This window comes from Halogeometricum sp. CBA1124 (assembly GCF_009741955.1).
Classification (GTDB): Archaea; Halobacteriota; Halobacteria; order Halobacteriales; family Haloferacaceae; genus Halogeometricum; species Halogeometricum rufum.
This window is the reverse complement of sequence record NZ_WPCD01000012.1, coordinates 1-45,605: the sequence shown is the minus strand read 5'-3', so window position 1 is coordinate 45,605 and position 45,605 is coordinate 1. Positions and strand designations below refer to the sequence as shown.

General features: G+C 67.8%; 41 protein-coding genes, 1 tRNA gene and 9 pseudogenes. 32 read left to right on the top strand and 19 right to left on the bottom strand.

The genetic code is table 11. From position 1 onward, the window contains the following. Positions 1-1,522 (bottom strand): DNA primase DnaG (gene dnaG, locus GJ632_RS03380; RefSeq protein ID WP_191452077.1); only part of this gene is annotated, 1,522 nt, incomplete at its 3' end. Positions 1,523-1,861: 339 nt separating this feature from the next. Here dnaG and GJ632_RS03375 point away from each other — a divergent pair. The 3 genes and pseudogenes from GJ632_RS03375 to GJ632_RS25750 all read left to right on the top strand — a co-directional run bounded on the left by GJ632_RS03375 (position 1,862) and on the right by GJ632_RS25750 (position 5,110). Next, on the top strand, positions 1,862-2,080 hold the full coding sequence (locus tag GJ632_RS03375; protein WP_089808542.1) for a DUF3311 domain-containing protein: 219 nt from the start codon (positions 1,862-1,864) through the stop codon (positions 2,078-2,080). A gap of 3 nt (positions 2,081-2,083) precedes the next feature. Next, positions 2,084-3,585, top strand: a pseudogene (locus GJ632_RS03370) (sodium:solute symporter). 145 nt (positions 3,586-3,730) lie between these two features. Then, positions 3,731-5,110, top strand: a complete 1,380-nt coding sequence (locus tag GJ632_RS25750; RefSeq protein WP_394351778.1) for an isochorismatase family protein — start codon at positions 3,731-3,733, stop codon at positions 5,108-5,110. 13 nt (positions 5,111-5,123) lie between these two features. Here GJ632_RS25750 and GJ632_RS03355 read toward each other — a convergent pair whose 3' ends face one another. Then, positions 5,124-5,339 carry an ester cyclase gene (locus tag GJ632_RS03355; RefSeq protein ID WP_343160999.1) on the bottom strand — a complete coding sequence of 72 codons (216 nt, stop codon included), beginning with the start codon at positions 5,337-5,339 and terminating at the stop codon, positions 5,124-5,126. Positions 5,340-5,521: 182 nt separating this feature from the next. Here GJ632_RS03355 and GJ632_RS03350 point away from each other — a divergent pair, with 182 nt between their 5' ends. From GJ632_RS03350 to GJ632_RS03335, 4 genes and pseudogenes are all read left to right on the top strand, one after another. After that, entirely contained in the window at positions 5,522-5,905 is a 384-nt protein-coding gene (locus tag GJ632_RS03350; RefSeq protein ID WP_191452075.1) for a hypothetical protein, read from the top strand. Positions 5,906-5,954: 49 nt separating this feature from the next. Next, the gene (locus GJ632_RS03345; protein ID WP_191452074.1) at positions 5,955-6,275 is read left to right on the top strand and encodes a hypothetical protein; all 321 of its coding nucleotides are present in this window, start codon (positions 5,955-5,957) and stop codon (positions 6,273-6,275) included. A gap of 77 nt (positions 6,276-6,352) precedes the next feature. Then, a pseudogene (locus GJ632_RS03340) lies at positions 6,353-7,278 on the top strand (DUF6293 family protein). A 184-nt stretch (positions 7,279-7,462) separates the two neighbouring features. Further along, a complete protein-coding gene (locus GJ632_RS03335) occupies positions 7,463-8,131 on the top strand; it encodes a DUF1405 domain-containing protein (protein ID WP_191452073.1) in 669 nt (222 codons plus the stop codon). Positions 8,132-8,213: 82 nt separating this feature from the next. Here the strand turns inward: GJ632_RS03335 and GJ632_RS03330 are convergent, their stop codons facing one another. Then, positions 8,214-9,269 carry a hypothetical protein gene (locus GJ632_RS03330; protein WP_191452072.1) on the bottom strand — a complete coding sequence of 352 codons (1,056 nt, stop codon included), beginning with the start codon at positions 9,267-9,269 and terminating at the stop codon, positions 8,214-8,216. A gap of 98 nt (positions 9,270-9,367) precedes the next feature. Further along, positions 9,368-10,119: pseudogene (locus GJ632_RS03325) on the bottom strand (DUF1405 domain-containing protein). A 198-nt stretch (positions 10,120-10,317) separates the two neighbouring features. Here GJ632_RS03325 and GJ632_RS03320 point away from each other — a divergent pair. Both GJ632_RS03320 and pdxS read left to right on the top strand, forming a co-directional pair. Continuing rightward, complete coding sequence (locus GJ632_RS03320) at positions 10,318-10,704, top strand: ACT domain-containing protein (protein ID WP_191452071.1); 387 nt, start codon at positions 10,318-10,320, stop codon at positions 10,702-10,704. Positions 10,705-10,757: 53 nt separating this feature from the next. Further along, positions 10,758-11,665, top strand: a pseudogene (gene pdxS / locus GJ632_RS03315) (pyridoxal 5'-phosphate synthase lyase subunit PdxS). Between the two features lie 187 nt (positions 11,666-11,852). On the opposite strand, the pseudogene GJ632_RS03310 reads toward pdxS, so the two are convergent. The 4 genes and pseudogenes from GJ632_RS03310 to GJ632_RS03295 all read right to left on the bottom strand — a co-directional run bounded on the left by GJ632_RS03310 (position 11,853) and on the right by GJ632_RS03295 (position 15,272). Then, positions 11,853-12,337: pseudogene (locus GJ632_RS03310) on the bottom strand (universal stress protein). Positions 12,338-12,463: 126 nt separating this feature from the next. Further along, positions 12,464-13,338: pseudogene (locus GJ632_RS03305) on the bottom strand (homoserine kinase). Between the two features lie 66 nt (positions 13,339-13,404). After that, positions 13,405-14,196, bottom strand: a complete 792-nt coding sequence (locus GJ632_RS03300; RefSeq protein ID WP_343160998.1) for a HAMP domain-containing sensor histidine kinase — start codon at positions 14,194-14,196, stop codon at positions 13,405-13,407. Beyond that, positions 14,193-15,272 carry a histidine kinase N-terminal 7TM domain-containing protein gene (locus GJ632_RS03295; RefSeq protein WP_197427850.1) on the bottom strand — a complete coding sequence of 360 codons (1,080 nt, stop codon included), beginning with the start codon at positions 15,270-15,272 and terminating at the stop codon, positions 14,193-14,195. The genes GJ632_RS03300 and GJ632_RS03295 overlap by 4 nt, the downstream gene beginning before the upstream one ends. A gap of 94 nt (positions 15,273-15,366) precedes the next feature. Between GJ632_RS03295 and GJ632_RS03290 the strand changes: the two genes are divergently transcribed. From GJ632_RS03290 to GJ632_RS03275, 4 genes are all read left to right on the top strand, one after another. Continuing rightward, positions 15,367-16,719: an NAD(P)/FAD-dependent oxidoreductase gene (locus GJ632_RS03290; RefSeq protein WP_191452069.1), complete on the top strand. Its 1,353-nt coding sequence runs from the start codon at positions 15,367-15,369 to the stop codon at positions 16,717-16,719. 147 nt (positions 16,720-16,866) lie between these two features. After that, on the top strand, positions 16,867-17,496 hold the full coding sequence (locus GJ632_RS03285) for a TetR/AcrR family transcriptional regulator (RefSeq protein WP_089809243.1): 630 nt from the start codon (positions 16,867-16,869) through the stop codon (positions 17,494-17,496). Positions 17,497-17,528: 32 nt separating this feature from the next. After that, entirely contained in the window at positions 17,529-18,974 is a 1,446-nt protein-coding gene (locus GJ632_RS03280) for an MATE family efflux transporter (protein ID WP_191452082.1), read from the top strand. A gap of 83 nt (positions 18,975-19,057) precedes the next feature. Then, complete coding sequence (locus GJ632_RS03275; RefSeq protein ID WP_197427844.1) at positions 19,058-19,360, top strand: HalOD1 output domain-containing protein; 303 nt, start codon at positions 19,058-19,060, stop codon at positions 19,358-19,360. 137 nt (positions 19,361-19,497) lie between these two features. Here the strand turns inward: GJ632_RS03275 and GJ632_RS03270 are convergent, their stop codons facing one another. From GJ632_RS03270 to GJ632_RS24585, 3 genes are all read right to left on the bottom strand, one after another. Next, positions 19,498-20,097: a DUF6149 family protein gene (locus tag GJ632_RS03270; protein WP_191452068.1), complete on the bottom strand. Its 600-nt coding sequence runs from the start codon at positions 20,095-20,097 to the stop codon at positions 19,498-19,500. Between the two features lie 102 nt (positions 20,098-20,199). Then, positions 20,200-21,429: an RNA-guided endonuclease TnpB family protein gene (locus GJ632_RS03265; protein WP_191452067.1), complete on the bottom strand. Its 1,230-nt coding sequence runs from the start codon at positions 21,427-21,429 to the stop codon at positions 20,200-20,202. Beyond that, a complete protein-coding gene (locus tag GJ632_RS24585; protein ID WP_255473514.1) occupies positions 21,430-21,555 on the bottom strand; it encodes a hypothetical protein in 126 nt (41 codons plus the stop codon). A 221-nt stretch (positions 21,556-21,776) separates the two neighbouring features. Between GJ632_RS24585 and GJ632_RS03260 the strand changes: the two genes are divergently transcribed. From GJ632_RS03260 to GJ632_RS03240, 5 genes are all read left to right on the top strand, one after another. Beyond that, a complete protein-coding gene (locus GJ632_RS03260; protein WP_089808506.1) occupies positions 21,777-22,673 on the top strand; it encodes a winged helix-turn-helix domain-containing protein in 897 nt (298 codons plus the stop codon). A gap of 180 nt (positions 22,674-22,853) precedes the next feature. Further along, a complete protein-coding gene (locus tag GJ632_RS03255; RefSeq protein ID WP_191452066.1) occupies positions 22,854-23,108 on the top strand; it encodes a hypothetical protein in 255 nt (84 codons plus the stop codon). Positions 23,109-23,197: 89 nt separating this feature from the next. Beyond that, a complete protein-coding gene (locus GJ632_RS03250) occupies positions 23,198-23,464 on the top strand; it encodes a hypothetical protein (RefSeq protein WP_191452065.1) in 267 nt (88 codons plus the stop codon). A 114-nt stretch (positions 23,465-23,578) separates the two neighbouring features. Next, positions 23,579-24,826, top strand: coding sequence for an NAD(P)/FAD-dependent oxidoreductase (locus tag GJ632_RS03245; RefSeq protein ID WP_191452064.1), 1,248 nt, complete (start codon positions 23,579-23,581; stop codon positions 24,824-24,826). 151 nt (positions 24,827-24,977) lie between these two features. Beyond that, entirely contained in the window at positions 24,978-25,214 is a 237-nt protein-coding gene (locus tag GJ632_RS03240) for a hypothetical protein (RefSeq protein ID WP_191452063.1), read from the top strand. Positions 25,215-25,269: 55 nt separating this feature from the next. Here GJ632_RS03240 and GJ632_RS03235 read toward each other — a convergent pair whose 3' ends face one another. Further along, on the bottom strand, positions 25,270-26,550 hold the full coding sequence (locus GJ632_RS03235; protein ID WP_191452062.1) for an RNA-guided endonuclease TnpB family protein: 1,281 nt from the start codon (positions 26,548-26,550) through the stop codon (positions 25,270-25,272). Between the two features lie 243 nt (positions 26,551-26,793). Between GJ632_RS03235 and GJ632_RS03230 the strand changes: the two are divergent. Next, a pseudogene (locus tag GJ632_RS03230) lies at positions 26,794-27,209 on the top strand (hypothetical protein). 105 nt (positions 27,210-27,314) lie between these two features. Continuing rightward, positions 27,315-28,244: a GTP cyclohydrolase MptA gene (mptA, locus tag GJ632_RS03225; RefSeq protein WP_191452061.1), complete on the top strand. Its 930-nt coding sequence runs from the start codon at positions 27,315-27,317 to the stop codon at positions 28,242-28,244. A gap of 124 nt (positions 28,245-28,368) precedes the next feature. Here mptA and GJ632_RS03220 read toward each other — a convergent pair whose 3' ends face one another. Further along, positions 28,369-29,193 (bottom strand): TrmB family transcriptional regulator, encoded by an 825-nt coding sequence (locus GJ632_RS03220; protein ID WP_191452060.1) that lies wholly within the window; start codon positions 29,191-29,193, stop codon positions 28,369-28,371. An 87-nt stretch (positions 29,194-29,280) separates the two neighbouring features. Further along, positions 29,281-30,950 (bottom strand): annotated as a pseudogene (locus tag GJ632_RS03215) (DUF255 domain-containing protein). 167 nt (positions 30,951-31,117) lie between these two features. On the opposite strand from GJ632_RS03215, the gene GJ632_RS03210 reads away from it, so the two are divergent. From GJ632_RS03210 to GJ632_RS03200, 3 genes are all read left to right on the top strand, one after another. Next, entirely contained in the window at positions 31,118-31,522 is a 405-nt protein-coding gene (locus GJ632_RS03210; protein ID WP_191452059.1) for a hypothetical protein, read from the top strand. Between the two features lie 90 nt (positions 31,523-31,612). Continuing rightward, positions 31,613-32,095, top strand: a complete 483-nt coding sequence (locus GJ632_RS03205; RefSeq protein ID WP_089809239.1) for an FxsA family protein — start codon at positions 31,613-31,615, stop codon at positions 32,093-32,095. A gap of 275 nt (positions 32,096-32,370) precedes the next feature. After that, a tRNA-Ile gene (locus GJ632_RS03200) sits at positions 32,371-32,444 on the top strand. A gap of 343 nt (positions 32,445-32,787) precedes the next feature. Here GJ632_RS03200 and GJ632_RS03195 read toward each other — a convergent pair. After that, a pseudogene (locus GJ632_RS03195) lies at positions 32,788-33,782 on the bottom strand (phosphoribosyltransferase family protein). 316 nt (positions 33,783-34,098) lie between these two features. Here GJ632_RS03195 and GJ632_RS24580 point away from each other — a divergent pair. The 3 genes from GJ632_RS24580 (at position 34,099) to GJ632_RS03185 (ending at position 35,838) form a co-directional block, all read left to right on the top strand. Beyond that, positions 34,099-34,227 carry a hypothetical protein gene (locus GJ632_RS24580; RefSeq protein ID WP_255473511.1) on the top strand — a complete coding sequence of 43 codons (129 nt, stop codon included), beginning with the start codon at positions 34,099-34,101 and terminating at the stop codon, positions 34,225-34,227. Positions 34,228-34,465: 238 nt separating this feature from the next. Further along, positions 34,466-34,771: a stress response translation initiation inhibitor YciH gene (gene yciH / locus GJ632_RS03190; RefSeq protein WP_343160995.1), complete on the top strand. Its 306-nt coding sequence runs from the start codon at positions 34,466-34,468 to the stop codon at positions 34,769-34,771. 134 nt (positions 34,772-34,905) lie between these two features. Next, positions 34,906-35,838 (top strand): hypothetical protein, encoded by a 933-nt coding sequence (locus tag GJ632_RS03185; RefSeq protein WP_191452058.1) that lies wholly within the window; start codon positions 34,906-34,908, stop codon positions 35,836-35,838. A 9-nt stretch (positions 35,839-35,847) separates the two neighbouring features. Here GJ632_RS03185 and GJ632_RS03180 read toward each other — a convergent pair whose 3' ends face one another. After that, positions 35,848-36,879, bottom strand: a complete 1,032-nt coding sequence (locus GJ632_RS03180) for a sodium:calcium antiporter (RefSeq protein ID WP_089808474.1) — start codon at positions 36,877-36,879, stop codon at positions 35,848-35,850. A 3-nt stretch (positions 36,880-36,882) separates the two neighbouring features. After that, positions 36,883-38,094 (bottom strand): GNAT family N-acetyltransferase, encoded by a 1,212-nt coding sequence (eis, locus tag GJ632_RS03175; protein ID WP_343160994.1) that lies wholly within the window; start codon positions 38,092-38,094, stop codon positions 36,883-36,885. 100 nt (positions 38,095-38,194) lie between these two features. On the opposite strand from eis, the gene GJ632_RS03170 reads away from it, so the two are divergent. The 3 genes from GJ632_RS03170 (at position 38,195) to GJ632_RS03160 (ending at position 39,436) form a co-directional block, all read left to right on the top strand. Further along, complete coding sequence (locus GJ632_RS03170) at positions 38,195-38,449, top strand: hypothetical protein (protein ID WP_177232618.1); 255 nt, start codon at positions 38,195-38,197, stop codon at positions 38,447-38,449. Between the two features lie 75 nt (positions 38,450-38,524). Further along, the gene (locus GJ632_RS03165) at positions 38,525-38,776 is read left to right on the top strand and encodes a hypothetical protein (RefSeq protein WP_089808467.1); all 252 of its coding nucleotides are present in this window, start codon (positions 38,525-38,527) and stop codon (positions 38,774-38,776) included. Positions 38,777-38,902: 126 nt separating this feature from the next. Then, positions 38,903-39,436: a DUF5815 family protein gene (locus GJ632_RS03160; RefSeq protein ID WP_191452057.1), complete on the top strand. Its 534-nt coding sequence runs from the start codon at positions 38,903-38,905 to the stop codon at positions 39,434-39,436. A gap of 53 nt (positions 39,437-39,489) precedes the next feature. Here GJ632_RS03160 and GJ632_RS03155 read toward each other — a convergent pair whose 3' ends face one another. Next, positions 39,490-39,693, bottom strand: a complete 204-nt coding sequence (locus tag GJ632_RS03155; RefSeq protein ID WP_191452056.1) for a hypothetical protein — start codon at positions 39,691-39,693, stop codon at positions 39,490-39,492. Between the two features lie 77 nt (positions 39,694-39,770). Here GJ632_RS03155 and carB point away from each other — a divergent pair, with 77 nt between their 5' ends. Together carB and GJ632_RS03145 are read left to right on the top strand one after the other, a co-directional pair. After that, positions 39,771-43,007: a carbamoyl-phosphate synthase large subunit gene (gene carB, locus GJ632_RS03150; protein ID WP_191452055.1), complete on the top strand. Its 3,237-nt coding sequence runs from the start codon at positions 39,771-39,773 to the stop codon at positions 43,005-43,007. 200 nt (positions 43,008-43,207) lie between these two features. Next, positions 43,208-43,978, top strand: a complete 771-nt coding sequence (locus GJ632_RS03145) for an SDR family oxidoreductase (protein ID WP_191452054.1) — start codon at positions 43,208-43,210, stop codon at positions 43,976-43,978. Positions 43,979-44,018: 40 nt separating this feature from the next. Here GJ632_RS03145 and GJ632_RS03140 read toward each other — a convergent pair whose 3' ends face one another. Beyond that, a complete protein-coding gene (locus GJ632_RS03140; protein ID WP_191452053.1) occupies positions 44,019-44,843 on the bottom strand; it encodes an NAD(+)/NADH kinase in 825 nt (274 codons plus the stop codon). Positions 44,844-45,033: 190 nt separating this feature from the next. Between GJ632_RS03140 and GJ632_RS03135 the strand changes: the two genes are divergently transcribed. Continuing rightward, entirely contained in the window at positions 45,034-45,312 is a 279-nt protein-coding gene (locus GJ632_RS03135) for a hypothetical protein (protein ID WP_191452052.1), read from the top strand. The last annotated feature ends 293 nt before the right edge of the window (positions 45,313-45,605 follow it).

Below are 45,605 nucleotides of genomic sequence, written 5' to 3'. Positions count from 1 at the left end.
CGTCGGCGAGACGCTGGTCGAACGTCCCGTCGAGGACGACGGTGTCCGGCGGCGTCTCCGCGTCGCGGATGGCGTCGAACGCCTCGGCGGCGTCGCGTTCGTCCGTCGTCGCGAAGTCGGCGTCAAGGAACCGGACGGCGCCCGTCCCGCCGCGGACGACCTCTCGGACGTGCTCACGGAGCGACTTCGGGGCCGGTCGGTCGGCCTCGGCGGCCGCCGCCGCGTCGGTCTCCCCGTCCGCGGCAGACGCCGCCTCTTCGACCGACTCCGCCTCCGCGGTCGGTTCCGCGCCGACCGTCCCCTCGTCCGCGTCGGTCGCCGCGTCCGTCGTCTCGTCGCCGCCGTCGTCCGTCTCGGTCGACGCCGACGGGGAGTCGGCCGTCTCGCTGACGACGCTCGCCACGCCGGCCCCGACGCCCGACGCGTCGGCAGAGTCGGCGCTGGCGTCGGTCTCGGTGCCGGTCGCCCCTCCCTCGTCCGTCGTCTGACGCTCCGGCGGCGCCGCGTCCGCGTCGGCGGACGCGTTCGTCGTCGCCGCGGCGTCGTCCAGTCGTTCGACGGTGACGCTCGGGTTTCGGTCGATGCGGTCCTCGTTCGCCCCCGTCTCGGAGGGTGGAGTCGCCGACTCAGTCGTCGGCGACTCCCGAGGAGGGTCCGACGGGTCACCGCCGGCGTCGGCGACGGTCCCGTCGGTGGCGGCCTCGCGGACGCTCCCCTCGGCCGGGAGCATCTCCAGTGCGACCTTGCTCCGCAGGGCGGACATGACCTCGTGACGCTGCAGGTCCTCGACGGACCGCCCGTCGGGCGCGAACGCCACGTAGTCCACGTCGCCCACCTGCACGAGTTCGCGCAGGATGAGTTCGCCGCCCCGGTCGCCGTCGAGGAACGCCGTGACCGTGCGGTCCTGCGTCAGGTCGGCGACGGGGTCCGGAACGTTCGTCCCCTCGACGGCGATGGCGTTCTTGATGCCGTAGCGGAGGAGCGTCAACACGTCCGCGCGCCCCTCGACGACGATGATGGCGTCGGAGTCGAGGACGCGCGGGCCCGCGGGCAGGCCCTCGTACTCGGTGATATCCTCGACGCGGACGCTCTCTTTGACCTCCTCGAGAATCTCCGAGGAGGTCATGACGCTGTCGTCGAACGAGGTCGACAGCAGTTCTTTCGCCCTGTCGACCACCTCGCGGCGTTTCGCCTCGCGCACGTCCTCGATGTCCGTGACGCGAACGTCGGACTGACACGGTCCGACGCGCGTGATGGTCTCCAGCGAGGCGGCGAGGATGGCCGTCTTCACCTTGTCCAGACTGCTGGCGATGGTGACGTTCCCGAACGACTGCCCGTTCTCGCTCTCTATCTGTACGTCGATGCGGCCGACTTTCGACGATTGTTGGAGGTCCCGCAGGTCCAAGTCGTCGCCGAGCAGACCTTCCGTCTGCCCGAAGATTGCGCCGACGACGTCCGAACGTTCGACGACGCCGTCCGCAGTAATCGCGGCGTGAATGAGATATTTTGCTGTATCGTCCATTGATGAAGCACCCCTCTCGGGTGGTGAGATGATGTCGGTGATAGTGTCACGAATCGGTCGGTGACGGCCTTATATAAGGACTGCTGGAGGCAAATAACTATCGTACTCGTAGTTGTTTCGACGTTCGTCGTCGTCGCGCCGGCGGTTACCCGGAGTCGCTCGAATACGTCTCGTCGTCACCCCGCCCGCGTCGCCGGGGACGCCCCCTCGCCCGCCCGTTCGACGCGTTGGTTGACCGCCGCCACCCAACTTCGACTACTGAAGAACAATATTCTTCGGAACCTCTCTCCGAATTAGAAACAACAATGTTTACTTGTTTCGGGGGACTAGAGACGCCAGATGACTCGACCGAGGACCGATTACCTGTGGATTGCGGTGTTCGCCGTACTGGTGACGTTCGCCATCCCGTGGTTCCTGTGGCGCGACGCGACGACGTGGGCGGGACTGCCGGTGTGGCTGTGGTGGCACGTCGGCTGGATGCTGCTGGCGTCGGTGGCGTTCTACCTGTTCACGCGCGGCGCGTGGGACAGAGGGATGGACGTCGACCGGGGGGTGTGACCGATGGCCACCTCCGACCTCCTGGTCCAACTGGGCGTCGTCGGCGTCTACCTCGTCGTCTCGCTCGCCGTCGGCGTCGTGGCCTACCGCCTGACGAGTCGGGACGCCGAGGACTACTATCTCGCCAGTCGGTCGCTCGGCACCGTCGTACTGCTGTTCACGACGTTCGCGACGCTGCTCTCGGCGTTCACGTTCTTCGGCGGTCCCAACCTCGCCTACTCGGCCGGCCCCGAGTGGATTCTCGTGATGGGGCTGATGGACGGCGTCCTGTTCGCCATCCTCTGGTACGCCGTCGGCTACCGCCAGTGGCTCATCGGCCGCAACCGAGGCTACGTCACCCTCGGGGAGATGCTCGGCGACCGCTTCGGGTCCAAGCGCCTCCGCGCCCTCGTCGCCGGCGTCAGCATCTTCTGGCTGTTCCCCTACGTGATGCTCCAGCAGATGGGCGCGGGCGAGGCCATCGTCGGCCTGACCGAGGGCATCGTTCCCTACTGGGCCGGCGCCGCCCTCATCACGGTGTTCATGATAATCTACGTCGTCCTCGCGGGCCTCCGCGGCGTCGCGTGGACGGACACGATTCAGGGGCTGTTCATGCTCTCTATCGTCTGGGTGGCCGTCGCGTGGGTCGTCACCTCGGCGGGCGGCCTCTCGACCATCTCCGCCTCGATGGCCGACAACACGCCCGAGTTCCTCGCGCTCGGCGGCGGCCTCTACTCGCCGGAGTGGATGATATCTACCGCCGTCACCATCGCCTTCGGCGTCATCATGTTCCCGCAGATAAACCAGCGGTTCTTCGTCGCGAAGGACGACCGGGTGCTGAAGCGGTCGTTCGCGCTCTGGCCCGTCCTCGTACTCCTCCTGTTCGTCCCCGCGTTCCTGCTCGGGTCGTGGGCCGCCGGACTGGGGGTGCAGGTGGCGGAGGGGTCGAACGTCGTCCCCGCACTCCTGAACGAGTACACGCCCGTCTGGTTCGCCGCCCTCGTCGTCGCGGGGGCGATGGCGGCCATGATGTCCTCCTCGGACTCGATGCTGCTCTCGGGGTCGTCGTACCTCACGCGCGACCTCTACCGGCCGTTCCTGAACCCGACCGCTTCCGACGAACGCGAGGGCTGGGTCGCTCGCCTCGGCGTCGCCGCCTTCGCCACGCTGTCGTTCGTCGCCAGCCTGTTCCGACCGGGGACGCTCATCGAGGTGGGCGACACCGCGTTCGGCGGCTTCGCGCAACTGGCGCTGCCCGTCATGGTGGCGCTCTACTGGCCGAAGACGACCCGGTCCGGCATGTTCGCGGGCGCGGCGGGGGGCAGGCGTTCTACCTCCTGCACGTCTTCCTCCCGGAGGTCACCGTCGGCGGGACGACGCTGTTCGGCGCGATGTACTTCGGCTGGGACTTCGCGCTGTGGGGGATGGCGCTCTCGCTCGCCCTCACCGTCGGCGTCTCCTACCTGACCCCCGCGGCCGCGGGCGAGGACGCCGGGACGTTCGCCGTCGGCAGCCGCGCCGACTGAGCGACCGCTCGTTCGATATTCCGACAGCCGCTCGGGCGAACGGACGCCGTCCGAGCGGTTTCGAGGCCCGATAACTGTCGATTCGAGCACCTACCGATTCTCTCACTTCCGAAGCGCTCATGCCGGTCCGGTCGAACGTGTTCGTATGAACGAACCGGGCGTGCAGGCGGTCGTCGACCAGGAGACGATGGCCGAACGGGTCGAGTCCGGAGCGATGCCCGACTGGGCCGTCCGACACTTCGAGACGTTCACCGACGCGGTTCTGGGCGAACGGAACGGCACGCCGTTCCCTTGCCACTTCGGCGCACAGTCCGTCCGCGACGGCGAACCGCTCTACACCGCGGTGCCGTCGACGACAGACAAGGACGCCCTCTTGGCCTTCCGCGACGCGCTCTTGGAGTATCTGGACGTCTACCGCGACCGACCGGGCAGGGCGTCGTTCGTGACGTTCTTCCGGCCGCCGGACCGCGAGTTCACCGAAGGCGACTACCACGAGACGCTGTGGCACCTCCTGCAGTTCCTCCACGTCCACGACCCGGAACCGTGGCCGGCGGACATCCCGACGGACCCCGACGACCCCCACTGGGAGTTCTGCTTCGGCGGCGAACCGATGTTCCCGACGTGTCGCGCGCCGTTCTACGAGGAGCGCAAGAGCCGGTACTGCCCGGTCGGACTGGAGATAACGTTCCAACCCCGGTCGCTGTTCGACGGCATCACCGCCGACACCGAGGCCGGTCAGCAGGCGCGCGAGACCATCCAGGCCCGCATGGAGGAGTACGACGGCGTCTGCCCGCACGCCGACCTGGGCGACTGGGGGGTCGAATCGGACCGCGAGTGGCCGCAGTACCTGTTCCGCGAGGACCCCGACGACTCGCCCGACGAGTGCCCCATCGTCGTCACGCGCGACCACCCGAGGCCGCCCCGCCCCGGACCGAACCCGCGCCGAGGACCGCCGATGACTGACGCCGCGTTCGACGCCGACCGAACAGCCCTCGTCCTCGTCGACCTGCAGACGGGGCTCGACGACCCGGCGTACGGCGACCGGAGCACCCCCGACGCCGAGTCCAACGCGGCCCGCCTCCTCGACGCGTGGCGGGAGCGTGACCTCCCGTTGACTCACGTCAGACACGACTCCACGGAACCGGACTCCCCCCTGCGAGGGGACAGTCCGGGGTTCGCGTGGAAGCCCGAGACCGAACCGCGCGACGGCGAGACGGTGTTCACGAAGCGGGTCAACTCGGGGTTCGTCGGAACCGAGTTGGAGTCGTGGCTCCGCGAGAACGGCTGCGAACGCGTCGTCCTCGTCGGCCTCACCACCGACCACTGCGTCTCGACGACGACGCGGATGGCCGAGAACCTCGGCTTCGAACCCACCGTCGTCTCCGACGCCACGGCGACGTTCGAACGCGAGGGACCGGACGGCGAGACGTACTCGGCCGAGACGATGCACCGGACGGCCCTGACCCACCTCTACGGTGAGTTCGCCGACGTGGCGACGACCGACGAGGTCCTCGCCGGCCTCTGAGCGTCCGCTCCGTTCACTCGGTGGCCCCGTCCGACAGGCCGAGTTGCCGCAGCATCCCGAGGACGTCGTAACTCGCCCACCGCTCGGCGATCTTCCCGTCCTCGACGCGGGCGATGACGATTCCTTCCGCTTCGAACGACTCGCCCGTCGGGTCGAACCCCCGGAACTCCCCCTCCAACGCCCCCCGCATCCGCGCGCGGAACGCTACTCTGTCCTCGCCGGCCACCACGTCCCGAACCTCCTACTCCAAGTCGGGGAACGCCTCGGGGTACCGCCGATTGTACGTCTTGAACGCCGTCACACCGCGCCGGTCGCCCGACGGGTCGTGAAGCCTGCATGCTCGTTGGCACCACGAGACACGACAGTCCGCGCAGACGGTGGCTTTACCCCGTCGTCGGCCGAGCGTCCGGTGTGAACCGCCGCGCCCTCCTCCTCGTCCCCGCCGCCGTCTTCCTCCCCGGGTCCGTCGCGTTCGCCGTCCTCAGCCCGCCGCACACCATCCTCACGGCCGTCCTCCTCGGCTGTTTCTTCGTCGCCGGGTGCGGGTTCGCCGTCGCCGGCCTCCGGGCGTCGGTGCCCGTCGGCGGCCGGGACGTGCCGTGGTACGCCTTCGCCGGCGTCGCCGACGTCGCCCTCGGCGTCGGGATAATCCTGAACGCGACGCGCATGCTCGGCGGTGGGGCGGAAGACGCGTTCCTCGCGGTCGTCACCGCCGTCTCTGGCCTGCCGTTGCTGTTCGTCGGCGTCGACTACCTCCGCGGCGGGCGGCACTTCGACCTGACCGCCTTCGAGTGACGCGAGCGAACGATTATCTTTTTTATTCACAGACCACGCGACACGTGGTATGGCCACACACGTCTCTCGCGAGGGCTGCGACGGCGCGACGCTCCCCGGCGTGGTCCCGTTCGAGGTGGACTGTCCGAGTCGGTTGAGCTGGGAACTCGGGTCGCGCGTCGTCGGCGACGACGACGCCACCCTCCGCGGCGAGTGGGAGCACACCGGGTCGTCGTGGACGCTCGCCCTGTACCGCGTGACGACGCACACCGACGTCGTCCGCCTCCGCACGCCGGTGGGACGAGAGCGGTTCTACGGCGCGGCGCGGATGGACCTCGACGCGGCGGTGCCGACGCTCGCTGACGCGCCGACGTGGCGGCGGCGGGCGTAGGCGGGACGGACCGCTCGGCGTCACCGCCCGACGAGCCGTCTCTGTCCATTTTTAATCTCCGACGGCAACTACCACGTATGCAGACGCACGTCGTCCCCGTCGGGTTCGATTACGACCGACTCATCGCGCCGCTCATCCGCGACCAGTTGGACGTCGACCACGTCATCTTACTGGAGGGGGCGGTGGGGTCGGAGGCGAACGTCGAGTACTCCCGGAACCTCTCGACCAAACTGGAGAAGGACTTCCGCAACCTCCTCGGCGCGGAGACCGAACGCGTCGTCGTCGAGGACGTGTACGACTACGACGCCGCCTTCGAACAGGCGTACCACCTCATCAACACCGAGTTGGACAAGGCCGACGACAGCGAGGTGTGGGTGAACGTCTCGGCGATGCCGCGGCCCGTCTCGTTCGCGTTCGCCACCGCCGCCCACTCGGTGATGGTCGAACGGCAGGAGGACAGAGAGCGAATCCACACCTACTACACGGCCCCCGAGAAGTACCTGGAGACCGAACTCGCAGAGGAGGTTCGGGCGGCTCGGGACCTGTTGGGCGACATGCTCGACGGCGACGACGTCGCCGACGAAGGGTCCGCGAGCGGTTCGAATCGGCGTCCGACCTGCTGGAGGAGTTCGACGAACGCGGGACGACCATCGGCGCCAAGCGCATCGGCGGCGGACACGTCGTCGAACTCCCCGTCGCCTCCTTCTCCAGCGTGAAGCCGTTCGAGGAGATAATCCTGTTCGAGTTGGGCGAGTACGGCGAGTTCGAGTCCGTCTCCGAGTTGGCCGAGACGCTCGCCCGCGACATGAACGAGGAGTACACCGACTCCTTCCGCTCGAAGGTCATCTACAACGTCGACAGGCTGGGTCCCGGCGGCAAGGGCTACATCGAACAGGAGGAACACGGCAAGTCCTACCGGACCCGCCTGTCGCGCATCGGCGAACTGTGGGTCCGGTCGCACGCCGGCGCCGACGCCGACGAACTCTCGCGCACGGGGAACTGAGCGGCCCGGCCGCACGAGGCGGCCCGCCCGCACGGGATGGGTCGGCCGTACGGAACGCGCTTCCCCGGCGAACCGCGTCGCCGAAACGACCGCCGAGAGCGAACGTTCGGTCCATCGACTCGCGAACGTCCCGGCGGCCGGAGCGAAACGCCCGAGTGACCGCCCTCGAAAGAGGGTACCCGCGATGGCTCGGATTCCCCCCGCAGACGACCTCCCGGCGTACCTCTCGCCGCTTCCCGACCCGGTCGAATCGATAGCCCTCCGTCTCGCGTGGGTGCTCGTCGCGGTCAACCTCGCGGGCACCGCGTTCGGGTTCTGGCACTACCGTTTTCAACTCGCGAACAGCCGGCCCGTCATCTGGCCCGCGGTGCCGGACAGCCCGCTGGTGACGCTGTTCATGGTCGCGAGTCTGGTGTCGTGGAAGGTCGGCCGGGACCGGAACTGGATTCACGCGCTGGCGTTCGTGGGGAACCTGAAGTACGGGTTCTGGGTGGTCGTGGTCCAAGTCGCCGTCAACGACGTGTTCGCGACCGGCGACCCCTACCAGTGGTTCCTCCTCGTCAGCCACCTCGGGATGGGGCTGCAGGCGTTCGTCGTCCACCGGTACGCCGAGTTCACCGTCCCGTCCGTCGCCGTCCCCGCGGTCTGGTTCAGCTTCAACGACGTCGTCGATTATTTCCTCCCTCTCGTCGGCGACTACCACCACACGTACTTCGGCCCCAGACTCGCCGGCGCCGGCGACCACGCCGTCCGCGCGCACGACGTCGCCGCCGCCGCGGCCGTCTGTCTGACGGTTCTCGGCACGTTTCTCGCACTCGCGATTCGCGTTCGACGGCTGGAGAACGAGACGTGAGACGCCGCGTCGAGGGGGCAGGATACGGTCGGCCGACAGAGACTCGCCGCCGTCGGCACGCGTCCGTCCCGACCCGCTCACCTCACTCCCACGCGAGTCCGACGGTGTTCGACGGCGCGTCGAGCGGACTCGTCGGCAGGTCCGTCCCCACGTCGGGGTCGTTGTACGCGCCCGGCGCGACGTCGTTCGGGCCGTCGGGGTAGAAGACGGCGGCGAGCAGTTGGACGTGGTCGCGCCCGACGTCGAGTTCGAACTGGCCGCCGCCGTACAGCGACACGTCGCGTTCCTCGGCGTACTCGATGGTCTCGAACAGCGACTCGACGGTGCCGAACCGCGACGGCTTGACGTTCAGCCACGACGGTTCGAAGGGGAGGTCTCGGACCGACTCGACGCCCGTTATCGGCGCGTCCCACGAGACGCGGTCCTCCTCGCCGTCGAACAAGGGCCGGGTCTCGTCGGTCAGCGCCGGGTCTTCGACGACCGCGTCGGGAAAGCCGGACAGAATCCGCTCGTACAGGGCGGGGTCCGGCTCCTGGTCCACCTCGGTCCCCTCGTAGTGGCCCTTCAGGTCGACGATGCGGACCGACTCGGTAGCGGCCAGCGAGTCGACCAGTTCGTCGGTCCAGTCGGCCGTCGGGTCGAGTTTGAACTCCGTGCCGGGGTAGGCGTCGAGGAGGCCGTCCACCCGGTCGGTCGTCGGCGGGTCGCCGAGGCGCGTGGAGACGACGAACCGAAGCGGACTGGGCGTTCGCCCCACCGCCTCAGAGAGCGACAGGTCGTTCTGCTTCAGCGCGAGGTCCAACCCCGCGGATTCGAGCGCCCACCGGCGGTAGTGTTCTGCCGACTCGCGTGCGGGGGCGGCCGTCGGAAACAGGTCGAGTTCGTCGAGGCGGTCCGAGAAGGCGTCGAACGACCCGTACTCGCCGCCGAGGTCGAACGCCGGTGCGCTCTCGAGGGCGTCGTGGTCGTCGGTGTCGTAGGAGACGTCCTCGCCGTGGCCGGCGACGCCGTCCCCGCGGAGGTGGAACGTCGTCGTCGCGCGACGGAATCCGCTGGAGGTGTCTCTGTCGCGTCGCGTCCGCGCCGTGTCGCCGATTCGCAACGGGAGGTCGGCGACGGCGTCGTAGAGGTCACTCATCGATGGACGTTGAACGTGCGGGGGTATCAGTGTACCACCCCGCTTTCTAGGGCCGCGGGCGACTTCCGAGACCCGACTGCCGTCCCCGACGCCGGGCGCTACGGCCGGAGCGACCCCGACTCCAACTTCTTCACGCGCGTCGCGAGCGACGTGAACGTCGCCACCAGCGTCAGGACGACGGCGCCCGCGGCGGCTATCTGGAGGACGGTGCTGCCGGCGAACGGGGCGGCGTCCGCGAGGGGGAGCGACGTGTGGTGGGGATCGCCGACGATGGGATAGAAGTAGTCCACCACGTCGTTGAAGCCGTACCAGACCACGGCGACGGCGACGGCGCGCACCGGGAAGTCCGAGATGCGGTGAATGACGAACGCCTCGACGACCATCGCGAGGTGGCTGAAGAACAGGAACAGGTACATCGGGAGCGGATTTATCTCCAGGAACGCCTCCGAGAACGTCGCGAGGACGAACGGCGTCCACAGGCCGAGCTTCCAGCAGCCGAAGAACGCCAGCGCGTTCACGTACTCGTTCGTCCGACCGAGTTCCAGAGGCCGAAGGCGGCGGCGATGAACAGCGTCGCGATGGGACTGTCGGGGACGAACGGCCACATGACGACCGGTTCGGCGGCGAACTGCCACGTTATCAACGGGTCGGACAGCGGAATCGGGTGAAAGCCGTAGTACCAGAAGCCGAACGCCGTCCCGAGGAGGTTTATCGCGACGACGACCCAGACGAGGTTGAGACCGACGTTCTCCAGCCACTCGGGGAGCGGCGAGAGCCACCACGGCAGTCGGTCCGCGGGCGGGAGTCCGTCGCCGTCCGCGAGGCGTCGGAGACCGGTGGACGGTGCCATGTGTGGGGGAAGTCCGACCGATACAAATCGGTGGCGGTTCCGTCGGGGGTGGGCACATCCCCCGAGTTTCGCACCGATGCGTCACCGCGCTTGCACCGGTGCGTCCCCGCGTCCGCGCCGCAGTCGCGCGGAACCGCCGCTCGGGGCGTTCACGTCCGGATTCGGTAGCGCTATCGTCGTCGCTCGCCGACGGGACGCATGGACCCCTCGTCCGTCCTCGAAGGCTGCCCCGTCGTCGTCGCGTCCGACACGTACGCCGTGGTCACCGCCGACGGCGACGTGCCCGGTGCGTTCGCGACGATAGACGACGGACGGGAGCGGACCCACGTCGTCCCCGAGGCGCGAGTGGACGAGCGAGCGGTCACCCGGACGAACCCCGGGTGGACGCTCCTGACGTTCGACGTCGTCCTCCCCTTCGGGTTGGTCGGGTTTCTCGCCGTGGTGGCGTCGGCGCTCGCCGAACGCGACGTGGCGGTGTTCGTCCTGTCGGCGTACTCCACGGACCACGTCCTCGTCGCCGAGGACGACGCGGAGTCGGCGCTCGCGGCGCTTTCGGACCTCGGCTGCGACGTCCGGCGCGACTGACGTTCGACCGCGCACTGGTTGGGCTTAAGTGGGTCCGACCGTAACCTCAGGACATGCCCGAGGAGACTGATCTAGAGGAACTCCGTCGCGGGACGGAACTCGTCAAGCGCGGCTTCGCGCAGATGCAGAAGGGCGGCGTCATCATGGACGTCGTCGACGCCGAGCAGGCGCGAATCGCCGAGGAGGCCGGCGCAGTCGCGGTGATGGCGCTCGAAGCCGTCCCGGCGGACATCCGCAAGCGCGGCGGCGTGGCCCGGATGGCCGACCCCGCCGACGTGTCGGAGATTATCGACTCCGTCTCCATCCCGGTGATGGGCAAGTCCCGCATCGGACACACGAAGGAGGCGCAGATTCTGGAGGCCATCGGCGTGGACATGGTCGACGAGAGCGAGGTGCTGACGCCCGCCGACGACCGCTACCACATCGACAAGCGCGACTTCACCGCGCCGTTCGTCTGCGGCGCCCGCAACCTGCAGGAGGCGCTCCGCCGCATCGACGAGGGCGCGGCGATGATTCGCACGAAGGGCGAGGCCGGCACGGGCGACGTGAACCAGGCCGTCCACCACCAGCGCAACATCAAGGGCGCAATCCGCGAAATCGAAGGGAAGACGTTCGAGGAGCGCGAGAAGTGGGCCCGCGAACACGAAGCGCCGGCCGAACTCGTCCACGAGACGGCCGAGATGGGCCGCCTGCCCGTCGTCAACTTCGCCGCCGGCGGCATCGCCACGCCCGCCGACGCCGCCCTGATGATGCACCACGGCTGCGACGGCATCTTCGTCGGCTCCGGCATCTTCGGCGCGAGAACCCCGAGGAGATGGGCGAGGCCGTCGTCGAGGCGGTCAACAACTGGGACGACCCCGAGCGACTCGCCGAAATCTCCTCGAACCTCGGCGCGGGGATGAAGGGCGAGGCGAACGCCACGCTGCCCGACGAGGAGAAACTGCAGGGCCGCGGCGTCTGAGTCGCTTCCGGACGCTCGTTCTCTCGCCGTCGTTCGACTCGCTCCCGTTTAACTCGCTACTGTTAGACTCGTTCTCGTTCGATTCACTGCCGTTAGACTCGCTCTCGTTCGATTCACTGCCGTTCGAAGACGCTGCGCGTCGCGACGGTCGGTCGTCGAAAAACCACCGTCTGGCGGTCGTCGACGACTACGCGACGGCGTCGGTGCCGGGCGTCTCGTCCACGTCTTCCCCCATCAGGAGCGTCACGGGACCGTCGAACTCTAAGAGGACGGTCTGCGCCACGTCGCCGAACAGGGCCTTCCCGGCGGGCGACCGGCGACGACTGCCGAGGAAGACGTGCTCCGCGTCCTCGGAGTCGGCCACGTCGAGGATGGCGTCGGCCTCGCGGCCGATGGTGCCGACGGCGTGGTAGGAGACGTCGAGTCCCGCCAACGCGTCCTCGGCGACGGTTGTCGCTCGCGTTCGGCCGACTCCTCGGCCTGTTCGAGGGTGTAGACGGCGTCCGAGGAGCCGATTTCGGCGACCGCTCGGCGTTTCTCCTCGAACTCCTCCTCCGGAACGACGGTGAGGAGGACGAGTTCGGTGTCTGTGCCTTCGGCGTACGCTCCCGCTTCGCGGAGGAGGCGACGCCCGCGGTTCCCGGGCGTGACGACGACGAGTGCTCGTTTCATACAGCCGAAACTACGCCGGTCGGCGTGAAATATCTGCTCGAAGACGTGTTGTCTCGAACCACGCTAGCGGCAGCCACGGAGGCTGAATCGGCCGACCGGCCGTGTGCATCCGCGGTCGTCCGGGGCTCAGAACAGGGTCGCGCCGTCGCTGACGCGCGTCTGGTACGCGCGCGCCTCCACGCCGGCGTCCTCGAAGCCGTCTATCATCGCGGCGGCGACGCGGCGTCGGTCGTCGGGGTAGCAGGCGGCGAGGACGGACGGGCCGGCGCCGGAGACGGTGACGCCCGTCGCGCCGCGTCGAGTGCCGCCGACCGGACGCCCCCGTAGCCGGTGATGAGTTCCGACCGGGCGGGCGTGACGAGTCGTTCGTCCATCCCGCGGCCGACGAGTTCGGGGTCCGACCGGCACATCCCGACGGTGAGCGTCGCCGCCGATCCGACGGTGTGGACGACGTCCTCCATGTCGGCGTGCGAGGGGACGACTCTGCGGGCGTCGCGCGTCGAGACGGCTATCTCCGGCAGGCAGGCGACCAGCGCGATGTCCGCCTCCACGGTGGTCACCTCGTCCTCGCGGGCGACGGTGAAGCCGCCGAGGAGGGCGGGCGCGACGTTGTCGACGTGCGCCTCGCCGGAGACGACGGCCTCGCCCTCGGCGGCGACGGGCACCAACTCCGTCCGCGAGAGGCCGCGACCGTACAGGGCGTTCAGCGCGAGGGCGGCGCCGGCGGCACTCGCCGCCGAGGACCCGAGCCCCGACGACGGTCTGACGCCCTTGTCTATCTCGATGTGCGCCGGGGCGTCCAGCGCCTCCGCGACGGCGCCGACGACGTTCTTCTCCGGGTCTTCGGGGATGTACTGACTGCCGACGCCCGTCACGTCGATGGTCGTTCGCGAGGCGCGTTCGACTCGAATCACGTCCGCTGGTCGGTCGAGGGCGACGCCGAAGACGTCGAAGCCGCTCCCGAGGTTCGCACTCGTCGCGGGTGCCCTAACCGTTCGCATGGCGTTTTTTTCCCCAACTGCGAATAAAAAGGTAGCGAAGCGGAGAACTCGCCGTTCTGCCGTTCGTCACTCGCTCACGGGCGCGAACTCGAAGCGTGCGCCGCCCGCGGCGGACTCCGCGACCCTCGACTCCCAGCCGTGTGCGCTGGCTATCTCGTCGACGATGGCCAACCCCAGTCCCGTCCCCTCGTCGGTGCTGAAACCCCGCTCGAAGACGCGTTTGCGGTCCGACCCCGGGATTCCGGGTCCGTCGTCCTGAACGTAGAACCCGCCGTCGGGGAGCGCCCCGACTTCGACGGTGAGGCCGTCGGACGCCGTCGCCTCGCTCGCGGACCCGTGCTCGACGGCGTCGTCGGCCGCTGGCCGACTGCTCGCGGAGCCGTGCTCCACGCTGTCTCCGGGAGCGGAGCGACCGGAGGCACGTCGAGAGCCGTGCTCGACGGAGTTCCGAAAGAGGTTCTCGAACAGGTGTCGAAGCCGGTCCGGGTCGGCCTCGAACGTCGCCTCGTCCGAGACGACCAGCGTCGGCGTCCCGTCGTCGCTCTCGGCGTCGCCGCCGACGTCGACGGACTGCCACGCCGACTCGGCCGCGGCGGACAGCACCACCGTCTCCGTCTCGCCCAGCACGTCGCCCTCGCGGGCGAGGACGAGGAGGTCGCTGACGATTCGTTCGATGCGGTCGTGCGCCTCGTCGATTCGTTCGAAGTGGTCGTCGTCGCCCGTCTCTCGGGCCAACTCGGCGTAGCCGCGGGCGACGCTGAGCGGGTTCCGCAGGTCGTGACTCACCACCGAGGCGAACTTGTCGAGTCGCTCGTTCTGCGCCTGCAGACGCATCTCCCGGCGGCGCCGGTCGGTCACGTCGCGGACGACGACGACGGACCCCGTCCGCCGGCCGCGCTCCCGGAGCGGCGAGCGCCGTATCTCGACGTGCCGGACGCCGTCGCGACCCGTTCGAGGCTCCGGGTGGTGACCGTCCCGCCGTCGGCTGTCCCCCCGCCGTCGGTCGCCGTTTCGTCACCGTCCGACGGCCACGCCGCGGTGGCGACGGTCGGATGCAGCACGTCCCGGCCGTCCGCGCCGTACGTCGCCACCGGGTCCCGAGACATGTACGCCTCCGCGGCGGGGTTGTACGCGAGGACGCGTCCCGCCTCGTCGAGGACGATGGCCGCCTCGTCGAGCTGTTCGACGACCGCTCGCCAACCGACGGGGACGACGGTGAACAGCCCGTGCCGGACGACGCTCCACGCGACTGTGCCGGCGGCCGCCGCGAACGCGACTGCCGGGAGGTTCACCTGCGGGAACGGGTTCCACGGGGCGGCGTATATCGCGCCGCCGACGGCCGGGAGTGCGGCCCCGACGAGCAGCGTCACCTCCTGCGTCTGCCGGGTGCCGCTCGTCTCGCGTGCGACGGCGACGAGACGGGCCATGCCGACGAAGATGAGCCCGTAGGCGTACAGGAAGAACGCGTAGAACGCCGGCCCGTGTTCGTTGACGAGCGAGACGAACCCCATCGCGTCGTTCAGGTAGACCCGCTGCCAGACCAGCGAGTGCCACCCGTTCGTGAGCACCAACGCGAGCGTCACGGCCGGGACGGCCCAGAGGACGAGCCGTCTGCGCCGGGAGATGGCCTCCGCGCCGCCGACGTGGATGCGGACGTACTCGTACCAGAGCACCGGCAGCGTCGCGCTCCCGAAGTACGCGACGCGGTTCAGAAGCACCTTGGTCGCGTAATCCGTGCGGAGCAGTTCGAGTCCGTACGCGCCCATCCAGACGGCCGCCGCGCCGAGGAGGAGGGCGGCGACGTTCGCCTCCGGCAACCGCTCTCGGACGTCGTGCCGCCCGGCGAGGTACAGCGAGAGTCCGAACAGGACCGCTGCGGCGACCAACAACGGTGGTGCGTACGCGACGAACTGCCAACTTACTGACCCGTCCATCCCCGTATATGTATCTCTCTCCGCTCGTGTGCGATAAATCCTCCTTCTGCGAACGAGCGAAACGGATTTTCCACGGGCCCGCTTAGCCCGACCCATGATAGGCGTCGTCGGTGGCGGAATCGCGGGACTCGCTGCGGCGTATCGGTTGCGACAACACGGCTACGACGTGCAGGTGTTCGAAGCCACGGACGACGTGGGCGGTCTGGCCGCCGTCTACGAGACGGCCGGCGACGACATCGAGAAGTTCTACCACCACCTCTCGAAGTCCGAGGAGACCATCGTCGAACTCGCTCAGGAACTGGGCCTCGGCGACCGACTGGAGTGGCGCGTCGGCAAGAACGCCTACTACGTGGACGGCACCGTCCACCCCCTCGACACCGCGTGGCAGATAGCCGCCTACCCGCACATGAGCCTCTACGACAAGTTCCGCCTCGGGATGCTCACGCAGGGCATCGACGTGCGCGGCGGCCGCCCCGACTTCGACGCCTACGACGACCTGAGCGAGTACGAACACGTCCCCATCCGCGACTTCGTGGTCGAACACACGACGCAGAGCGTCTACGACAACTTCGTCGACCCGCTCTTGGACGGGAAGTTCGGCGACCGAAAGGAGGACGTCTCGGCCGCGTGGTTCCTCGGGCGCGTCCGCTTCCGTGGGGAACGGGACCTCCTGCGCGGCGAGATTCTCGGCTACTTCGACGGCGGGTTCCGGCCCCTCTTGGACGCCCTCGTGGACGCCGTCGGCCGCGAGAACATCACGACGGACGCGCGCGTGACGGAGTTGGCGACCGACGGCGAGTCGGTCGATTCGCTCACCGTGGAGACGGCGGACGGAACCGCGACGCACGAGGTGGACGACGTCGTCGTCGCGGCGATGCCGAACGTCCTCGAGGACCTGACCGGCCACGAGTGCGACATCGAGTTCCAGGGCGCCGTCTGCGGTCTCGCCACGATGTCGGAGTCGCTGATGGACACCTACTGGCTCAACGTCGCCCACGACGCCCCGTTCGGGTCGCTCATCGAGCACACGAACTTCGTCCCCCGGGAACGCTACGGGGGCGACCACCTCCTGTACGTCGCCAGTTACGTCCAGGGCCCCCACGAGGACCTCTGGCAGATGGACGACGACGAGGTGGCGGACGTGTGGTTCGACGAGATAGCGCGGATGTTCCCCGACTTCGACCACGCGGCGGTCGAGGAGTTCCGCGTCGCGCGCAACCCCCGCGCGGGCCCCATCTACGAACGCGGCTACCTCGACCTGGTGGTGCCGTACGACCTCGGCGACGACGTGGCCGACGGCGTCTACTACGCGGGGATGGCCTCCGCGGCGCAGTACCCCGAACGGTCGCTGAACGGCGGCATCGTCGCGGGATACGAGTGCGCGGACCGCATCGCCGAGAAGCGACGGCGCGAACCGGCGGTCGAGTCCGCCGTCGCGGACGACTGAGACGGCCCCCGTCTCTCACGAACGTTCGTTCTCGTTAGCCGACAGGTGCCTACGAACCGAAACCCTTTCTACCGCGACTGACTGACTAGTCAGTTAGTGACCGAACGGACGGACGCGTCGGCACCCCCCGACGTGCACGAGACGGTGATGGAGGCGACCTATCGGGCGCTCTGCGCACGCGGATTCGCCCGACTGACGATGCAGAACATCGCGGACGAGGCGGACGTGAGTTCCTCTCTCCTCCACTACCACTACGACACGAAGCGCGACCTGCTGGTGGCGTTCCTCCGATACCTCCTCGAACGGTTCGAGGAGAAGTTCGAGGACACCGAGGACGAGGACCCCGAAGAGCGACTTCGCGGCCTCGTGGCCCGGATGCTTCCCGAGGACGAGTCGGTCGAGAGCGACGTGGGCGACGGCGGGACCGACGCGGCGGACGACGGCGGGACCGAGGACGCGGAGTACGACCGATTCGGCCTCGCTATCCTCGAAGTCCGGATGCAGGCGCCGTACGAGGACGCCTATCGCGAGCAGTTGCGGACGAACATGGGCGTCATCCGGGCCCGCATCGCGGACGTCATCCGCGACGGCGTCGAGACGGGAGCGTTCCGCGACGTGGACGCCGACCGGACGGCCCGACTCCTCGTCGACGCACTCGACGGCGCGCGGAGCGAACGCGTGACGCTGGGCGACGACGACGCCCCCGGGGAGGTGGCGGCCGCACTCGACGAGTTCGTCCTCTCTTCGCTGGTCGCGGACGGAGGTGACGGGCGGTGAGTTCGCGCGACGTGACCCTCACCGAAGGGGGCATGCTGAAACCGCTCCTCGTCCTCTCGCTCCCCATCGTCCTCTCGCAGTTGATGCAGGTGGGCTACAACCTCGCGGACACGTTCTGGGTCGGCCGCGTCGGCGAGAACGCCGTCTCGGCGCTCTCGTTCTCGTGGCCCATCGTCTTCCTGATGATATCCATCGGCGGCGGGTTCACCGTCGCCGGCACCGTGTTGGTCGCCCAGAACAAGGGCGCGGGCAACGACGACCGGGTGGACCACGTCGCGGGGCAGACCATCGCCTTCGTCACCCTGCTCTCCGTCGTCTTCTCCGCCGTGGGCTACCTCGTCGCGCCGGTGCTCCTGCCCCTCATCGGCACGACGCCCGGCACCGAGGTCCACGCGCTGTCGGTGTCGTACACGCGGACCATCTTCCTCGGCGTCTACTTCATGTTCGGCTTCTTCATCTTTCAGGCGCTTCTACGCGGGTGGGGCGACACGCGCACGCCGATGTACCTGATGGCGTTCGGCGTCGTGCTGAACGTCGTCATCGACCCGTTCCTCATCCTCGGGTTCCAGGGCAACCCCCTGTTCGGCGTGCTCGGACTGGCCGACCTCCAGTCGACGCTGTACGGCCTGACCGGGTTCGCCGGCATGGGCGTGCAGGGCGCCGCCGTCGCGACGGTGTTCTCCCGCGGCGTCGGCGCTCTCGTCGGGTTCGGTCTGCTCTTCTCCGGACGGGTGGGCATCCACCTCTCGACGGAGGACCTCCTCCTGAAGGTCGAGACGGTGCGGAAGATAGTGCGCATCGGCGCTCCGACGAGCATCGAGCAGTCCACGCGCGCCCTCGGCGTGACGGCCCTGACGGCACTCGTCGCCTACGCGGGCGCGACGGCGGCCGGCGTCGACACCTCCGCGGCCGTCGCCGCGTTCGGTATCGGCAACCGACTCAACTCGCTGGTGTTCCTGCCGGCCATCGGCCTCCAACAGGGCGTCGAAACCGCCGTCGGGCAGAACCTCGGCGCGGGCAAAGCCGACCGCGCGAAGCGCGCGGTGTTCCTCGGCGTCGGCCTCATCGCGGGCGCTCTCGCCGTCGTCAGCGTCGTGGGCACCCTCTTCGCCGAGCCCATCGTCGCGGTATTCATCCCGGGCGAACCAGACGTCGTCGCCATCGGCGTGGACTACCTCCGCATCATCGCGCCCGCGTTCGCCTTCCTCGGCGTCTTCCGGGTCGTCTCGGGCGGGTTCCGCGGGAGCGGTTCGACCCGGACCGCCATGGCGTTCTCCTTGCTCTCGCTGTGGGTGCTCCGCATCCCGCCCGCCTACGCCCTCGTCGAGTGGACGGGCCTCGGCGTGACCGGCATCTGGTACGCCATCGCGTTCTCGAACGTCGCCAGCGCCGTCGTCGCCGGCCTCTGGTTCCTCCGGGGGACGTGGACCGAGGGCGTGGTGGACACGACGCGTGCGGCGCCGGCGGCGGACGACTGAGGCGGGACCGCGCCCGCCCCGGATTCGCTCGGCGTCGCGGGTCAGACTTCTCCGAAATCGAGAATCGTACGCGCTATTGACCGATGCTGAGTGCTACTAGTAAACTGGAGGTGACACAACTGGAGAACCAACGGACGAATCGGTCGTCGGAGCCAGTCGGCGTCCGCGTCGTGAACGAAGTCGCGCGCCGGACGAATCGGGACCCGCGAAATCTCCCGGTCCTCGGCGAGTGCGTCGACCCGGACGCGCTGGACGCACTGGTGTCGTCGGGGCCGCCCGCGCTGTCCGTCCAGTTCCGGTACGCGGGACTGCGAGTGGTCGTCGGCGGCGACGGCCGGATAGAGATGGCCGCGCCGCCCGCGAGCGACGGGACGCTCTCGGAGTGACGGACGGACAGTCGGTGCGCCGGCGGCCGCTCCGCCGATTCACTCGATTCGCTCCGAGGACGTTCCGGCGACCCGGTCCGACCGGTCGCCGACGACGCCAGCGGTCGCGCCGCGACAAGAAAGGGCCGTTCGCGCGGTTACGCTTCGCTCTCGTCCACGTCGGCGTCTTGCACGCCGGGCGCGGCGTTCACGTCGACGTCTTCGGGTTCCTCCTGTCCGCCGACCACGACTTCGCCGGCCTCGTTCTCGACGTAGACGTCGTCCGCGAACCCGCCCACCGCGTGGGGGTGTTGGGGGTCGTCGAGTTTCTCGGGCGTCGACGGCGCCTCGGGCACCTCGCGGGTGCGGAAGTCGCCGAGGGGGTCGGCGATGTCGATGTCGTACCGCCGGAAGAACTCCTCGTAGCGTTCGTAGTGGTCCTCCAGTTCGTCGGCGGGGAACTCCATCATCTCCGTCCAGCCGTGGTTGTAGAAGTCGAAGTTCGCCTGGATATGCGTTATCTCGCGGGCCTCGGCCTCGGAGAAGCCGGATTCCAGCGCCGCCACGTACGTATCGAACGTGAGGTCGAAGAACACCTCCATGTGCGGTTCGCGTTCCTCGCGGTGGGCCGGGTCGGCCTTCTCGCCGAACACGCGGACGTGCAGGTCAACCAGTTTCTCCGTGGCGATGTCCCCGACGACCGGCATCGTCAGCGCCTTCTTGGCGGCGAAGTGCCGGATGTTCTGTCGGATTTTCATCTCACCGGACGTTAGGACTGGAGTGTCTTGAAGGGTGCGCGTCGCGGACACCGAATCGACGCCGTCACCCGACCGCTGCGGTCGTGCGTGAACTACCCCACCCTACTCGCTCACGACTGACGCCGTTCGCTCCTTGAGGGTGGGGCTTCCTGTTTTCACGACGCGCTTTGCAGATACCGAGGTATCCACAGGGAGCGCAGTCTCCACAGGCGTTGATTCGGAGTGAACCACTCCTACATCGTTGATACCGCGAGAAAGGATGTTCCACGCCGCGTTCGCGTCCCTGTCCGCCTCAAACCCGCAGGCGGGACAGGAATGGTCACGAACCCACAGTGGTTTGTCCGTCTCCGTTCCGCACGACGCGCATTCTTTGGTCGTTCCTCGCGGGTTCACAGCGATAAAGTGCGTTCCTTTGCGTTCGCACTTGTATTCGAGCATTCGGAGGAACGTCCCCCACGAGGCTCCGGCCCGGTTCCGAGAGTTGCCCGGTAGTTCGACCAATCCCTTCGCGTCCAAGTCCTCGACCGCAACAAGGTCGTACTCGCGGGCATAATATGACGACAGTTTGTGCAGGAAGTCACGGCGCTTTCGCTTCAACTCGGCGTGGCGTTCGGCCACAACCCTGCGTTGTTTCTCCCAATTGTTCGAGCCGTGTTCCTTCCGCGAGAGGCTATGTTGGGCGCATTCGAGTCGCTCGCGTTCCTCACTGAAGTCGGGACTCTCGATAGCATATCCGTCGGTGTCGTGGGCGTACTTGGGAATCCCCAGGTCGATGCCAACGACCTTCTCGGGCGTCTCCGGTTTCTCGGGTGGGGCTTCGTCCACGTCGAGACCGAACGTGGCGAACCATTTGCCCGTGGGTTCTCGCTTGACCGTGACCTGTTTGATGGTCGCGTTCTCGGGAATCTCTCGGTGGAGGTGAATCGGAATCTCACCGATTTTGCTCAACCACAGGACAGGCCGACCACTCGTATTCTTGAGTTCGAAGCCGGATTGGTTGTAGGTGAGCGACCGATACTCCCGAGGCGGTTTCCACTTAAGCATTCCCACGGCGCGTCCGTTCTCCTTCTGTGCTTTGAGCGTGGAGAGGTTGTCGTAGACGCGCTTGACGACCATCTGCAATACCTTCGAGTGAACGTCTCCGAGGTCGTCCCACCACGATTTGAGGTCGGGAAGTCGTCCCTGCACCTCGTAGCGGGCGGGAATGTCGTCTGCCTCGTTGAGTTTGTAGAGGACGTGGTTGTAGAGTTGTCTACAAGTATCGATGTGGTGCAGAAGCGTCTCGGTGAGGGCTTCTGGTGGGTCGAGTCGATACTTGTAGTTGTAGTGCATCTATGACTCTCGTTCCTCGATGAGTTCGTCCAGTTTCTCTTGGACGAACGAGGAGAGGTTCAGGTGGTTGTCCTGAATCCACTCCTCTTGGTCGTCACGGATGGAGATGTTTTTGCGGGTCGCCACAACACACTATACACAAACTACACAACTAAGAGTTGCGATTGCGTGGGCCAGTCGTCGCGGAGTGTTTGTGAGACGATGACGGCGCTGTATCCCCTCCCTACTGCGCTACTCAGTCGCTTCGCTCCCTGCGTTGCTCCTTGAGGAAGGGGGACTTAGCGCCTAATTCCAGTTAAACGAATTTGTGCGTGGCTTTTTGCCGTCGGAACCCGGTATCGGAGGGTATGAGCGAAACAGACGCGGGCGACGAGGGACTCCTCACGGACTGTGTGGACTGTCTCGCCCCCGCGGAGGCGTTCGCCGTCGTCGGCAACGAGACGCGCCTCGCCATCCTCGAAGCCCTCTGGCGGTCGCCGGAGCGTCCGGTGACGTTCTCGGACCTCCGCCGTCGGGTCGGGATGCGCGACAGCGCGCAGTTCAACTACCACCTCGGCAAACTCACCGGCCAGTTCGTCGCGAAGACCGACGACGGCTACGAGTTCAGGCACGCGGGCGAGAAGGTGGTCCGCGCCGTCCTCTCGGGGAGTTTCAACGAGAACCCGACGGTCGAACCGTTCGAGGTGCCGGGCGAGTGCGCCGACTGCGGCGGCACGCTCACCGCCTCGTACCTCGACGAACACATCTCCGTCGGCTGTCGGGACTGCGGCCGTCTGCACGCGCACGCGCCGTTCCCGCCGGGCGGACTCACCGACCGGTCGGACGAGGAAGTCGCGCACGCGTTCGACCAGCGCGTCCGGCACCTGCACTGCCTCGCCGCGGACGGCGTCTGCCCGGAGTGCGGCGGACGAATGGGAACGACGCTGTCGCAGGAGACGGGACCGCTCGACGTGGCCGCCTGTTCGGTCCACCGCTGCGAGCAGTGCGACCACCGCATCCGGTCGCCCGTCGGCCTCAGCCTCCTCGACCAGTCCGACGTCGTCGGCTTCCACGCGACTCACGGCGTCGACCTGCGGGACAGCCCGCACTGGACGTTCGAGTGGTGCGTCGGCGACCGGACCACCGTCCTCGACGACGACCCGTGGCGCGTCCGCGTGGACATCCCGCTGGACGACGAGGAACTGCGCGTGACGCTCGACGACGAACTCGCCGTCGTCGCCGTCGAACGGCGACGCCTCGGGTGAACTGGTGAAACGCAGTTCAGTAAGCGCGCCTACAAAAATTCAGTTCAGATTACACTTTTCGTATCGGCGGCCGTCCCTCCACACGTGAGACGACGATGACCCGCCGACTCCACTCCCCCGGTCGTACCGCCCGCTCACCGACGTTCGGCGACCCGACGCGCCGCGGCCACGCCGCCCCCCGTGACCGCGGCCGCGGACGCGTTCGGGACGCTCCTCGGGTTCGCTCTGTTCGCCCTCGTCGCGAGCGCACTGGCGCCGTTCGTGCCGCCGGTCGCGACGCTGTTGGCCCTGTGGTTCGTCGGCCTGCCGGCGGCGTTCGCCGTCTCCGTCGGCGGCGTCGACGCCGTGACCCGCCTGCGCCGCCGCCTCCGTCGGTTCGCCTGCGCACACTGGCGGGCCGGCTGTGAGCACGACTCCGCTGACGCGGCCGTCTGAGCGCCGAGCGAGTCGCCGTGCGGACGTGGCCGAGTGCGGCGTGCGGACCCGGTCACGTTTATCTCCGCTCGCGGCGTCCGTCTCGTCCGATGACCGCCTCACGTCCGCAGACGATACGCGAACGGCTCGACGCCTCGGGGGCACCCACCGAGCGTGACCCCCTGTTCGTCCTCGTCTGCTACTGCCTGCTCTCCGTGCTGTCAGTCCTCGCGTTCGGCGTCTTCGTCGCCGTCGCCGCCCCGCACATCGAGAGTCCCGCGGCGTTCGCCGCGGTGTTCCTCGTCGGCGTCCCGGCGGCGTTCGCCCTCCCGGGTATCGTCCTGCGACGCGTGGGCGTCCGGGTCGGGGGGCGTTGAGCGGGGATACCGCCCGTCTGTCGCCGTCCGGGTCGTCCCCCGCCGGTCTCGGGCTCCTCGGACGCATAGCGAGGATAGCAATTCACATTAACCCCGGTGTCAAAGATTCCGCGTATGACCCAGTCGTACGTCATCATCGGCGACGGTATCGCGGGGAGTTCCGCCGCTGAGACCCTCCGTGAGGAGGAACCCGACGCCGACATCACCGTCGTCACCGACGAGGGTGAAGCCCTGTACAATCGCATCCTCATCAAAGAGTTCGCCAAGGGGAAACTCCCCGAAGCGCCGATCTCCATCCACGACCCCGAGTGGTACGACGAGCGCGACATCGAACTGAAGCTCAACACCCTCGTCACCGACGTCGACCCCGACGGGCACACCATCACGACGCACGAGGGCGAGGAACTCTCGTGGGACAAACTGCTCGTCTCCGTGGGGGGGACGCCGACCCAACTGCCCGTCGACAACTCCGACGCCGAGGGCGTCCACCACTTCTGGACGTTCCAGGACGCCCGCAAGATTCGCTCGCACATGGAGGAGGCCGACAGTTCCGTCGTCGTGGGGGCCGGACTGCTCGGCATCGACCTCGCGGCCATCACGGCCGCGCAGGGCGTCGAGGGCAAGTATCTCATGCGCGGGAACTGCTGGTGGCGGTACGCGCTCTCGGAGGAGGGCGCCGAGATAATCCACGAGGCCCTCCGCGAACGGAACGTCGAACCCGTCTTCGACTCCGGCGTCGACCACTTCGAGGTCGACGACGACGGCGTGGTGACGACGGCCGTCGACCCCAACGGTGACGAGTACGACGCCGACTTCGTCGGCATCGCCATCGGACTGGACTTCAACACGGAGATTCTGCAGGGCACCGACATCGAGTGCGACGACGGCATCGTCGTCGACGAGTACATGCGGACGAACCACGAGGACGTGTTCGCGGCGGGCGACATCACGCAGTTCCACGACGTCATCCTCGGCGAACGCGCCCAGAACGGCGCGTGGGGGTCGGCGAAGGAACAGGGGACCATCGCCGCGCAGAATATGGTCGACTACGGGTCCGAGGAGTTCCGCTGGGTCTCCTCGTACTCCATCACCCACTTCGACTTCCCGTTCCTCTCGTTCGGTCACCCGACCATCGGGGACGACGAGGCGGAGGCGAAGTACTCCGACAGCGAGTGGCGACGCCTCGCTTTCAAGGACGGCAAAATCGTCGGCGGCGTCCTCATCGGTGACCTCTCGCCGCAGTCGAAGTACAAGAAGCTCATGCGCGAGGAACGCGTCGTCGCCGACCAGAAGGACGTGCTGATGCAACAGCAGTTCGAGATAGACGACCTGGACCTCGAAGAGGAAGCGCCGGCCGAGTAAGCGCCCTCCCCGACAGTCGCGCCGTCGCCCCTCCGTGCAGTCGTTATCTTCTCTCTCGCTCTCTTCTCCCTCGACTCGTCGCTGACTCTCGCCGCGCGTCTCCCCTTCCGCAGTCCAAATCTTTATTTTCTACCATGACGTTTGGTATCGCATGTCACGGACTGCGTGCGAATCGACGTACGGCGACGCTGCGGACGGCGTGACTGTCGTCAGAACCGGTGCGGAGGACATCGACCCGACGGCGCGGGTGTGGCACTACGACGAACTGTCCGACCGGACGCAGACGGCCATCGCGGCGGCGGTGGACGGGCCCAAGCCGAGCGTCTGTGCGCCGGAACTCTCGGTCGGCGACGTGGTCCGGTACACCGGCTACTACGAACTCCATTGACATCCTCCCCGGCCTGAAGGGCGAGGATTCCCGACCGCCGGTGGGATCTTGTGGTTTACGACGTGGTCTGTTCTCGCGGTGTGAAGCATCCGCTCTCTGAATCGAACAAGTACGTCGATGGCTGTGCCAACCAGCCGTTACTCCTATCACCGCCATCTGTGGCGGGATTCGGAGATACTTTCTGTCGAATGTTCTCAGCGCCGTTCACGTCTGCATTCGCCACCGTACCGCACTCATCGCAGACATACAACCCACGTTCAACACGGTTCGCGTCACGCTTCCGCCCACAGCACGAACACGACCTCGACGTATCGCGCTCAGACACTCGCTCGACAGTGATGCCTTCCATCTCGGCCTTGTATTCGAGCATCTGTGTGAAGCGGTCGAACGCCCACGAGTGCAGGTCGAGGTTGCCGTGCTTACCCCAGTTCTTCGACTCGCCGTTCTCCTCATCCTCGCGGATACTGGAGAGCTCGCCAACCGCAATCGTCGCCACCCCTTCGTCAACACATCGCTGAACGATGTGTTTCGAGAGCGTGTGGAAGTAGTGGGTTCGACGGGCCGACTTCTTCTGATTCAGTCGCGTGGCCTGCTCTGAGTCTGAGTCGTCACAGCAAGCGATTCGCTTGCTGAAGTAGTAGTCGTCCTGCTTCAGACAGTTGAGCGGATACAGTTCGCTGTGACCGTCTTCGTAGGCGAGCGTGGCGAAGTTGTTGATACCGAGGTCAACACCCACGGTCTTCTCACCGGGTGATTCAGCAACCTCGATTTCAACTTTGCACACGAAGTGCAGTTCCCACTCGTCACCAGTCCAGACTGCTCGAACCTGTTGGACGTTCTCCACGGTCGAGAGGTTAACGTCGGGGCGGGTCTGATATTCGCAGAGGATGAAGTCCGACCAATACTCCTTGAGGTTCGAGCCTTTCGAGAGTCGGACTCTTTCGTACTCGGTGTCGAGTTTGAAGCCTGCGGCTTTGAACGTGACCGTACTTCGCGGATGGTCGTCGCCGTGTTTGCGGTACTTCGGTGGGTTTGCTCTCGTGTCTCCGTTACGTCGTTTGCCGTACCAGCCGTTGAACGCTTCAGCGAGTTCTTGCAAAACTCGCTGACTTGACTGAGAATGCAGGTCATCGTAGCGTTCGTGCGACTTGAGGTACGAGGTGAGTTCGTTGTGACCGGGGATATGGCCAATCTCTGACCACACTCGGTCGCAAACCCACCGCCCGACGTTCCAGAGTTTTGATGCTGAGAACCCGAGGGCGTCGAGGTCGTCGGACACCCGTTGCTGGTTCCGTATGGCTGCAGTGTAGGTGCGGGTGACGACCTGTTTCGCCATACGTAACCTATGTCGAGATAGTTACTTGAAAATATGTATTTGAGCGTGGAATATCCTGCCGAGCGTTTGAACGGTGGATTGCGAAGGGTAGTGTCGGATTCATCCCCGCCCTAAACGGCGGGAATTTCTCCTCGATTCTCCGTAACTCGGTCTTCTCCTCTCGCTCCGGTTCGACCGGTGAGGCGGCCGTTTCTCGGTCGCGGAACCGAAGCGGTTTTGCGTCCGACGCGACCATCTTCGGGCATGGACGGAGGCGGCTCTACCGACATGACGCTGGCGTTCGAGTTGGCGGCGCTGAAGGCGCTCGCCGACCCGAACGCCGTCTTCAACGACGCACGGCAGTGGACGGAGTACGTCGGCGTGGTGAGCGATAAGCCCACCTACGTCGTCACGAACTTCACTCGGAAACACCGCGTCCGTCAGGACTTCTTCTCCGGACCGCGCGGCGTCGAGGAGAGTCTGGAGAACGTGAAACGGCAGTTCGACACCGACCGCCACGTCTTCGTCGGGACGAGCGACGAGGACCGCGATCTCGCCGACCGGACCGAGTGGGAGTATCTCCCGCTCGAACAGGCCGCAGAGGCGCGGGCTGGGCGCTCGCAGGCGAGTCGGAGGAGGACGACCCGTTCGAGACGAGCACTCGCGACGACTGGCCCTGACACCGACACCACCTCCCGGCAGACGCGGCGACGTGGGCGATTTCGCCGCCCAGCGCCGTTCCCCTAGCGAAAGCATTAATCGAACACAATCCTACCCTTCTCACGATGAGTCACCAGTTGCCTGACGTTCAGGCAGGTAGACCCGACGTGACTGTCGGACTGAGCCAGGTGGGTGTGACGGGTGTGGACAAACTCGTCAAAATCGCTCGCGACGGCAAGCGCCCGCTGATTCTGATGGCGGAGTTCGAGGTGTTCGTCGACTTACCCAGCGGACGCAAGGGGATCGACATGAGCCGGAACATGCAGGTCATCGACGAAATCCTCGAGGACGCCGTCGCCGAACCGACGTATCGCGTCGAGGACATGTGTGGTGACACCGCGGAGCGACTCCTCGCCAAGCACGACTACACCTCGAAGGCCGAGGTGCGGATGACCGCGGAACTCGTCCTCCGCGAGAACACTCCGGCGTCGGACCTCCAGACGCAGAGCACGGCCAACATCATCGCCAGCGCGGTCGCCACCGAGGACGGCACCCGCGAGGAGATCGGGGCCGAGGTCGTCGGCATGACGGTCTGTCCCTGTTCGCAGGGGATGTCGGCCTCCCGCGCCCGCGACGTGATGCGGGACCTCGACGTCGACGACGACACCATCGAGGAGTTCCTAGAGCAGGTCCCGCAACCGGGCCACTCCCAGCGAGGACACGCGACGCTGACCGTCGAGACGGACGGGTCGCCCGACGTGGACCTCATCGACCTCGTGGACATCGCCCGCGACTCGATGTCCGCGCGCATCTACAACCTCGCGAAACGACCCGACGAGGACCACATGACCTACCACGCGCACGCCAACGCGAAGTTCGTCGAGGACTGCGTCCGGTCGATGGCCGAGCAGGTCGTCGACGAGTTCGACTACCTCGCCGACAGCGCCGTCGTCCACATGAAGCAGTCGAACGACGAGTCCATCCACCAGCACAACGCCCACGCCGAACGAGTCGCGTCGCTGGGCGAACTCAGAGACGAACTCGCGGACCTGTAGTCCGGGTCGCCGTCGTCGGTCGCGATTCGGGACCGCGCCGACGCAATCGCCGGCGCGAACGCCGCGACGACCGAGCGACTCGCTCTACCGTGAGCGGTTCTCCTCGTCGGTTCGACGGCGTCGGTCAGTCGTCCGCTTCGACGTTCGACAGCGTGAGGGGCTTGGCCTCCGCCCACCGCGGGTCGAACATCTCCCGGATGTCGGTGGCGAACTCGGCGTCCTTCAGGTCTATCATCGCGAACGGTTCGCCGGGGTCGAGGGGGTTCGGGACCTCGATGCACACCTCCACGTCGTCGATGAGGTTGAACGTCCCCGGCAGTTGTTCCGTCGTCCGCACCTCGAAGCGCGGGTGGTTCTCCAGGCGGTCGACGTAGCGTTCGCCGACGCTCCGGGGGAGCGACGAGACTATCTTCGGCGACATCAGCACGGACACCTCCACGCCGCGGTCCAGTGCGGCTTCGAGTTCGTCCGTGACGAGTTCGCCGACGCGGCCCAGGTCGAACTGCGGCGAGAGCGTCCCGGCGACCATGACGAGCGAACTGTCGGCGGCCGAGAGGCGTTCGAGCAACAGGTCCACGGACTCCTCCATCCCGACGGCGGCGGTCCAGAACTGCCCCTGAACGGGTTCTGCGGTCTCCAACTCGTCGGTGAGTTCGTCGACGACCGCCTCGTACTGTTCGGCCTTCTCCTCTAACTCCCGCCGCTTCGTCTCCAGCAGACGGTCCAGCGCGGTGTCGGGTTCGACGGCGACGTACTTCTTCGGGCGACTCGCCGCCTGACTCCGGACGAGACTGTGCTGTTCGAGACTGTTCAGCACGTCGTAGATGCGGCCCATCGGCACGTCGCTGGCGCGCGACAACTCCTTGGCGGTTGTCGCACCCGTCCGCAGCAACGACCGGTACGCTCGCGCCTCGTACTCCGACAACCCGAGGTCCCGCAGACTGGTCATGGTCACAACAGACCCCCCACGGTTAAAAACAAACCGGGGGTTTACACGTTCTGCCGGTTCACGGCTCTGCGCTCCGAGGCGGCGCTCTCACGCGCCGTCGGTGAGGTCGGAGACGGCGGTCATCGAACTGGTCGGGTGTGGTGACGGTCCGTTCGCGGTCGCCGAGGCGAACCGTCGCCGCGTCGACCGAGACGCCCGGCGCGTCGGGGACGACGACCTTCTCGTGGTCGGCGACGCGGAGGGCCGCGCGGTGGAGGTCCGACCCGGCCGGCGCGCGACGGCGACGACGAGCGTCGGTCGGGTCAGCCGCGCCGCCACCGACCCGTACCCGGCGACCTGGACGCCGATGCGGTCCCACGCGCCCGCGAACGCGCCGACGGCGTTCCGCGCGGCGTCCTCGTAGGCGTCCTCGCCCGTCACCGCCGCGAGGTCACAGAGCGCGTCGGCCATCTCACGTTCGCGTCCAGCGGTCGAAGCGGCCGGTCGAGCAGCCCGGCGCCCGACGCCGGCCCGTCTCTGAAGGCGCCGTCGCCCGCCTGCAGTTCGTCGAGCGCCGCGTCCGCGACGGACCGCGCCCGGTCGAGATACCGGTCGTCGCCGAGCACCTGTCGCGCCCTGCCGAACGCGGCGACGACCCGCGCGTGGTCCTCGAGGAGGAGCGTCTCGCCCGTCTCCTCGCCCGCCTCGAAGTGCGTCACGACGCCGTCGTCGTCGACGAGTCGGCTGTCGAGGTAGTCCAGCGTCCGAACCGCGTAGTCGCGGGCGGACTCGTCGTCGGTGTACGCGGTCAGCGTCAGCAGGGCGTCCGCCGCGAGGGCGTTCGCGCCGGCGTAGGCGGTCAGGTCCCGCCGCGGCCCCGCGTGGTCGGCGCGGCCGTCGGCGTCCAGTTCGTAGTACTCCTCGCCGTCGCTGGGGCCGACGCTACTTCCGTCGCCGGGGCCGACGCTCCCCCCGAACGCCGCGCCGTTCCAGAGCCGTTCCGCGAGGAAGGCCTGCGTCCGCCGAGCCGGGTCGAGGAGGGCGTCGTCGCCGGTGTAGAGGTAGCCGTTGGCGAACGCCCGCACGAGGGCGGCGTTCGTGTCGAGCAGTTTCTCGTGGTGCGGGTCCGACCAGTCCCGGCCCTCGGCGTAGCGGAAGAAGCCGCCCTCCACGTCGTCGAACAGCGTCGCCGCCAGCGTCCGGAGCGTCTCCACCGCCTGTCGTCGCGACCGCTTCAGGGCGAACTCTATCGTCCGCGGCATCGGGAACTTCGTCCCGTCGCCCCACCCGGCGAACCGGTCGTCGTACTTCTCGTCCAGTTGCCCGGCGAGGTGTTCCTCGATGTGCGTGTCCACCGGCCCCTCCGGCGTCGGGTCGTCCGCGAGGGCGCGCGGGACCCGGCCGGCCGCGTCGCCTCGCTCGGTCCACGTCTCCCGGACCCGGTCGAGCACCTGCCGCATGCCGTCGGGGCCGAGGTACATCGCCCCGGTGACGAGTTCGCCCGACGGCGTGCAGAACACCGTCGAGGGGAACCCGCCCATGTTGTAGCGCTCGCGGACGCGCGGGTGGCGGTCCACGTCGACTCGGACCGGCACGAAGTCGTCGTTCACGTTCGCGGCGATGCGCGGTTCGCCGTACGTCTCGACGTCCATCTCGTGACAGCCGTCGCACCACGTCGCCGTCAGCGACAGCAACACGGGTTTCCCGGCCGCGTCGGCCTCCTCGAACGCCTTCGGACCCCACCGCCGCCACTCGACGCGCGTCTCGTCGTCCGTCATGACTCACGCTGGGTGACCGCGGGGGGTAAGCCCTTCGAGGTGTTTCTTCCGGTCGCAGTTCCTCCTCGACGCTCGGACGCGTCACCTCGTTACCGGCAAAAGATGTTTTATCTCCCCCCTTGCAACGTAGAGAAGAGTTGCGGTCTGGCGGGGACTCACGGGCACCCATGACCTTCGAAACCGACGAGACAGACGGCGACGACGCCGAGACCGTACCGTATCCTCCCGTCCAACTGGACGGGGGCGAACTGTCGCTCGACGCCATCTTCCACATCCTCAGCAACCGCAGGCGCCGGTTCGTGCTCTACTTCCTCTCGGACGTGCGCGGACCGGTCGGACGCGAGGAACTCGCTCGCAGAGTCGCGACGTGGGAGGCCGGCGTGGACATCGACGAGGCAACCAGCGAACAGGTCACGCGCACGACCGTCTCGCTGGACCACGCTCACCTCCCGCGACTCGAAGACGACGGCGTCGTCACGTACGACCGGGAGGCGGACGTGGTCGAATCGACCGACTCGCTCTCGAAGCTGGAACCGTATCTGGAACTCGCGCGGCCGACGGACTTCGACTGACTGCAGGTCTCCCACTTCGACGGCCGCGCGCCGTTCGTTCCCCACGCCGAGGACACAAGGGCTATGAACGACGACCCAATAGAGACGCGCATGCAGACGCGCTGGGTCATCGCGGCACTCCTCGCGATTCCCCTCTTGGATACGCTCCTGCTGGTCCCGCTGGCCAGTACCATCGGGTTCGTTCCCACGGTCCTGTTGGTCGTTCTGACGGGGCTCGTCGGTATGCTCCTCGTCCGCGCCGAGGGCCGACACACGCTCTCGAAACTCCAGCGGAAAGTCGCGACGGGCGGCATCCCGACGAACGAACTGCTGGACGGCGGCCTGCTCATCGCCGCGGGCGCGTTCCTCCTCACGCCGGGCGTCGTGACCGACCTCATCGGGTTCCTCCTCGCCATCCCGGTGACGCGCTTCCCCATCCGCGAGACGACGAAGCGCTTCGTCGTCAAACCGTATCTGGAGAAGCAGACCGGCGGCTTCGCCTCGGGCAACGTCTGGGTCGGCGGCTTCCCGGACGACGACGTCGTGAACCTCGACCCCGAGAACTACGGTCGGCCGGACGACGACAACTCCTGAGGCGCGCCGCCTCGCGGTCGCCTCGACTCCGATTCCCCCTCTCCTTCGACGGTTCAGTCTCCCGCCCGCGTCGCAGCGCACGCTGGGGGTGTCCGTTCGTTTCCGCGGCGGTCGTGTGCGTCGTGAGACGCCGTCCGTACGGGCACCGCCTCGGTGGTCGTGACCGGCATCGTCCGGGCGTCTGTGGAACGGTGCGGCTCACTACCACCCGACGGACCCGTAGCGAAAAGAAACTCTTAAACGAATCCTCGAACAACGACTGAATGCGCTCACCTGGGCCAATAGCTCAGTCAGGTTGAGCGCTCGGCTGATAACCGGGAGGTCCGCGGTTCAAATCCGCGTTGGCCCACCTACTCACCTCACGCCGTCCGGCTGAGGTGGATTGGGTGCGGGAACTCCCCAGCCACCTAATCTCGACACTTCACACTTCTGAGCCACGGCTATTTCCAGGTGCGTTCGGTCACCGCGTGAACGGTAGTCCGCGCAGTCGGGCGGTTGGGGTTGCCGACGGAGGTCGGAACGCGCGTGTCACCACTGTAGTCGAACAGCCCAAAGAGACGTGTGCCGACGGAGCAGTGAGGACAGTAACCGAGTTCCCGAACGACTCCGCAGAACGCAATCCAGCCCGTCGAATCGGGGAACGAGCCGAGTATCGACCCGCTCGCCCGGCTATCGCGCCGTGTCTCTGCGAGTCACTTCCCGCCCCGACGCTCCGTCAACCGACTCAGCGTGTAGTAGCCCTCGTTGAGGACGTACTTGCTCGCCTTCAGCGAGAAACCGAGCGGGTTGTCGCTGAACCGCGACAGGTAGCTCGAACTCTTCTGGAACGCGCGGTCGAGGTGCCCCGGATTGAGCATCTCGTTCTCCTCGTAGCAGTGGACGGGCTTTCTCGTCAGGTCGCAGATCTCCGTGGCTTGCTGTCGCGAACTCTCGATGAACAGGTCCGCGTCGGTCTGGCGGTACACCTCCGCCTTGTACTCGGCGTGGTTGCCGCGTCGCTTCCGGGCCTCCTTCGACGGGAGTCCATCATCACCAGATTCTCGTACTCGATGCCGTGTCGGTCCAGCCACGCCTCCGTCTCGTCGCGGTACTGTTCCAGTCGACACGTCACCAGCCACCCGATTTTCTCCGTGGGGACGACGCGGGGTTCGACCGTCGTGAGGAACTCCCGATAGCGGGGGCCGTCGTCGTTCTCCTCGCGCGTCGGGTCGCGACAGAGGACGCCGTCGATGTCCACGCAGAACTGCTTCAGCATCGGGTGGTGCATCATGTTCCACTCGAACACGCGCGGTTTACTGATGACGTCCACCCAGTGGTCGACTTCCCGGTGGCCCTGCGAGGAGATGTATATCGCGCCGTACTCGAGGTCGAACGGAAACTCCATCTCCGCGAGTCGGCCCTTCGTCTCCCGCATCTGCCGGCCGGTGTCCACGGAGTCGTCGACGACCAGCACCGTCTCCACGTCGTCGAACGAGACCGCGCCGTCGTAGCGGTGCCCCGTCTGCAGGATGCGTCCCTCACACAATCCTTCCACGTCCGTCATCGGCACGTCGAGGTTCAAACAGAGGAGGTTGGCGGCCAGCAGGCCGCTTCTCGGGATGCCAACGACCAGGTCGATGCGGTCCGGGAGTTCCCGGGCCAGTTGGCGAGTATCTCTGTTTAACTCGGAGACACTTCTGTAGTTCATTATCGGGAACTCTGTCCTCGGGGCCGTATTACTCTACCCACGGTAACGGACTTTAGTGCCATCAATAACGCGATTTAGGCAAGAAAAAACCGTGAAACAGTACGACGAGCTGACACTCACGCTCGGAGAATGGTTCCCGACGTGCCGACTCGGACCGTCGTTCGGCCCCGTGCTACACTACGCACGGCGCCGCTACGCTCCCGCCGAATCGACCGAGCGTCCGGTGTCGTCCGCGCCGTTCCGGCGCTCTCTCACCCAATTTACTCGATTCCGCATCACAGTAGTATTATATCCCTGACCGTCGTATCCGCGTTCGATGCCCGAGATAACCGTCTCAGACACGCTGTACCGCCAACTCGTCTCCGTCTCCGACGGGGAGCAGTTGGACGAGACGATGTGGAAGATGGTCGCTCACTACGGCCGCGGCAACAACCCCGGCGACTGAGCCCCCGCGCCCGGCAGCGTCGGAATCGCCTGCCGGTTCCCCGCCCCCGCTCTCCACCCCTCGCCCCCTCACCGAAGCGTCCGCGCCTCGTTTCACACGCCGCCTACACGTCGCTCACACGCCGCCTACACGTCGCTCACACGCCGCCTACACGTCGCTCACACGCCGCCTCTACACCTTCGTTTGTCGCCCGTGCCGGCGGGCGAACGCGTATATCCGCCGGCCCCCTAGCGGAGGCGTGGCAAACAAGGACGACCTGTCATCCATCGCCGGACTCCCCGAGGAACTCGGCATCGACCGTGACCTCGAACAGTCCCACCAGCAACTCTCCGTCCACGTCGACACGCGACGCTACGGCAAGGCCGTCACCGTCGTCTCCGGATTCGACCTCTCGGCGTCGGAACTGCGGGACGTCGCCTCCCGACTGAAGCGCAAACTCGCCTGCGGCGGCACCGTCGACGAGGGGGAAATCGAACTGCAGGGCGACCACTCGGGGCGCGTCGGCGGCCTCCTCCGCGAGATGGGGTACGAACTGCGAGACTGAGCGCGGTAGACGAACGCAGGACCGGGCGAGCGGCGGTTCCCTCGCCCACAAACGACACGAAACCTATATTTCTCGCGCCGCGACGGTTCGAACGTGGCGCCCTCCGTTCCGTTCACCGACCGCATCGCCGACGGGTGGCGACGCTCCGGCGACGCCTGTGGCTGGCGTTCGTCCCCGTCGTCCTCTCGCTGTTCTCCGTCGACAAGATACTCGGCGTCCTCGGTCTCGACGGCTTCCACGTCGGGGTGACGCTGGTCAGTTTTCCCTCCCCGTCGTCGGGGGTCTGGCAGTTCGTCAACACCCCGCAATCGGACGCCCACGTCGGCCTCGCGGCGTCGCTGGGCGTCGTCGCCGCCGCCTTCGTCACGTCGGCGTTCCTCCTCGGCGGCTACCTCGGGAGCCTCCGCCGACTCCTCGACGCCGGCGCGGCCGAGTACGACTTCGTCGGCGACGCCCGCGCGCACCTCGCTCCGATGGCCGTCTGGACGGGCGTTCCGTCGCTCGTCACCGCCGGCGTCGTCCTCGTGACCGGCGGGTTCGGCACCGTCGACGGGTCTTCCGCCTTCCTCCCCGTCGTCCTGGTGCTGTTCGTCCTGTACGCGGTGTTCGGCTACCTGTTCTACGCCGCGCCGTTCCTCGTCGTCCTCCGCGAGACCGGCATCGCGGACGCGCTTCGGTCCAGCTACGACCTCGCGCTCTCGGGCGGCCCGTACGCGTCGTACGCCGTCGGCTACCTCCTCTTCGCGCTCCTCGTCTCCGTGCCGATGTCGCTGTTCGTCGTCAACCTCGGCGTCGTCGGACTCCTGCTCGGTATCCCCGTCGGCGGCCGCGTCGGACTCGCGGCCACGACGGCGTCGATGCGGTTCGTCGCCGACGTCGACGACCGGTCGCCGACGCTCCGCAGGTGGGACGACCACCGGGGCGTCGACACCCCCGGCGACGCCGGCGGCGACTCGCGGGGCGAACGCGACGAGTTCGGCCACGATACACCGGACGACACACCGGACGACGACGCACCAGACGACGACGCACCGGACGACGACGGCGTCGGCGACCCGCCGCGGTGACGCCGCCGGTCAGCCGACGTACGACGTGATGCCGAGGCTCTCGGCGACCAACCACGCGAGGAACCCGATGTAGACGGCGACGAGCAGGTACGCCTCCCGGCGGGTGAGGCGCATCTCCGTACGGAGGACGGCGAAGAAGACGACGGAGGCGGCGACGAGAAAGCCCATCATCGGGACGACGGTGCGGAGCGAGACGACGGCCTGCCCCGCCGCGAGGACGCCCACCGGGAGGACGACGAGGAGCGCGAAGATGTTGCTCCCGAGGACGTTCGCGAGGCTCACGTCGGCGTTGCCCCGCCGCGCGGCGACGACGCTGACGAACGTGTCGGGGAGGCTCGTCCCGGCGGCGACGACGGTGAGACCCCAGAGGAACGCCGAGGTGCCGAAGGCGTCGCCGAAGCCCACCGCGGCGCGGACGAGCAACTCCGCGGAGGCGACGATGACCACGAGCGAGAGCATCAGTCGGGCCCACTCGCGTTCGACGTTCACCGCGTCGGGGTCCACGCCGAACGGCGAGGCGAGGCGATTGTCCATCGTGTCGTGGTACTGGATGAAGATGTAGAGCCCGTACAGCAACACCGGGAAGACGGCGACGCCCGGCGTGATGGTCCCCGTGAGGGAGTCGCCCCCGCGCGGGTCGTAGACGACGGCGAGCGTGAACGCGAGGAAGACGACGGCGACGGACAGCAGGTAGAACTGCGCCTCCTTGAACACGAGGTCGCGGTTCGACGCCAGCGACCCGCCCCCGGCGAGTGCGGAGACGGCGGGGATGACGAGGATGTTGAACACGGCCGACCCGACGACGGCACCGACGCCGATTTCGAACGCGCCGTACCGCACGGAGGCGATGACCGTGCTCGCCAGTTCGGGAAAACTCGACCCCACGGCGGCGACGACGGCGCCCTGCACCACCGGTGGGAGGCCGTAGTACGCGCCGAGGCTGTCCGCCGCTTCCACCAGCAACTCGCCGCCGCGGAAGGCGAGTCCCGCGCCGAGGATGGCACCGCCTAAGAGCAACGTCAGCGTGAACGCGCTCGCCACGTGTCAGAACCCTTCCCGGAGGAACGTCCGTTCGCGCGGGAACAACGCCGCGAGCGTCTCCCGGACCGGGGAATCGGCGACCGTCAGGTCCCCGACGCGTTCGAGTTCGGCGGGCGTGCGCGCCCCGACGGCCAACTGCGAGAGCGCGCCGACGTCGAGTTCCGCGTCCGGCGTCGCCTCGACGCGGGTCACGTGCGCGCCCGCGGCGTCCACGCGGAGTTCGAACGTGTCGTCGTTCCACGCGCACCGGTCGTCCGAGACGGCGAGGACGACGGACTCGCGTGCGTCGTACGACAGCGCCGAGAGCGCGTCCGCCACGTCCACGAGGCGAACCATCGGCCCCGGCTTCACTTCGAGCGTCGCCGCGCGCGGGTCGGGCAACTCGTCGATGGGTCGGGCCCACGCCGGCAGTGACGTGAACGTCACCGTCTCCACCTGCGAGTCGTGGTCACGGCAGAACCGGAGCAGGTGCGCGCGCGCCGCGTCGTCGGCGGACGCGCACTCCCAGACGCGCATGTCGCGGCCGTCGTCGCCGTCGTCGTCGAACGTGTAGACGAGGTAGCCGCGGAGCGTCCCTCCGTCGTCGAACCAGCCGTAGACGTAGGGGTCTTTCTCCCACCCGCGGAACGCGCGCTCGCGCCACCAGCCGTCTGTTCGGCGAACCGCCAGCGACTCGGTCGCCCACGCCTCGTGGACCGTTCGGATGGCCGCCAGGTCGGTCTCTGCGTCCAACTGTCGGAACGACCCCGCCGGGTCGGGGGCGACGGCGGCGAGTTGCTCGGGCGGTATCGTCGCCTCCGCGTAGTCGTTGCAGGTGGCCCAGCCGAGCCGACGGTAGAACGCGTACTCGAACGGCCAGAGCACCGAGAACGCCGTCCCCGCCTCGCGGCAGCGTTCGAGGAGGGCGTCGAGCATCCGGCCGACGGTCCCCTGCCGACGGCGTTCGGGCGGCGAGGCGACGGCCGAGACGCCGCCCGCGCGGTGCCAGTCGCCGCGAATCTTCGCGGTGAAGTCGTAGCTCCCGCAGACGGTCCGGAGGTCCTCCGCGTCCGCCTCTCCGTCCGGCGGAACGTCGTAGAGGCCGAACGCGGTGAACAGGTCGGGCCACGGTCGGTCTCGGTCCTCCCAGTCCGGCCCCTGCGCCGGTCGGAAGGCGTAGTTCACCATCGCGCGCCAGGCGTCGCGGTGGTCCTCGGGGAGCGTTCGGAGCTGCACTATCCCCCTCGTCGCCGGCCGGCGTATAAGTGGTTGTGCAACCGTGCGACGGTCGGTCACGAACCGAGCGATTCAGGGTCGTGTAGTTCCGACGGTGAGTATGGGCCACGACGAGACGACAGTCGAGAGCGACGGGGAGTCGAGTATGTTCGCGCTCACCCGCGACAAACTGCTCCTGCTGGTCGTCCTGTTCGTCGGAATCGCCGGCACCGGGCTCGTACGGCGGTTCCTGGGCGAACTCGGCTACAACGGCGTCGGCCGCCTCGTCTTCATCCTCGGCTACGGCGGGATGGTGTTCATCGTCTGGTACGGCTGGATTCGCCCGATGGACATCACCGGGCCGCAGGGTCGGTGACGGGCGACCCGTCGCTCAGTCTGCCGAGGAGAACGGAACTTTAATACTCGATTCGCGCCGAAACTCGCGGTAAGGATGCTCCCCCTACAACTCATCGACAGCTTTCTGCTCAACTACAACGTTGGGCAGGCGCTGTTGCTCGTCTTCGTCTTGGCGACGCTCGGCGCACTACCGCTGAAATCGGCGAAAATCCTCGCCCTCAACACGATGGCGTTCGGCGTCATCTTCATCCTGACGCCCCAGTCACTCGTCCCCACGCACTACCTCTTCCTCGGCATCGCCCTCCTCGTCGTCGGTCCACTGCTGTGGACCACCTCGCGGAGCTAATCCGGCCCGGACGACGGCCCGACCCCGCATCCTTCCGCGCGCACCGCGCCCCTGCCGTCGCCCAGCGGCCGTCTCTCCCCTCCGGAGAACGCGACGTTTAACCCACCGCGACGACAACGACCCCCCATGGCACAACCGCGCGTCCCGGGCGGCCGTGGCGAGGAAATCGACCTCCCGTGCGGGGAGACGAAGCGCGTTCGGAGCCTCGACCTCGGCCTCCGCGAGTTCGACTGTCCGTGCGGCGACACGCACGCGGTGGTGATGGACGTGCACCCGCCGGACCGCTTCCTGCCGGAGTTCCTCGTCGACGTCCTCCGCGAGGCCATCGAGACGACGAGCGAGGACATGCCGGAGTTCGGCACCCCGCACCTGATGGGCATCGTCCTCGAGGAGTTCCCCCGAGCGGTCGTCTCGGCGGACGTGAGCGACGACGGCGACGTCGGCGCGGGCATCGTCTGGGTGACCGACTTCGACTCCCGCCGCCTCCACGAGATAATCGTCGAACTCGTCGTCGAACTGATGGAACACGCCGTCTCCCACGCCGAGGACGACTCGGCCGTCTCCGACTTCGAGACGAAGATGCTCGACTTCGACGTGAGCGAGTTCGTCGAACAGTACCGAGCGGAGCGCGACCTCTCCGAAGACGACGTGTACGCGTAGCGCACGTTCCGTTATCCGTTCTCTTTCGTCCGTTCCGTCCACCCCGTCTCGGTCTACTCCGTCCCGTCTCGGTCTGCCCGTCCCGTCTCGTCCCGTCCTGCCTCCCGCCTCGTCACCCCGACGCCCGTCCGGGTGTCGTCCCGTCCTGCCTCCCGCCTCGTCACCCCGACGCCCGTCCGGGTGTCGTCCTCTCGCACGCCGTCGAGCGACGCCGCTGACGCCGCGAGCGCGCTGATTCGCCGACTCCCGACCGCCACTACGAAATTCGAAACTCGATTTCGTATCTCGTAGAAATTCGCCGGGCTTATTACGATGTGCCGATTTCTACACCACGATGACCGACGAGGACACCTCGACTGGCTCTCCGACCGGGAGCGAGAACAGGACAATTCTACTCATCGGAAGCGGGCCGATACAGATCGGACAGGCGGCCGAGTTCGACTACTCCGGCGCGCAGGCGTGTCGAGCGCTCCAGGAGGAGGGGGCACGAGTCGTCCTCGTCAACTCGAACCCGGCGACCATCATGACCGACCCCGAGATGGCCGACAAGGTCTACATCGAACCCATCACGCCCGAGGCCATCTCCGAGGTGATTCGGAAGGAGGAGCCCGACGGCGTCATCGCCGGACTCGGGGGGCAGACGGGACTGAACGTCACGGCCGAACTCGCAGAGCAGGGCATCTTGGAGGAGTTCGACGTGGACATCATGGGGACGCCGCTGGACACCATCTACGCGACGGAGGACCGCGACCTGTTCCGCAAGCGGATGGAGAACATCGGCCAACCGGTGCCGGCGTCGACCACCATCTCGCTGGAGGAGGACGAGAAGGTGGCCAACGTCACGGAAGCGGACCTCGAAGAACGCGTCGAGGCGGCCGTCGACGCGGTGGGCGGCCTCCCCGTCATCGCCCGGACGACGTACACGCTCGGCGGGTCGGGGTCGGGCGTCGTCCACGAGATGGACGAACTCGTCGAACGCGTCCGCAAGGGCCTCCGCCTCTCGCGCAACAGCGAGGTGCTCATCACCGAGTCCATCTCGGGGTGGGTCGAACTGGAGTACGAGGTGATGCGCGACGCCGACGACTCCTGCATCATCATCTGCAACATGGAGAACATCGACCCGATGGGTATCCACACCGGCGAGTCGATGGTCGTCACGCCGTCGCAGGTGATTCCGGACGAGGGGCACCAGGAGATGCGCGACGCGGCGTTGGAAGTCATCCGCGAACTCGGCATCCAGGGCGGCTGTAACATCCAGTTCGCGTGGCACGACGACGGCACCCCTGGCGGCGAGTACCGCGTCGTCGAGGTGAACCCCCGCGTCTCCCGTTCGTCCGCCCTCGCGTCGAAGGCGACGGGGTACCCCATCGCCCGCGTGACGGCGAAGGTGGCCCTCGGCAAGCGCCTCCACGAGATAGAGAACGAGATTACCGGCGAGACCACCGCCGCCTTCGAGCCCGCAATCGACTACGTGGTGACGAAGATTCCGCGGTGGCCCAAAGACAAGTTCGACGAGGTGGACTTCGAGCTCTCGACGGCGATGAAGTCCACCGGCGAGGCGATGTCCATCGGCCGGACGTTCGAGGAGTCGCTCCTGAAGGCGCTTCGTTCGACCGAGTACGACCCGGCCGCCGACTGGGCGGAGGTGTCCGACGACGAACTCGAAGCCGACTATCTGGAGACGCCGACGCCCGACCGCCCGTACGCCATCTTCGAGGCGTTCGAGCGCGGTTACTCGGTCGACGACGTGGTCGAGATGACCGAGATGAAGGAGTGGTACGTCGAGCGGTTCAAGCGCGTCACCGACTCCGTCGCCGCCGCGCAGGAGGGCGACTTCACCGCCGCCGCCACCGCGGGGCACACGAACACCGAGATAGCCGCCGCGACGGGCAGCGACGTGGGAACCGTCGAGACGCAGGTACCCGGCCGCACGTACAAACAGGTCGACACCTGCGCCGGCGAGTTCGCCGCGCAGACGCCGTACTACTACTCCTCGCGCAAGCCGGAGTTCTTCTCCGGTCCCTACGAGGGCGACGCCGCCGCCGGCGAACTCCGCGTCGACCGCGACGTGGAGAGCGTCGTCGTGGTCGGCGGCGGTCCCATCCGCATCGGCCAGGGCGTTGAGTTCGACTACTGCTCGGTCCACGCCGTCCGCGCCCTGCGCGAGATGGGCATCGACGCGCACGTGGTCAACAACAACCCCGAGACCGTCTCCACGGACTACGACACCTCTGACGGCCTGTTCTTCGAGCCCATCACGGCCGAAGAGGTCGCGGACGTGGTCGAGGCCGTCGACGCCGACGGCGTGATGGTCCAGTTCGGCGGGCAGACGTCGGTCAACATCGGCCACCCCCTCGAATCGGAGATTCAGCGCCGCGGCCTCGACTGCGAGGTTCTCGGGACGACCGTCGACGCGATGGACCTCGCGGAGGACCGCGACCGGTTCAACCTCCTGATGGACGAACTCGGCATCCTGCAACCCGAAGGCGGGTCCGCCCGGAGCGAGGAGGAAGCGCTCGAACTCGCCCGCGACATCGGCTACCCGGTGCTGGTCCGCCCGTCGTACGTCCTCGGCGGCCGCGCGATGGACGTGGTCCACTCCGACGAGGAACTGAAGACGTACATCGAGGAGGCCGTCCGCGTCTCGCCGGACAAACCCATCCTCGTGGACGAGTTCCTCGACGACGCCGTCGAACTCGACGTGGACGCCGTCAGCGACGGCCGCCGCGCCCTCATCGGCGGCGTGATGGAACACGTCGAGAGCGCCGGCGTCCACTCCGGCGACTCCGCCTGCATGATTCCGCCGCGCGCCCTCGACGAGGAGACGATGGCCCGCGTCCGCGAGGTGACCGAGGACATCGCCACCGCCCTCGACACGGTGGGTCTCCTGAACGTCCAGTTGGCGGTCAAAGACGGCGAGGTGTACGTGCTGGAGGCGAACCCGCGCTCCTCGCGCACCGTCCCGTTCGTCTCGAAGGCGACGGGCGTCCCCATCGCCAAACTCGCCGCGAAGGTGATGGCGGGCGAGACGCTCGAATCGCTGGACGTAACCGAGCAGATTCCCGAGCACACCTCGGTGAAAGAGGTGGTCCTCCCGTTCGACCGCCTGCCGGGTTCGGACCCGCGCCTCGGCCCGGAGATGAAGTCGACGGGCGAGGTGATGGGCACCGCGCGGTCGTTCGGCAGGGCCTACGACAAGGCGCAGGACGCCACGGGCAAGCCGATTCCCGCGGGCGGCACGGCCATCGTCGACCTCTCCGCCGAGGAGTTCCCCGACGCCGACACCGAGGAGGGCGCCGCCCTCCGCGACGGCGTCGCCGAGCACTTCGACATCGCGTCCTTCGAGGACACCGAGGAACGCGACGCCGCCGTCCGCGAGGGGCGGATCGACCTCGTGGTGTCGCGCAACCGTGACCTCCTCGAACTGTGCGTCGAAGAGGAGATAACGTACTTCTCCACGCAAGCCTCCGCCTCGGCCGCCCTCGAAGCGGTCGGCTCGAAGGAGGAGTCGCTGGACGTGCTGGCCATCTCCGAACGTCCCAAGCGGACGGCCGACTGGGGCGCGGAGTAGCGGTCGTTCGCGGCGCGCGCACCCCCGACGAGTTTTTCGGCCCGTGCCACCTACTCCCACGGTGCGGGCGACGGCGTCCACGCGGCACGGTGTCTGTCACCTGTCGGCATGCCGTGGGCGCCCTCCCGCGGCTGCGTTCGCGACCGCAGATTTTGTCCCCCGAACGAATCGTTATGTACGTCCGGGCACCACGATACCGCATGACAATCACGAGCGGGCGAGTGCTGGTCGCCGGCGCGACGGGGGGGACGGGCCGCCGCGTCGTGGACCTCCTCCGGGCGGCCGACGGCGACGTGGTCGTCCGCGCGATGACGCGCGACGCGGACAGCGAGTCGTCGCTCCGCGAACGCGGTGCCGACGAAGTCGTCGTCGGCGACGTGCTGACGCCCGACGACGCCGCCCGCGCCGTCGACGCCGTCGACGCCGTCGTCTGTACGCTCGGTTCATCGCCCGGCATCGGCACGCTCACGTCGGACTTCGCCGACGGCGAGGGGACGAAGAACCTCGTCGACGCCGCCGCCGCGGCCGGCGTCGACCACTTCGTCCTCGTCTCCTCGCTCGGCGTCGGCGACTCCGCCCCGGGGATGCAACTCGGCCTCCGCCTCCTGTTCCGCGGACTCGGCGTCCTCCCGGCGAAGGCGCGCGCGGAGACGCATCTCAGGGAGTCGGGACTCACCTACACGATTCTCCGCCCCGGCGGGCTGACGAACGCCGACGCGACGGGTGACGTCGTCGTCGGCGAGGGCGGCGACACCGTCTCCGGGAGCATCCCCCGCGCCGACGTCGCCGGCCTCTGTGTCGCCTCCCTGTTCACGCCGGCGGCGGCCGACCGGACGTTCGAGGTGGTCGCTCGTCGCGGCCTCCGCGGCACGCCCGAGGGCGTCGTCGACATCGACTGGCAGACCGCGCCCGCGGCGGCGCGACCCGACCCGGGAACCGAAGCGGTCGAGGAGAGCGAGTCGGCGGACTGAGCCCAGTCCGTGGACCGAGCGTCGGCCGGCGGACCGCGCGTCAGTCGAGTTTTCCGAGCGCCTCGAAGAAGTCAGACGACGGTCCGGCGAGTCGGACGGGGTCGTCCGTCGTCGCTATCGTCACCTCGGTCGGCGGCGTGACGTACTGTCGGTGCCGCCCGTCGCTGACGACGACGGCCTCCTCGGCGTCCGTCACGGTGATGCTCACCTCGGAGTCCGGCGCGACGACCAGCGGCGGCATCCCGCTGTCCGGCACCATCTCGTTGACGACGAGGCCCTCGACGCTCGGATGGACGAGCGGTCCGCGTTCGCTCAGGTTGTACGCGGTGCTTCCCGTCGGCGTCGCCACGAGGACGCCGTCGGCGTGGCCGCCGGTGTAGAGCGACCCGTCGACGCGGACTTCCACGCCGACGCCGCCGCCGTGGCCGCGTCTCGGCCCCTGCACGACGATTTCGTTCATCGCCGGGTGGCCGGTCCAGCCGTCGGTCCGGGCGGCGATGCGCGGCACCTCGCGGTGCGTGAGCGACTCGCCGTCGCGGAAGCGCTCGACTTCGGCCATCACCGCCTCGACGGCGTCCTCGGGACCCACGGCGTTCAGGAAGCCGACTTCGCCGAGGTTGACGCCGATGATGGGCGTCCCGCCCGCCCCGCGTGCGGCGAACAGGAACGTGCCGTCGCCGCCGATACTCACCACGAGGTCCGCCGTCGCGAACGTCTCGACCGGGTGGCCCTCGACGCCGAGTTCCGCCGCCGTCTTCGCGTCGATCCGGACCTCCACACCCGCCTCGCGGAGTCGCTCGCGGAGGTCGTCGGACAGGTACGCGGCCCGACTGTTCCCCCGTTGTGCGACGATGGCCACCTGCATGCTCGTCTCTCCGGTTGACTCTCACCCGGCAAAAGCCCACCGTCACCCGATTCGCTCGCCGGTCGCGCGGCGTCCTCGCCACGGCAACATTCATAGCACCTGACCACCACGTACCGACGACTGCGATGGAATCGACCGCTTCGCGTTCTCGCGCCGCCCGACTCGCCGACGCCTCGCGGAGGGACGGCGCGTGAGCGACGACGACTGGTTCGAACGCGCGTTCGCGGACGAGGAGGCGTCGCGCGGCGACGAGGCCGACGACGCACCCGCGGACGACGACGCGGACCCCGGCGACGCGAAACCTGGCGACGCGGAGGGCCGGGGGACGACGGCGTCGGACGACCCATCGACGCGCGACCCGCGCGACACACCGGCAGACGCCTCCGAGGACGCGCGTCTCGGGCGACGCCACCGCGGACCCGACGACGACGGACGAGACACCGCCGGAGTCTCCGGCGTCATCCGGTGACGGCTTCGAGGCCGCGTTCGGCTTCGACGATGACGCGCGTCCGCGGACTCGGACTCGGACTCTGAGGACGCCGGCGCGGACCCGTTCGGCGGCGTGCGCGACGGCCCGAAGCGCTCGCCGGCCGGGGCGGAGCGAAGACGGCCACCGACCCGTTCCCCGAGGACTTCGCCGCCGCGATGAAGGGCGCGCCCTCGGTCGCCGGCGACGCCGAGGGGGAGGCACCGCGCCCGGACGCCGGCACCGAGAACTTCGACGAGGAGGAGTTCGACTCCGACATCGACCGCCTCGACATC

Coding starts and splice junctions, on each gene's coding strand:
- GJ632_RS03290 (WP_191452069.1), top strand. CDS start 15,367: ATGATAGGCGTCGTCGGTGGCGGAATCGCGGGACTCGCTGCGGCGTAT.
- GJ632_RS03140 (WP_191452053.1), bottom strand. CDS start 44,843: ATGCAGGTGGCCATCGTCGCACAACGGGGGAACAGTCGGGCCGCGTAC.
- GJ632_RS03165 (WP_089808467.1), top strand. CDS start 38,525: ATGCTCCCCCTACAACTCATCGACAGCTTTCTGCTCAACTACAACGTT.
- GJ632_RS03235 (WP_191452062.1), bottom strand. CDS start 26,550: ATGGCGAAACAGGTCGTCACCCGCACCTACACTGCAGCCATACGGAAC.
- GJ632_RS03375 (WP_089808542.1), top strand. CDS start 1,862: ATGACTCGACCGAGGACCGATTACCTGTGGATTGCGGTGTTCGCCGTA.
- GJ632_RS03145 (WP_191452054.1), top strand. CDS start 43,208: ATGACAATCACGAGCGGGCGAGTGCTGGTCGCCGGCGCGACGGGGGGG.
- GJ632_RS03270 (WP_191452068.1), bottom strand. CDS start 20,097: ATGAAAATCCGACAGAACATCCGGCACTTCGCCGCCAAGAAGGCGCTG.
- mptA (WP_191452061.1), top strand. CDS start 27,315: ATGAGTCACCAGTTGCCTGACGTTCAGGCAGGTAGACCCGACGTGACT.
- GJ632_RS03275 (WP_197427844.1), top strand. CDS start 19,058: ATGCTGAGTGCTACTAGTAAACTGGAGGTGACACAACTGGAGAACCAA.
- carB (WP_191452055.1), top strand. CDS start 39,771: ATGACCGACGAGGACACCTCGACTGGCTCTCCGACCGGGAGCGAGAAC.
- GJ632_RS03220 (WP_191452060.1), bottom strand. CDS start 29,193: ATGACCAGTCTGCGGGACCTCGGGTTGTCGGAGTACGAGGCGCGAGCG.
- GJ632_RS03280 (WP_191452082.1), top strand. CDS start 17,529: ATGCTGAAACCGCTCCTCGTCCTCTCGCTCCCCATCGTCCTCTCGCAG.
- GJ632_RS03320 (WP_191452071.1), top strand. CDS start 10,318: ATGGACCCCTCGTCCGTCCTCGAAGGCTGCCCCGTCGTCGTCGCGTCC.
- GJ632_RS03250 (WP_191452065.1), top strand. CDS start 23,198: ATGACCGCCTCACGTCCGCAGACGATACGCGAACGGCTCGACGCCTCG.
- GJ632_RS03210 (WP_191452059.1), top strand. CDS start 31,118: ATGACCTTCGAAACCGACGAGACAGACGGCGACGACGCCGAGACCGTA.
- GJ632_RS03170 (WP_177232618.1), top strand. CDS start 38,195: ATGGGCCACGACGAGACGACAGTCGAGAGCGACGGGGAGTCGAGTATG.
- GJ632_RS03335 (WP_191452073.1), top strand. CDS start 7,463: ATGGCTCGGATTCCCCCCGCAGACGACCTCCCGGCGTACCTCTCGCCG.
- GJ632_RS03160 (WP_191452057.1), top strand. CDS start 38,903: ATGGCACAACCGCGCGTCCCGGGCGGCCGTGGCGAGGAAATCGACCTC.
- GJ632_RS03285 (WP_089809243.1), top strand. CDS start 16,867: ATGGAGGCGACCTATCGGGCGCTCTGCGCACGCGGATTCGCCCGACTG.
- GJ632_RS03245 (WP_191452064.1), top strand. CDS start 23,579: ATGACCCAGTCGTACGTCATCATCGGCGACGGTATCGCGGGGAGTTCC.
- GJ632_RS03330 (WP_191452072.1), bottom strand. CDS start 9,269: ATGAGTGACCTCTACGACGCCGTCGCCGACCTCCCGTTGCGAATCGGC.
- GJ632_RS03295 (WP_197427850.1), bottom strand. CDS start 15,272: ATGGACGGGTCAGTAAGTTGGCAGTTCGTCGCGTACGCACCACCGTTG.
- GJ632_RS03205 (WP_089809239.1), top strand. CDS start 31,613: ATGCAGACGCGCTGGGTCATCGCGGCACTCCTCGCGATTCCCCTCTTG.
- GJ632_RS03345 (WP_191452074.1), top strand. CDS start 5,955: ATGGCCACACACGTCTCTCGCGAGGGCTGCGACGGCGCGACGCTCCCC.
- GJ632_RS03260 (WP_089808506.1), top strand. CDS start 21,777: ATGAGCGAAACAGACGCGGGCGACGAGGGACTCCTCACGGACTGTGTG.
- GJ632_RS25750 (WP_394351778.1), top strand. CDS start 3,731: ATGAACGAACCGGGCGTGCAGGCGGTCGTCGACCAGGAGACGATGGCC.
- GJ632_RS03265 (WP_191452067.1), bottom strand. CDS start 21,429: ATGCACTACAACTACAAGTATCGACTCGACCCACCAGAAGCCCTCACC.
- GJ632_RS03240 (WP_191452063.1), top strand. CDS start 24,978: ATGTCACGGACTGCGTGCGAATCGACGTACGGCGACGCTGCGGACGGC.
- GJ632_RS24580 (WP_255473511.1), top strand. CDS start 34,099: ATGCCCGAGATAACCGTCTCAGACACGCTGTACCGCCAACTCGTCTCC.